This window comes from Salinivibrio sp. IB574 (genome assembly GCF_001996205.1).
Taxonomy (GTDB): Bacteria; Pseudomonadota; Gammaproteobacteria; order Enterobacterales; family Vibrionaceae; genus Salinivibrio; species Salinivibrio proteolyticus.
Genome location: NZ_MUFN01000015.1, coordinates 57,376 through 113,925 on the forward strand (window position 1 = coordinate 57,376; position 56,550 = coordinate 113,925).

Consider the following 56,550-nt stretch of genomic DNA (forward strand, 5'->3'; position numbering starts at 1 on the left):
CGGTGATGGTGGTCAGCACTTTGTTCGTGGGCATGACTATGATGGCGGCCTTTGGTTTAGTGCCGACCATTTGGAACCAAGGGGTAAACTTGGTGGCGGATGTGCCCAACATGTTTAATAACGTGCAGGCGCTGATGCTAAGCTTGCCTGAACGCTATCCTGAATTGATCAAGCCTCATATGATCAACACTTTTGTCGATACGCTGCAAAATAACGTGCTACGTATGGGCGAAACCTTGGTGAAAGGATCCCTGTCTTCGCTAGTGAACTTGGTCGCTTTGGCGGTGTATCTCGTGTTAGTGCCGCTGTTGGTATTTTTCCTGCTTAAAGATAAGCAAGAAATGTTGGCCATGTTTAAAGGTTTATTGCCCCGTAATCGACGCTTAGCCTCGCGTGTGGGTCATGAAATGAACCAACAAATCTCCAATTATATTCGTGGCAAGGTCACGGAAATTTTGATCGTAGGCAGCGTGAGCTATGTGACGTTCAGCGTGTTAGGGCTCGAGTATGCGGTACTGCTTAGCGTAGCGACCGGGTTCTCGGTGCTGATCCCCTATATCGGCGCGGCGGTTGTCACCTTACCAATCGCAATCGTGGCGCTGTTTCAGTGGGGACTCACGCCTGAGTTTTGGTACGTCATGATTGCTTATGGCGTGATTCAAGCGCTTGATGGCAATGTATTAGTGCCAGTGCTGTTTTCTGAGGCTGTCAACTTGCATCCCGTTGCCATCATAATAGCCGTACTGGTTTTCGGTGGACTCTGGGGCTTTTGGGGCGTATTTTTTGCTATTCCATTGGCGACCTTGGTGAAGGCGGTTTGGCAGGCGTTGCCTGTGATTGAGCTTGAGGACGATCCGAAACCTGATGCTCAGTGATCCATCTCACGTTCGCCGCTCTAATAAACAAGGTTGAGCGGGGAAGCGCGTGCCTTTTCCGCACCAATTTGGCCCAAAAAAAGCAGTACATAGAAAAGAGTTGGCATGGAACAACATAGGCAACAACAAACACAGGTAAATCGGTTTCGTGTCGCGGTCATTGGTGGCGGTGTCGCGGGAACAACGGCGGCGCTGCGGCTGGCAGAGCGTGGCATCGACACCCAGTTGTTTGAAGCAGGCACTGGGTTAGTGAATGGTCCACCTATTTGCCACTTGCATGCAGGGGGCAACCTCTACCGCGAAATTTCACTCGATCAGTGCTTAACTTTGCTCGAGCAGTCCGTTGCGACAGTGCGCATGTACCCACACTCAGTCAACCGTCGTCCTACGGTTCTGGCTGTTCCTCAGCAAGATAAAGGATCTCTGGATAGTGTGATTGCGCGCCTAGAAACCCTGCAAGCACGCTACGCGCAACTTGTCGAGATGGATAATGCCAACAAGGTAATGGGCGAACCCGAAGAGTATTTTCGACTCTTCCATCAAGCCGATTTAGCCGCGCTAAAACAGCGAGACTATGAAAGCTTAACCGACGCGGCCGAACGCTGGATGTGGCCCGTTGCACAGTCCTTGCGCCTCGATAGCATGAAGTATCCGCTGGTATTGGTACAAGAGTATGGTTTGAGTGTTTTCCGCCTTGCCGCTGAAGCGCAATTCGCCCTTGCCGACGTCTCGCACTGCCAGCTCGCGTTTAATCATAAAGTGATTAACACCCAAGCAAATGGCGCGGGGTGGACAGTCACCTACCAAGATGCACACGGGCAAGTTCAATCAACGGATGTGGATTATCTGATTAATGCGGCGGGTTTTAGAACCGGTACCATTGATGATCAAGCGGGTTTTGCGCGTCGTCGTCTTGTCGAATACAAAGCGGCTTACATTGCCCATTGGCCAAGCAGTACTTGTCAGTGGCCAGAAATCATTGTTCACGGTGAACGCGGTACGCCACAAGGCATGGCGCAGCTGACTCCGTATCCTGATGGCTTCTTCCAGCTCCATGGCATGACCAAAGACATTACTTTGTTCGAAGGGGGCTTAGTCAGTAGCACCCACGACTCGGCACAGCCGGCTGTGGCTGCCGAGTATGTGAAAAACATTGATCAAGGTTGGTCATGGTCACATGCCTGCGAGCGCACCGAGCGGGCAATTGCGCACTTCGCGCAGTGGCTCCCTGATTTTCAGGACGCTGAAGTGGGGGGGAAACCACTATGTGGCGCACAACAGATCCCCGGAGAGGATCCGTCTTTGCGTGCCTCTGATGTGTCGTTCGATGGTGAGCGTTATGCACGTTTAGAGATTGTCAAAGCCTCTTCGGCACTGACTGCTATAAACAAGGTTCTCTCGCACTTTGAAGATGTTGGATGGCTTTCGCCTGACGCAACCTATCCTTTGCCGCGTCCGAGTCACGCGCAGATTGTTGCGACCGCGTGTCAATTAGCGACGGAGCGAGGCTACCCAGAAGGATTAGCCAAACCCGTGGGTTAATGGCGTATTGGCTCCCACAAAAAGAGCATGGCGTTTGCCATGCTCTTTGTCGTTAAGGGAAATGGACGGCGCTAACCGCTATCAGGCTTGCTGTAAGTAGTCCAACACAACTTGGTGATGGTCTTTGGTTTTAAACTTGTTGAACACATGTTCAACATTGCCATCTTTGTCAATCAAAAAGCTGAGGCGATGAATGCCATCGTACTCTTTACCCATGAATTTCTTCGGTCCCCAAACACCAAAAGCATCCGCGACAGCGTGGTCTTCGTCGCTTAACAAGGTGAAATTCAGTGAGTCACGCTCAACAAAGCGCGCCAGTTTTTTTACCGGATCGGGGCTTATCCCCAACACCACGGTGTCCAACGCATCCAGTTCTGCTTTGGTATCACGCAGTGAGCAAGCTTGCGTCGTACAGCCCGGGGTCATGGCTTTTGGGTAAAAGTAAACCAGAACACGCTTGTCGCCTTTGAATTGGCTAAGCGTGACCGTATCGCCATTTTGATCTTGTAGTGAGAAGTCAGGCGCGGTGGCGCCAGCAGTCAAGGTTTGCATGCGAGAGGTTTCCTTTTTGTTGTTCGCGAGTTATTCAACGATGATAGGGACTTGACGAATTTACGCAACCCGCTGATGTGGCGATCACTGTGCGCTGACATCCTTTGACCGGAAATTAACCCCATGTTGGTCACCTTGAATGGTACCTTAATCACACGGTCTGGCAGCGACGAAAAAATTTTCTGGTAATCCTGTGTTGCGCGTAGGGTTGTTCTTGTGTTTGCCAGACGCCAAAAGTAACATTGCATCATTAACACGAAGGGAGACAAACATGGTTTCTGGAAGCATTGTGGCGCTTGTCACACCAATGGATGCACACGGCGAAGTTGATTACGTTAGCCTGAAAAAACTGGTCGAGTTCCATATCCAATCGGGAACCGATGCTATTGTCGCAGTTGGTACGACCGGTGAGTCGTCGACTGTTACGGTTGACGAACATATCAAGGTCGTTTTAAAGACCTTGGAATTCGCCGATGGCCGTATCCCTGTGATCGCGGGTACGGGGGCCAATGCCACTCATGAAGCTATTACCTTCAGTAAAATGTTTGCAGGCTCAGGCGTTGCAGCTTGTTTGAGCGTGACCCCTTATTACAACAAGCCCACTCAAGAAGGCTTGTTCCAGCATTACAAAGCGATCGCCGAAGCAAGCGATTTACCACAAATCTTGTACAACGTGCCTGGGCGTACCGCCGTTGACTTACAACCCGAAACCGTGGCGCGTTTGGCACAGTTTGACAACATCATCGGCTTAAAAGATGCCACGGCAGATGTGAGCCGCGTAGCCATTCATAAGGAACTTTGTGGCGACGATTTCCTCTTATTCAGTGGCGATGATTTAACAGGGCTCGATTTTGTGCTTGCAGGGGGCCACGGTGTGATCTCCGTAACCAATAACGTGGCTGCGGCACAGATGGCGAAAATGATCCAACTCGCCCGTGCCGGAGAGGCTGACCAAGCACACGCGATTAACGAAACCTTGATCCCATTGCATCGCCACCTCTTTGACGAGGCCAATCCGATTCCTGTGAAATGGGCAGTCCGTGAAATGGGCTTGATTGAGGATGGCCATCTACGTCTGCCATTAACCGAATTAAGCGAACACTTGCGCCCCACCGTGCGCGAGGCCATGCAGGTTGCAGGTGTTGTTTAAGCTGTTGGAGTGCGAATGAAACCAGTATTTAGGCTCGGCCTTTGTGCCATCATGGTAACCGGATTGGTTGCTTGCAGTGGTGGCGCCGAGCAACGTCGTCAGGCGAAAGATGATTTCGACTATTTAAACACGACCCCGCTTTCAGAATGGCAAACTTTGCCAGACCAAGCGCCCTACTTTTCAACCAACTACCAAATCCCATCACAAGATTTTGAGGGAGAGGTGGGCAAAGACGTAGACATTCGTCCGCCGCGTCAGGTGTTGGACCTCGTGCCGGGAGCACGCATTGAGCGAGACAGCCGCGGGGTTACCTTAGCGGTGGTGAATGAAAAGCAGCTGTCTTCACTTTGGCAAACCGTGGAGCGCTTGGCGGATGACGGCACCATCCCGGTTGCTCAGCGCGAAGAGAATCAGCTCGAGACGGGCTGGATTGCGTGGGAAAAAGAAGACAGCGAGCATCAGGCGCGCTTTCGTATTGCTCGCCTGGAGCAGGGCCGTCGTTTCGCCCTCGGTGTCAACTTGATTGAATGGCGTGCGCAAAAAGGTGAGCAGCCGCTGACACCCGCCCTAAGCGAGCGTTATAACACCTTGATGACTAATTTGATCACGGTGACTCATGATGCCGCCTTGCGTKCCGAAGCTCGCCGTGTCGCACAGCAGCGCCAGTCTGATATTCCAATCAGCTTTGGCACTGATCGCAGCGGTTTGCCGGTTATTATTGCCCGCGCGCCGTATGATGTGGTGTGGGAAAAGCTGCCAGCGATCATCAAGCCGCTCGGTTTTTCCATTGAAAGCCGCAATCAGTCGCAAGGCACTGTGAAAACACGCCACGTCGCACCCAGCGATGAAAGTTGGCAAGCGTTGGGCGTTGCGCCAATTAGTTTAAGCGATAATAGCTATACCTTGCTGTTAGGCGATTTGGGGAACCGAACCTCAATCAACGTGACCACCAGCAAAGGGAAACCAGTGAAAGAGGAAACGCTCAAAGCCTTGAGTCCTGCACTGAAAGCGGTTATTGCCCAGCTTGGCAATGCGCCAACCCCATAATCACCCAGGGACGCCTTATGGCGTCCCTCGTTTTTAGCGCCTAATGGAGAGTATAGGTAATGGAAAAACGTGCTGAGTTGTATCGCGGCAAAGCGAAGTCTGTGTATGCAACTGATGATGAAAACCGCTTTATTCTGCACTTTCGTAACGACACCTCTGCGTTTGACGGTGAGCGAGTGGAGCAGCTAGATCGCAAAGGGGAAGTGAATAACAAGTTTAACCACTTCATCATGCAAAAGCTGGAAGCTGCTGGCATCCCGACCCAAATGGATCAACTACTGTCTGATACCGAAGCGGTGGTAAAAAAACTGGAGATGATCCCAGTAGAATGTGTGGTCCGTAATATTGCCGCCGGCTCTTTGTGTCGTCGCCTAGGCGTTGAAGAAGGCACGGCGTTGACGCCACCGACATTTGAGCTGTTTCTTAAAAATGATGCGTTGCATGACCCTATGGTCAATGAATCGCTCTGTGAGTCGCTAGGGTTTGCCACACAAGCACAACTGGAGACCATGAAAGCGCTGACCTATCAGGTTAATGATGTGCTGAAAGCTTTGTTTGCTGAAGGTGACTTGTTGCTGGTGGATTACAAACTCGAGTTTGGTGTTGACCATCAAGGTAACATTGTCCTCGGTGACGAGTTTAGCCCAGATGGCTGCCGTTTGTGGGATGCCAACACCCGAGAAAAACTGGATAAAGACCGCTTCCGTCAAGGTTTGGGTGGCGTTGTTGAAGCCTACATCGAAGTGGCGAAGCGTATCGGCCTGAACCTGTAATTTTTTGGCTTAAAAACGCAAACGTTTGCGTTTGTTTAAGAGAAAATAGCGCCATGATGGCGCTATTTTTTTGTCGATGGAGTGTCGTCGGGGTGTGTTTCGTCAGCGTCGGTTTTATCGTCAGGTTTATCTTTATATTTAAGCCCAAACTTAGCATTCGCTGTGTACTTAAGCGCCATAATATTGCTGACCACGACCGCGACCACAATCGCGATAATCACATAAGGATTGGTTAGCCATTCCATGAGTGCACCTCGCAGATGTTGGTGACATAGGTTGAATATATCCAATCTAGTTGTTCAAGAATAGCCTGCTGTCCCAGAATGGGCGCTTGCGCAATTACGTGATGCAAGCCATCTAAGGTCAAGGCATTAAGCAGAGATTGGCTGGTGGCGATATGGCTAATATGCCACGGCTCGCGCGCGACGCCTCCTTGGTCCTGCGCATAGGGGAAGAAAAATCCGTAGCGCGGCGCATGAGCGTGCAGCCAGGTTGCGAATCGGGCCTGAGGCCCATGATCGTATTCTGCTTGTGTCAGCGCTAACGATTCACCGGGTGCCAATGCCTGTCGGTCAAACACATCCAAATCCGTTCCCCAATGATGACGGCTGGTGCCCGGCAGGGCGGACCAACGCAATATTGCTCGCACTCGCTCATTATCCGTGAGGGTGTGAATGTCAATCGGTTGGCCGTGGTCGTCTAAGACCGGCTTTTCGCCTCGATATTTGCCATTCCAAATCGCCAGTTGTCTATCAAAAGACCGATGAGCACTGGCGATGGTTAGCGTAAAGCCGGCTTGATGCGCACTGTGGCGCAATGCCTCAAGGTGCTCAAGCACTTCGGGGTGCAAACAAGGCGCATTTGGCCGGGCATTGATTGGCACGAGAAATTGCGTATCTTGCCCGGTTAATTGTGCAAGGCTTAAGGTCAACGTAGGGCTTTCTCCAGCACTTTTTGGTACATGTCGGTGAGCTTTTCAAGATCGGGAATGCTGACGCACTCGTTCACTTTATGAATTGTGGCATTCACCGGACCCAGTTCAATCACTTGTGCGCCCATTTTAGCAATAAAGCGACCATCCGACGTGCCGCCTGTGGTTAACAGCTGGGGCGTTTGATGATTGACTTCTTCCACCGCTTCGACCACCGCATCGAGTAGGGTGCCTTTGTCGGTTAAAAAGGGATCGCCGCTATGGGTCCATTCAAGACGATACTCCAACCCGTGAGCATCAAGGATGGAGTAGACCCGTTGCTTGATGGTTTCGCTATCAAGCTCGGTACTAAAGCGGAAGTTAAACTGTGCATGACACTCGCCCGGGATCACATTCGCAGCCCCAGTTCCCGCTTGAATGTTAGGAATTTGAAAGCTGGTCGGAGGGAAGAAGTCGTTCCCGTTATCCCACACCGTTTGCGCGAGCTCAGTCAGGGCTGGCATGGCCTGATGCACGGGGTTATTGGCTAAGTGAGGATAGGCCACATGCCCTTGAGTGCCTTGCACATACAAATCGCCGGTGATCGATCCGCGACGGCCATTTTTGACCACATCCCCCACATGATGAGTACTCGAAGGTTCACCAACAATGCACATATCAATGATTTCACCGCGTGCGACCAGTGTATCAACCACGCGCGTCGTACCATTGATAAATGGCCCTTCTTCATCCGAGGTGATCAAAAAGGCAATCGAGCCGGGGTGGTTTGGGTTTTCAGCGACAAAACGCTCAACCGCCACCACCATTGCGGCCAGTGAACCTTTCATATCGGCGGCGCCGCGACCATGGAGATGGTCGTCAATCACCACGGCTTCAAACGGTGGCGTGTGCCACTGATCGCGCGGTCCGGCGGGCACCACATCGGTATGACCAGCAAAGGCAAATAATGGTCCTTGGGTGCCACGGCGTGCCCACAGGTTGGTGGTATCTTCAAAGACCATCGGCTCAATGGTAAAGCCCAATGCTTTTAAGCGTGCAATCATTACATCTTGGCAGCCCGCATCCTCTGGGGTGACTGATTCACGGTTAATCAAATCTTTTGCCAAAGACAGGGTAGCACTGTCAGTCATCTTAGTTTCCTTACAACGAGAATAAACGGAATATCACATTACGCAAAAATGTCAGCGAATTGGTTCTCTTTAAAGCCGAGATAGTAGCTACCCTTGTGTACGAGTAGGGGACGTTTAATGATCGCAGGGTTATCGAGCATGATGGCTATCGCACTGGCTTCATCGAGGCTGGCTTTTTGCTCATCGCTCAGTTGGCGGTAGGTCGTACCGCGTTTATTCACCAACGCTTCCCAGCCGAGCTCAGCAACGAAGGTGCGCAGCAGCGACGCGTCTAAGCCATCCTTGCGATAATCGTGATACTGATAGTCGATACCTTGGTTATCTAACCATTTCAGCGCTTTTTTTAGGGTGTCGCAGTTTTTAATGCCAAATATAGTTGTCATGATTTTTTAGGTCGTGTTTTTGCGTGATTAAAGAGTGACACTGGTTGAGAGTGAACGCAATACCTAGCGCGGGATCGATGTGCTGATGAATAGCAAGGTAGAGATCTCGTGCAGACTGTGAATTCTCCCGCTAAATACGCCTGCAGCACGTCGATTTGATGGCGTTTTGATCGAACGCAAAACCTCCTATTACCCGACATGAATAATGGGATTAATCAGAACTTTCGGAGGTTCGTATGGAACTAAATCCTGTGTTTGCACGGCGCTTGTATCTCGCCGCGCTTGTTGAAGAAATGGAACGTCCTAATGTACCGCGCTTAATTGAAGCGACGGGCTGGCCACGTCGCACCATTCAAGATGTCTTAAAGTCGCTATCGGGCTTGGGAATCGATATGACCTTTATCCAAGATGGCAAGCGCCATAATGATGGGTACTACCAGCTAAAAGACTGGGGCCCCTTCCGCCGCGACTGGGTTGAAGATAAGAAGCGCGATATTCGTTCTTATATCAACTAAGGCGACGGTGTAATGAGTTTGGTATCGCGTAAAGCCTGACGAATTGCGTCAGCGCGTCGTCGATTGGCACCAAAATCATAGTAGCCAACACGAGATGCGGAGCGCAGCGTCAGTTCTGTGCCGTGCACTGATATTTCGACGTCGTCGACAAAGCGCAGCACTGGGGTCGTGAAGGTAAAGTGGGCATAGTTATCTTGTTGAGAGATAAGCTTCGCGCCCGATAGACTGGCAATGGTGTTGACGATATCGTCAAACCGGACAGACTCACTGGTCAGGGTGAAAGGTGATAATGCAAACTTGGGTCGAGTATCCTTGCTTGATACGCAGTTAGGGCTGTCTCCACAGGCGGTAACCGGCGGCTGTTTCATGATCTTGTCTCCTGTCGAGCACCCTGTAAGCGTCAATGCCACGAGTAACCCCAATGTCCGTGTTCTTATCATTATCCCACCCATAGGTAACCAATAAAGCCAATCCAACTGATCACCAATAATAGCCAAGGTAGGCGGCTATCGCTGCGATCGCGCGCAGATGTTGTCGGTTGTGGCGGTGCGCTAGCAGTGACAGTGTCGGTGTGCTCACTCGCTTGTTTTTGTTTTTTCTTCCGAGCTTTGTCGTGTGCGCGTGCTTTGGCTTTTTGCTCTTTCTTATATTGCGCAATACCTTTCTCGATGCCTTGGGCAATCAGTTTGGTTTGGGCTTTGGTTTGCCCGGGCTTTTGTGTCGCTTTGGCCACACGCATGGCTTCTTGCTGTGTTTCAGGCGAGACAGCGGCTGCTTGTTTACCCATGTTCGCTCCGTACTGAGGATGATAAATCAGGTGAATAGAGTAACAAATTCTCATCAGGATCTTGCAGTTTTTCGGCGTGGGCGTCATGTTGGTCAATAGCGCAATGATATTGGCATACACATGGACACACTTCATCATTATGACGAGAAGGGCTTTTTAAAAGCGCCCGTAACTTATCTGATCTGTCTTATTTTATTAAGCCGTGCATGGTGGCTGCTGGCGATGGCAGGGGTTAGTCGACAGCAAGGCAGTGAATTGCTGGCACTATTTTATCCAGACAAATCTGCCTTGTACGCCAGTTTGGCGGTCGGCATGTTGCCTCTCATACTTCTGTTGTTGGTTGGCAATTGTCACCGTGCACCTTGGTGGGCTCAGCGCCTTTGGCATTGGGGCTATGCCTTAATTTGGCCGGTCTGGTGCTGGGAAGGGGCGCAGGTGCTTAGGACGTTAATGGCCACTGACGGGCAGTTTCATTGGTTGATTGCATGCCACGGATTATGGGTGGTGTGGGGGAGCTTGTATTGGTTAAGAAGCCGACGGGTGAAACGTTTTTTTTACCAATTTATCCGCGGCTTACATTTAAGCGCCACAGACAAAAATAAGTACAAAGGAGAAGTAACATGACACAGGCACAGTCCGCGATTGTCCCTGATGGTGGACCCTATGCATTGTATGTGATGCTTAAGGTCACTGACGATGCGGCCTTGGTGCTACAGCAATGTCAGCGGTTGACTGAGATTGCTAAGCAAACGCAAGAGGTCTTCGGTGATGCTCAGATGGGCGTGGCGGTCGGATTTAGCCCTGCTTTTTGTCGTGCCCACGGGTTAGCTTATCCGGAGGGCGTGACAGACTTTCGTCCCCGAGAGAGTCGCAAACATCGGGCGCCTCACACTGACTGTGATGTTTTTATTCATCTTCATGGTTTGCGGCACGATTTGAATTTCTATGTTTTTCAACAATGGTTAATGCCCATTAAGAAAGTCGTGGATGTGGTGGATGAAACAGCAGGGTTCCGCTATCTCGATGCGCGTGATATGACAGGCTTTATCGATGGCACGGAAAATCCGCAAGGCCTTGCGCGTGAAGCGGTTGCAGTGATCCCAGACGGACCGTTTGCTGGAGGTAGTGTGGCTTTGGTCCAACGCTATGTCCATGATCTACCAGCTTGGGAGCGGTTACAGCAAGCGGCACAAGAAAAGGTGATTGGACGCACCAAGCCTGACTCCATCGAACTTGAGGACATGCCGGATACATCCCACGTTGGGCGGGTGGACATCAAAGAAAACGGGGTCGGCCTGAAAATTCTTCGTCAGAGCCTGCMATACGGCAGTGTCAGTGGCGAGCATGGGCTATTGTTCCTCGCCTATTGCCAACAGCAACATCCGTTGGATGTGATGTTAGATAGCATGTTTGGTGAACGCGATGGCAAAACCGACATGATGTTAAGCTTTACCCAAGCGGTGACCGGCGCCATTATGTTTATGCCTTCACAGACCACGTTAGCGCAATATGTGGAGCGTCTTAGCCAACCCGGTGTTGCATAACGGGCAATAAAAAACGCAGCCCGGAGGCTGCGTTTTCTTATCGTCGACCAAATTTGAATTACTTGGTCACGCGCAGTACAGGTGTTTCACCCACAGTGACGGCACCAGAAAGCTTAGTCAGCTCTTTGATCTCGTCCATGTTAGAGATAACAACCGGTGTTAGCGTTGATTTAGCTTTTTCTTCCAGCATGCCCAAGTCAAACTCGATCACGGTGTCGCCCGCTTTCACTGTTTGGCCTTCTTCTGCAATACGCTTAAAGCCTTCGCCTTTCAGCTCAACGGTATCAATACCGAAGTGAACGAAAAGCTCAACGCCATCTTCAGACTCGATAGAGAAAGCGTGGTTGGTTTCGAAAATCTTACCGATAGTACCGTTTACAGGTGCTACCATTTTGTCGCCTGAAGGCTTGATTGCAATGCCATCACCGACGATTTTCTCAGCAAACACAACATCAGGCACGTCTTCAATGTTGACGATCTCACCCGATAATGGGGCGATAATTTCAATAGCACTTGCGTCGTTGCTGTCTTCAGACACCAACTTCTTCAGTTTGTCGAACAGACCCATAGTGTTGCTCCTAAGCAGTAATTCTTTGCTGATTGTATATTAGCAGACGGTTTTTTCCGCAATAAATTTTTCGACATAGGCTTCGATTTCTGCCGCAGTTGGCAGATTGAGGGCTGTGTCGGCCATCGCTTTCACATCAGCAAAGTTGGCATTACGGATAATCTTCTTGATGCGAGGGATAGAGATGGCACTCATACTGAACTCATCCAGGCCCATACCCATCAATAGTAACGTTGCTTTCTCATCCCCTGCAAGTTCTCCGCACATTCCGGTCCATTTACCTTCGGCATGTGAGGCATCAATCACTTGCTTGATAACCGTCAATACTGCCGGTGACAGCGGATTGTACAAGTGAGAAATCAGTTCGTTGCCACGATCGACAGCCAGGGTGTACTGGGTCAAATCGTTGGTTCCGATGCTGAAGAAGTCGACTTCTTTAGCAAGGTGATGCGCAATGGCGGCGGCTGCTGGTGTTTCTACCATCACACCGATTTCTAGTGACTCATCAAAGGCGAGGCCTTCTTCACGCAGCTCAGCTTTGTAGGTCTCTAGCGCGGTTTTCAGCTCACGGATTTCTTCAACAGAGATGATCATTGGGAACATCACGCGGACTTTACCGTGTGCAGATGCACGCAAAATAGCACGGAGTTGGTCACGCAGAATTTCACGACGATCCAAGCTGATACGCACTGCACGCCAACCCAAGAATGGGTTCATTTCGTCAGGCAGGTCCATGTATGGCAGGTCTTTATCGCCACCAATGTCCATGGTACGGATGATCACTGGATGACCATCAACCGCCTCAGCGACCGCTTTGTACGCTTGATACTGTTCTTCTTCGGTAGGCAGTGAATCACGGTCCATAAATAGGAACTCGGTGCGGTAAAGACCGACACCTTCACCACCGTTACGGTTGACACCGTCACAGTCTTTGACAGTACCTACGTTACCGCAGACTTCAACTTGGTGACCGTCCAGCGTAATGGCAGGCAAATCTTTCAATTTCGCCAGCTCAGCTTTTTCCGCTTGGTACTGATCGCGAATGGCTTTAAATTTCGCCAACTCGTCTTCAGATGGGTTCACAACAATCTTGTTGTTTACGGCATCCAGTACCAGCATGTCGCCATTTTTAATTTTCGCAGTCGCATCGTTAGTACCCACCACGGCTGGAAGCTCAAGTGAGCGTGCCATAATCGAGGTGTGAGACGTACGTCCGCCAATGTCTGTGATAAAGCCCAGCACATGGTTCAGGTCGATTTGCGCCGTTTCAGAAGGCGTTAAATCGTTGGCGACCAAGATCACTTGCTCGTTAATTGCACTGAGAGACACCATGTTGATGCCTAGCGCGTTTTTCACRAAGCGTGAACCTATATCACGTATGTCGGCGGCGCGCTCTTTCAGATAATCGTCGTCGAGTGACTCAAGCGTCACCGCTTGTTCTTCRATMACGCTGTAGATGGCGTGGTCGGCGGTTGCTAGGTTTGACTTGATGAAGCTGACAATTTCTTCTTCCAGCTCTTCATCTTCTAGCAGCATGATGTGACCTTCGAAGATGGCTTCTTTCTCTTCGCCGAAGGTTTCCCTTGCTTTGTCTTTGATCGCTTCAAGTTGCGTCTTAGACTTTTCGCGAGCATCCAATACGCGCTGAATTTCTTGATCGACTTGAGACGCGGCAATCTTGTTTTTATTGATTACAACGTCTTCTGCTTGCAGCAGCAGTGCTTTACCGAAAGCAATACCAGGTGATGCCAGGATGCCTGAAATCATAGCTTTACCTTACGTTTACCAAACTTAAAACCGATAGAAAAAGAGCCGGATTACTCCAGCGTGCTTGCGCACCTTCAGCAGAGATAGTCACCATGGTGCCTTTGGTCAAGCCAAGGGTTTGAAGTTTGAACAGGCTTTTTGCGCTCGCGCTTTTACCGTTAGACTCAACAGTGATGTCAGCATCATAGGCTTTCGCATCTTTCACGAACTGCGCTGCTGGACGAGTGTGTAGGCCGTTTTCTGCAGTAATTTCAACTTGCTTCTTATACATGATTCACCCCGTATCTCTATTTTTTTAAATCTATGTATTAAATCTAAGATTAGCTTAACCGCTGACGGGCATTTTCGCTATCCGTTGGCGTTAACCTAACCAAGAAATTGACCGTATAGCTTAATCCATGTCAATTTCCTGTCATCTTTTTGCCGTTTTTGACCTTCCGCTCATCAGGTGATGTCGCTTTTATTTTGATGCGGAAAATAAAAAGGCAGACGTTTTTTACTAAAGCTTAATATAAAAATCAAACAAAAAAGGCCCGATGTGGGCCTTTTGTCAGGGGGAGGTAAATGTGCTTTACGCACTAACCTGCTGTTACTGTTCGTTTTCTAGCTCGGTAAACATGCCTGCGAATAGCGGTGAGCTGAGATAACGTTCTGCAGCACTTGGCAAAATTGTGACGATCTTCTTGTTTGCAAACTCAGGAAGCTCAGCAATTTTGTTGGCAGCGACCACAGCCGCACCTGATGAAATACCGGCCAAAATGCCTTCTTCTTCCATCAGACGACGTGCCATTTCGATGGCTTCATCTGAGGTGACGGAAACCACTTTGTCGATCAGGCTGACATCCAAGTTTTTAGGAACAAAGCCCGCGCCAATGCCTTGAATTTTGTGAGGGGCAGGTTGCACATCTTCACCGGCCAAAGTTTGTGCAATCACAGGCGACTCTGCAGGCTCAACGGCGACGGTCGTGATCGCCTTACCTTGGGTGTTTTTGATGTAGCGGCTAACACCGGTCAGTGTTCCGCCGGTACCGACACCCGCAACAAACACGTCAATCTCACCATCTGTATCGTCCCACAGCTCAGGTCCCGTGGTCTTTTCATGAATTTCAGGGTTAGCAGGGTTATCGAACTGTTGCAGCATTAGGTATTTGCCGGGCTCTGCGGCCATGATTTCTTCTGCTTTTGCGATCGCTCCTTTCATGCCTTTCGGCGCTTCGGTCAGCACCAGCTTCGCGCCCAGCGCTTTAAGCAGCTTACGACGCTCTAAGCTCATCGACTCAGGCATCGTTAGGGTGAGTTTATAACCCCGTGCGGCGGCAACATAAGCGAGTGCAATCCCCGTGTTACCACTGGTCGGTTCAATCAGCTCAATACCGGGTTTCAAGGTGCCTTTTTTCTCGGCGTCCCAAATCATGTTGGCGCCGATTCGGCACTTGACGCTGAAGCTCGGGTTACGCGCTTCGATTTTGGCGAGCACGTTTGGCTTAGCTACGCGATTGAGGCGAACCAGCGGGGTATTACCGATAGTTTGTGTGTTGTCTTCGTAAATCTTACCCATTGTATCGTTCCTTCATGACACCGATTAGTTTGGCTATAAGCATATCTCTGATGCCTGTTTTGAAAAGGATCAGTTGGTTATATCTTATTGTGACATCGACCAATATATGATTGGCAAATAGAAGAAAAGCCCACTGAAATTGTGAGCTTTTCTCTCTGAGCGTAGAGGCTTTTGGGTAAGGTCACAACCAGCTAGTAACGCCCGAGTCGTGACTTATAAGTGTCGACCCATAATGCAGTGGCGCCACATACGGCAGCAGGCATAACTAACAGGTTCAGGACTGGCGTCATGGTAAACAGCATCACCACAGCCCCAAAGCTGAGTGATGTGCCTCTGCGTTGTTTCAGGCTGTCGCGCATGGTGGGGAAGGCCACCTTGTGGTTATCAAACGGATAGTCACAATATTGAATGGCCATCATCCAAGCACTGAATACAAACCACAACACAGGACCGAGTGTTTGGCCTAAGGCGGGGATCCRTAATAGCAGCAGCAATCCCAGCGCCTTGGGAATGTAGTACATCAGTTTTTGCCATTCGCGTTTCATTACCCGTGGCAGATCTTTAACCACATCGAGCATGCCGTCATTGGGCGAGGGGGCGCCGGTCAGCTTGGCCTCTAAATGTTCCGCCAATAAACCGTTGAATGGTGCTGCAATCCAGTTAGCTAAAGTGCTAAAGAAGTAGGAAAACACCACTAAGATAGCAATCACGACCAGCGGCCAAAGCACAAACGACAGCCAAGACAGCCATTCTGGGAGGGTCGCAAGCCAAGTATCAATCCAATCGCCAAATTGAGACAACAAATAAGCAAATGCGCCGCCCATCAATAACACATTGACGATAATCGGGATCACGACAAAACGCCGTAATCCCGGCGTCAGCATTAGTGAAAAACCTTGTAACAAATAGCCAGCCCCGCTTCGAGGCTGAGGATGAACACGGTGGGTCATGACATCTCCTTTTTGATTTGTGGTTATACTACTGGCCCAACCGAGGTGCTGACAACGGTCAAATGCGTGGAAACTTTACGCATTTCTGTCGCTGTATTCGYTAAATTCTCTCCAACTTTTGATACAGTTAACTAAGTTGACCGATTACGCATTGCGTTAGTCAATGTGGCCCGCTTATGATCGACAAAGCGTTTGCGTATCTGCGCACGCTATGCCATAAGCTAATCAATACGCTGAACAAACACAGATTTGAGAATCGACGATGCAGGAATTGCGCCTTGTACTGATTGTTTTGGGAGCATTAGCAATTGCAGCTTTGCTGTTGCATGGCCTCTGGACCAATAAGAAAGAAAAGAGCACCAAGTTTGGTGAAAAGCCGCTGGGAAAATTGGATGACAGCAAAGACGACCAAGGGTTTGATCAAGACGGGATAGGCGCAGTCCGAGTCGTCAAAAGCGCCTCTGGTGACAATCCTAAACCCAGCCGCAAAGAGCCAGCGGTTAGTTTTGGTGATAAACCCGATGTCGACCCCTTATTCGCCGACGAATCGGCGAAGACAGACCCCGTCGAGCCTGCTTTTCCATCCATGTCGGCAGCTGACGATGCCCCTGAGCCTGCCGCTAGCGAGCAATCCGCCGCGCCATTTACCGCCCATCAAGCAGAAGACGGTGAGGATACTGCGCCGGTCAGTGATGACACGCCGCAACCAGACACTGCCGAGCATGACGCTGAGCAAAATGATGCCGCTGAGACGGAAGATGAAACTGAAGTGCTTGTTTTGCATGTTCATGCCAACAACAATGCCATTTTCAACGGTCTTGAGTTAACCAACAGCCTTGAACAGCATGGTCTGCGCTTTGGTGATATGGGGATTTATCACCGTCATTCCGATCCGTCAGGCACAGGCAAGGTGCTGTTTAGTGTCGCGAACATGGTAAAACCAGGCACCTTTGATATCGGTCATATTGATGGCTTTGAAACGCCGGGAATTAGCTTCTTTATGACTCTGCCTTGTTATGGTGAGCCGGAACAAAACTTCAAACTGATGCTACAAACCGCACAGCAGATTGCCGATGAGCTTGGCGGGCTGGTGCTTGACGATGCGCGCGCCATGATGACGCCGTCTCGCCTTGACGAGTACCGAGAGCGGGTTAAAGCCTTCTCTGCATAGGTCGAAGTTGGTCGGTGATTGTTCATCGGCCAACCACCTGCTCGCACACATCTCCATCTTCGCCGTTAATACGTATATACTTGCCTGTCACTCAATCAGTCACAACAGATCAATCATGGCTTACAGCAAAGAACAACTGGATGCGTTGAAGCATCAGCTTAACTACCATGCCTATCGTTACTATGTCGAAGACAGCCCTGAGCTGCCGGATGCGGAGTACGATCGTTTAATGCAAACGTTGCTGGCCATTGAAGCTGAGCATCCTGAATGGGTGACGGCTGATTCGCCGAGTCAACGTGTGGGTGGCGCACCGCTTAGCGCATTTGAGACAGTGACCCACGAGTTGGCGATGTTATCTTTGGGCAATGCCTTCAGTGATGACGATCTGGCTGACTTTGAACGCCGTGTTAAAGACAGACTCGGTAATGGTGAGCCGGTCACCTATACCTGTGAGCCAAAACTTGATGGCTTAGCGGTTAGCTTGATTTACGAAAATGGTGTCTTGGTCCAAGCTGCGACCCGAGGCGATGGCACCACAGGTGAAAACATCACCCACAATGTGAAAACGATTCGTAACGTCCCGTTGACGTTGCAGGCGGGAGATTGGCCGACGCGCCTTGAGGTGCGCGGTGAAGTCTTTATGCCTAAAGCGGGCTTTGAAGCACTGAATGAAGCGGCCCTCAAGCGAGGGGATAAAACCTTTGCCAACCCGCGCAATGCTGCCGCTGGTAGTCTGCGTCAACTGGACCCTAAAGTTGCCGCCAGCCGTCCGCTTAGTTTTTACGCCTATGCCGTTGGCATTATGTCGACACCGTTTGGCGAAGGGCAGTTCCAACGCCTGCAAAAGCTTAAACAGTGGGGGCTAGCGCTTAGCCCTGAAGTCAAACAGGTGACGGATTTAGCTGGCGTCAAACGCTACTACCAAGACATCTTAGCCCGGCGTGATGCATTGCCCTATGAAATTGACGGGGTGGTGATAAAAGTCGACAGCATTGAAAGTCAGCAAACCTTAGGCTTTGTTGCGCGCGCTCCCCGCTGGGCGATTGCTTATAAATTCCCGGCTCAAGAAGAAATTACCACCCTCAACGATGTTGAGTTCCAAGTGGGACGGACAGGAGCCATCACACCGGTCGCAAAACTGGCACCTGTTTTTGTCGGGGGCGTGACAGTCAGCAATGCGACCTTACACAATGGCGATGAAATTGAGCGTTTAGGGGTTCATATCGGAGATACCGTGGTGATCCGTCGCGCAGGGGATGTGATCCCACAAGTGGTCGGTGTGGTAGAAAGCCGCCGTCCTGAACATGCGCAGCCGATTGTTTTTCCAACAGCCTGTCCTGTCTGTGATTCTGCGGTCACTCGTGTTGAGGGTGAGGCCGTAGCGCGTTGTACCGGCGGGTTAATTTGCCTTGCGCAACGTAAAGAAGCCATCAAGCATTTCTCCTCGCGTAAGGCGATGGATATTGATGGCCTCGGTGATAAAATCGTTGAGCAGCTGATTGAAAAAGAGCTGATCCATACTCCCGCAGATCTGTTTCGCCTCACGGCGGGCCGTGTCACTGCCTTGGATAGAATGGGGCCAAAATCAGCACAAAATCTGATTGATGCGCTAGAAAAAGCCAAAGCGACCACCTTGCCTCGATTTATTTATGCGTTGGGGATCCGTGAGGTTGGCGAAGCCACGGCACAAAATCTGGCCACACATTTTAAAACCCTCGACGCGCTGCGCGCCGCGGATGAAGAAGCCTTGATTGCTGTCCCTGATGTTGGGACGATTGTGGCGGGCCATATTGTTCGCTTCTTTGCCGAGCCCCATAACCAAGATGTGTTGGATGCACTGTTGGAAACTGGGATCCACTGGTCGGAAGTGGCCCAACAAACGGATGCGCAAGCACAGCCTTTGGCGGGAAAAACCATCGTGTTGACTGGTACCTTGTCGCAAATGTCGCGCACGGATGCAAAAGCCGCGCTGCAAGCGTTAGGGGCTAAAGTGACCGGAAGCGTATCGGCGAAAACAGATATCTTGATTGCCGGTGAAGCCGCTGGCTCGAAACTGACCAAAGCGCAAGATTTAGGTGTGACCGTGTTAGATGAAGACGGCATGCTGGCATTGATCAACCAATAAATACCGCGAGGCTTCGGGGGAATCCCGTGGCCTCGATTGTGGAATTTACCTGTACTGGTAAACTAACTGTCACTCATCATTCTCACCACTGGGATAGGGATCCTAATGACTATCAAAACCCGCTTTGCCCCCAGCCCAACCGGCTTTTTGCACGTGGGCGGTGCGCGTACAGCACTCTATTCTTGGCTAGCAGCACGCAGCCAAGGCGGTCAATTTGTATTGCGTATTGAAGATACTGATCTTGAGCGTTCAACCCAAGAGGCCATCGACGCCATCTTAGAAGGGATGGAATGGTTGGGTTTAACGTGGGATGAAGGTCCATATTATCAAACCAAGCGTTTTGACCGATATAACCAGCTTGTTGACCAACTTTTGGCGGAAGACAAAGCCTATAAATGCTATGCCCCGAAAGAGCTGCTCGATGAGATCCGTGAGCAACAAAAAGCAGACGGTCTTAAGCCACGCTACGACGCTGATCATCCAAAAGTGATTGAAGCGAATCAAAACGCCAAGGCGGATGACCCGCATGTGATCCGTTTCCGCAACCCGAAAGAGGGTAAGGTTGTCTTTGACGACAAGATCCGCGGCCGTATTGAAATTGCGAACAGTGAACTGGATGATCTGATTATCCGCCGTACCGACGGCAGCCCAACCTACAACTTCTGTGTGGTTGTGGATGACTGGGATATGGGGATCACCCAAGTTGTGCGTGGTGAAGACCACATCAACAACACCCCACGTCAGATCAATATCTACAAAGCGCTGGGCGCACCGGTTCCTGAGTTTGCGCATTGCTCGATGATCCTTGGTGACGACGGTGCGAAACTGTCTAAGCGCCACGGTGCGGTCAGCGTTATGCAATATCGCGATCAGGGCTTCTTGCCTCATGCGTTGCTGAACTATTTGGTGCGCTTGGGCTGGTCACATGGTGACCAAGAAATTTTCTCGCTCGATGAGATGATTGAACTGTTTAGCCTTGAAGCGATCAGCAAGTCAGCCTCAGCGTTTAACACTGAAAAACTGCTGTGGTTGAACAATCACTACATCAAGCATGCCGATCCGCAAGAGGTCGCGCAGCACCTGCAGTGGCACCTCGATCAAGCTGGTATCGACATTAGCCAAGGCCCGGCCATCACCGACGTGATCCAGCTGGTCGGCGAGCGTTGTCATACCTTGGTAGAGCTGGCGGAGCAAAGCCGTTACTTCTATCAAGACTTTGATGAGATCGATCCAGCGGCGGCGAAAAAGCACCTGCGTCCGGTGGCACTAGAGCCATTACAAGTGGCGAAAGGCAAAATTGAAGCGCTGCAAGACTGGAGCGTGGAAGCCTTAAAAGCGGTGATCGCCGATACCTGTACCGATTTGGATGTGGGTATGGGCAAAGTGGGTATGCCATTGCGTGTTGCGGTCACCGGTGGTGGTCAGTCGCCTTCTGTGGATGCGGTCATGCACCTGATTGGTAAAGACCGTGTGGTCGCGCGTATTGAGCAAGCGATTAAGCTTGTTGAAGCGCGTGCGGCGCAAGGTTAATCAACACAACCACCTTAGGTGGGAAAATCCAAAAGGGCGCTTCGGCGCCCTTTTTCGATCGGGGATTAGTGCGAGCCTTCTTCCATCTGCGCACTGTCAACAATATGGTTTTCGCCCATTTTACGTGGCAACACAAGGTTGAGCACAATCGCGACCAGACCACACAGGCTAATGCCTTGTAAGCTGAAATCGCCGATGCCAAAGGCCATGCCGCCAATACCAAAGACCAAGGTCACGCCGACAATCGCGAGGTTGCGAGAGTCATGTAGATCGACTTGATTGCGGATCAGGGTATTTAATCCCACCGTCGCGATAGAGCCGAATAACAAGATCATGATCCCGCCCATGACAGGCAAAGGAATGGTCAGTAACACCGCGCCCAGCTTACCGACAAAGGCCAACACAATCGCCGTTAATGCAGCATAGGTCATAATCACTGGGTTAAACGCTTTGGTGAGCATCACGGCACCGGTGACTTCGCTGTACGTGGTGTTAGGTGGTGCACCGAACAAAGACGCGGCAATGGTCGCGGCACCGTCACCTGCCATGGTGCGGTGAAGACCGGGTTTTTTCAGGTAGTCTTTGCGGGTGACATTCGAAATCGCCAGCATATCGCCCACATGCTCAACAGCGGGAGCGATCGCCACGGGGATCATGAATAAGATAGCGTTGATATTAAATTCAGGCAGTGTAAAGGCGGGCATGGCGAACCAGCTTGCTTGAGTCACAGCGCTGAAATCGACCACACCCATGATGAGGCTGGCGATATATCCCACCACGATACCCGCCAAGATCGGCACCAACTTAAAGAAGCCTTTAGCAAACACACTGATCACTATGGTGGTCAGCAGCGATAGCAACGAAATCCAAATCGCAACATCACCGGCGATAATTTGCGTGCCGCCATCGCCGCTTTTCCCCAACGCCATATTGACCGCGGTTGGCGCAAGCCCCAGACCAATCACCATAATGACAGGACCCACCACCACAGGTGGCAACAACTTGTGAATAATGTCGACGCCTTTGACACGGATAATGCCGCCCATAATCAGGTAAACCACCCCAGCCGCCATTAGACCGCCCATGGTAGCGGGAATACCAAAGTTGTTAACACCGTAAAGAATGGGAGCGATAAAAGCGAAAGAAGAGGCGAGGAAAATGGGGACGGAGCGACGGGTGATAAGTTGAAAAATCAGGGTTCCAATACCGGCACCAAAGAGGGCCACATTGGGGTCAAGCCCGGTTAATAATGGCACCAATACCAATGCGCCAAATGCAACAAATAGCATCTGTGCGCCTTGTAAAACTTGCATCATAGTCTCACCTCCAAAAAAAATCGCGAGATGTTAGCACAAAGCCAAGATGTGATGCTTGTCATATTTATCAATGTGAGATCGGTAGCAAAAAACCAATGTAACGGATTGCACTTTAGTGGCGAGACCCAGCGCGCTGAGAGGACTATGTGAGCCAGCGGTTAGGAATCTGGTCTTTTTTAGGTAAGAGCATTGCTGAGAGAGGACAAGAGCGCTTATGATCCCAACATCCCATCAATCAATGTGGAAAAACTATGATCCGATTTGTAATGGCCATGATGGCTATGCTGTGGCTACCCAGTGCCTTTGCCAGTAATTTGTACCATGCAAGCGTACCGTTAGATAACGGCGCTCAAACATCGCAACAAGCGGCTAAGCAACAAGGCTTGCTGGATGTGTTGGTCAAAGTCTCGGGACAACGTGACATTGCCGATAATCCCAGTGTGCAGAATCGTCTTAATGATGTGGATGGTTTAATCACCCAGTTAGGGTATGGTGAAACGGCGCGTACGGAGAACAATGAATCGGTACGGACCCTTGAAGTGGGCTTTGATAGCCAGCAAGTGCAAGCGCTGCTGCGTGATGCGGGGTTGCCTTTATGGGGTACGCCGCGTCCGTCCGTTTTAGTATGGCTGGTGGACGATCGTGGTGCTGAACGCGAGATTGTGTGGGAACAAAGCGATGTGGCTTTGGTTGACGCCTTGCGAGATAGTGCTGCCAAGCGTGGTTTGCCCGTATTGGTGCCGGTGGGTGATTTTGATGATCTGATGGCTATCTCTGCCAGTGATCTTTGGGGAGGCTTTATTGGTCCGGTTAGCGACGCAAGTCAGCGCTATCAAGCGGACGGCATTGTGATTGCCAAACTGATCCCGCAGGGCATACGTTGGCAATTCTTCCCCGATGCGAGCGACTTGCAAGTCGATCAACAGCGCGGGCAAGGTGACAGCGCGGCCATGATCAATGCGGTTGCCGATTATTATGCGACCCGTACTGCCGTGGTGTTTGATCAAAATGATGACAGTCAAGCGGTGACGTTGGCGATTGCAGGCGTACAAGGTGGTGATGATTATGTCCAGCTAGAGCGTACATTAGCGGGATTAAATGCGCTACAAAGCGCACACCTAGCGGAGCTCGAAGGAGATGCGTTGCGATTTACGGTACGTTTAGCTGCGTCACAACAAGCACTAATTAACGAGCTGACCGCGAATCGCGAAATCCGTCTTATGACTCCGCAAGAACGTCTCGATTATGCGGGTAGTGAGAAGATGGAAACGTCACCACAGCAGCCAGCCGGTTCAGCATTAGATAGCTCGGACGAGGGCGTTCGACTCAACAATGAGCCGACACTCGAAGGAGATGTTTTGGCTGAGGATGACACGACACTGTGGTTTGTTTGGCAGTCTTCGTAACCGCATGCGACACACGAATAGAAAGGCCAGCGTATGACGCTGGCCTTTTCCGTTTAAGATAGATGGTTCATCGCTGCGACTACCAGTTGGCCGGGCTAAATTGCTGACCTGCAAGTGCCGCTTCGACCATCAGGCCACCCTTAGCATGGGTAAAGACAGTCAGACCATTAACGTAATAGGCTTTTGATTGACGGTTGCTGGCTGACGCCGAGGTGCCTGCGGTGCCGGCTTGCGCAGAGGCGCCTTCGGTTAAGGCAGTCGCGGAGGCTTGTGCGCCCAGCTCTACTTGTCCTTTCATAAAGCGGTCATACGCGGCTTGATCTTCAAAAAAGACGATTTCGCTGAAGGCTTGTCCGCCAAAAGTAAGACCGACCGACACTTGCTTTAACTCAGCTGCACTGACCGGCTGACCTTGGTGGTAGACCACGCCCTTACCGTATGCGCCGCCCACCCAAAAGCCGCCTTTACCGACTGAAGGAAACACGGCATAGCCATAGGCGTTATCAAAAAAGGGTTGGGTTTGCGGATATTGATAAAACTGATCGCGTGCCAGGTTTGCTTGGCTAATTTGATCCTGCTGAGAATGGGTAGCACAGCCCACTAGGGCGGTCAGTGCCACTAACGCCATGCTCAACCATACATAAGAACGACGTAACATGTTTTTATCCCTCTTCGTCATCAAAGTGAGTCTTTCACATAACACGGTACGTCAGTTTAGGCGGACAAATGTCAGGCGCGTGTGGAAATTTTCCGTGGGGTGCGATGACAAGGCTGGCCGCGATATCGCCAGCCAATAAGCCCACTTATCATCACCCAAATCCAAAGCGGGGTATTACCCCATTGACGATAGGGGGTGAGACCCACAGTGCTGGTGACAGTGGTGGTAAGCACACCGGTTTCAAACTGCGGGAGGGATTGCTGAATATTGCCGCGTGCATCCATAATCGCAGTCACACCATTATTGGTGGCACGAATGACCGGCAAGCCAAACTCACGCGCGCGCATCCGCGCAATTTCTAAATGCTGCAATGGGCCAATTGAGCGGCCAAACCATGCATCATTCGATAAAGTGATAATCGCGTTACTGTCCGGCGTCAAGTTGGCGCGAATTTGCGCTGGAAACGCAATTTCGTAGCAAAGCGCCGTAATGTAGGCCAAGCCATTGGCCGGCAATGCAGGCTGTATGGCCTCGCCCGGTGAGAACGAAGACATGGGCAAATTAAATAAAGGCGCAAGCGGACGCAGTAACGATTCAAAGGGAACGAATTCACCAAACGGGAGCAAATGATGCTTGCTGTATTGCTTCGGCGCAGGATACTGATAGCTAGGCGTATCAGCGCCAACCGCAATCACATTATTAAAATATTGCCCTGCCGCATTTTGGTCTAACACGCCGGTAATGACCGTGGTGTGGTTATTTTTCGCGGCGGTATCCAATTGCTCAAAAAAGCGTGGTAAGTCACGCTCTAATGCCGGAATGGCCGCTTCTGGCCAGATCACCACATCGCTATCCCAATGTTGGCGGGTGAGATCTAGGTACTTCATTAAGGTTGGCCAGCGTTGATCGGGACGCCACTTTAACGCTTGGGGAATATTGCCTTGGATCAGTGAAACCGTTTGTTGTTTCTCAGGATGTGCTTCAACCCACTGGATGGTGTTAAGTCCGTAGGCACACGCGGATAAGCCAGCGATCGCCGCGAGACCAGCTAACTGCTTGCGTCCTTGCCAAGCGCCCCATTTGGGCGTGATTAAAGTCGCCAACCCTGCCATTAGCACCAGCAGCCAAGTGATGCCTTGCACACCGAGCACTGGCGCCACGCCAGCTAAAGGACTATCAATTTGGCTGTATCCGGGCCACAGCCACGGGAAACCGGTGAAGACCCAGCCTCGTAACCCATCGGCCATCAGCCATAGGCTAGGCGCAAGAATTAGCCATTTAATCGCGGCATGGCGTACCGAGCAGCGCGCTAACACACCGGCGAATAACGCGGGATACAACGAAAGATACATTACCAGCAGCGCCATTAAGGACAAGCCTGCTATGGCGGGCATACCTCCAAAATGATCGATACTGACATACACCCAGCTGACGCCGGTGGCAAATTGACCCAGCCCCCAGCAAAAGCCGAGCAAACTGGCCTTTTGGGGAGAGGCGGATTGGAGCAACAGGAATAGACCCCAAAGCGATACCGGCATTAGCAGCCAGTAAGAGAAGGGGGCAAAGGCAAGGGTGGCACTGGCACCAAGCAGGGCAGCCGCGAGGGGCTGCCCAATTTGACGCACAATGTGATTAATCGCTTTCACTTTGAGGTTCGCTACTGTCAGGAATGGTGACTTGTAGCTGAATGATACGACGGCTGTCTGCCGAGGTCACCTTAAAGTGGAAATGTTCGATATCCACTTCCTCGCCGCGATCGGGCAGATGGCCAAAGCTGGTCATAACCAAGCCGCCAATGGTGTCTACCACATCGTCTTGGAACTGACTGCCGAAGTGTGTATTAAAGTCTTCTAACGTGGTCAGTGCTTTTACCGCAAAGGTATGGCGGCTTAGCTGACGGATTTCTTGTTCGTCGTCCTCGTCGTACTCATCTTCGATTTCGCCAACGATTTCTTCCAAGATATCTTCAATGGTGACCACGCCCGATACACCGCCAAATTCATCGATCACGATCGCCATGTGGTAGCGTTCTTCTTGGAACTCTTTGAGTAACCGGTCAACGCGTTTACTCTCGGGTACCACCACGGCAGGGCGTAACACTTTCTCGATATCGAAGTTTTCGGCATCTGGGCGCAAATAGCGCAGCAGATCTTTCGCAAGTAAGATGCCTTCAACATGGTCTTTGTCATCGCTGATCACAGGATAACGCGAGTGTTGGGCATCAATGATGATATTAATGATCGCTTCCAAAGACTGCGATCGTTCAACGGTTACCATCTGCGAGCGGGGGATCATGATATCTCGAACACGCATGTCGGAGATTTGCATTACACCTTCCAGCATGTCTCTTGTGTCATGGTCGATCAGGGCGTTTTGCTCTGAATCGCGGAACACATCCACCAGTTCCTGTCTGTCTTTAGGATCAGCTTGGAAAAACTGTCCTAGCCGCTCGAAGAAGGTCTTCCTACTCGGACCGTCTGCGTTTTGCGAATTATCGTCGTTCATTCAAATTCATTCAGTTAGTTAACGCTCAATGAAGTCGTTCGCATAGGGATCTGGCACCCCCATGGTAGCTAAAATGTCACGCTCTAAGGCTTCCATTTGCTCGGCTTCATCATCCTCAATATGGTCGTAACCAAGCAGGTGTAAGCTGCCATGCACGACCATGTGTGCCCAGTGATCCATCAGTCGCTTGCCTTGTTGTTCAGCTTCACGCTCAACCACTTGGCGGCAAATGATCAGATCGCCGAGCAAATCAATGTCGATACCGGGAGGGGCATCGAACGGAAACGATAACACATTTGTGGGTTTATCTTTGCCACGATAATCGCGATTCAAGCTCTGGCTCTCACCTTCGTCAACCAGACGAATCGTGACTTCCGCTTGTTCACGCGCGTTGCGTACGGCGTGTTCAAACCAAGCTTGGAGCTGATCATCACTGGGCAACCCGTCAGTATTATCACACGCCAGCTGAACATCCACGTAATAACTCATGATTGTTCCTGCGATTGGCTGTGTTCAGTATTCATTTGTGCTTCGCGTGCCTCACGACGACGCGCTTCGGCTTCTTTGCGTGCACGCGCATCTTCCGCTTCCCATTTATCATAGGCTTGAACAATACGTGTCACCACGGGGTGGCGAACCACGTCGTCAGCTTGAAAGAAGTGGAAGCTGATTTCTTTGACATCAGAAAGCACTTCAATCGCATGACGTAAGCCTGATTTCGCGTTGCGTGGCAAATCCACTTGTGTCACATCACCGGTGATCACAGCGCGCGAATTAAAGCCTATCCGAGTCAGGAACATTTTCATTTGTTCCACCGTCGTGTTTTGGCTTTCATCGAGAATAATAAAAGCGTCATTGAGGGTACGGCCACGCATATAGGCCAGCGGCGCGACTTCAATCACGTTACGGTCAATCAGCTTTTCAACGCGCTCAAAGCCAAGCATTTCAAACAAGGCATCGTACAAAGGGCGCAGGTAAGGATCGACTTTTTGGCTGAGATCGCCGGGCAAAAAGCCCAGTTTTTCACCGGCCTCTACGGCAGGACGTGTCAGCAAAATACGGCGAATTTCTTGGCGCTCAAGTGCATCAACCGCCGCTGCGACCGCCAAGTAGGTTTTACCGGTTCCCGCCGGACCAATACCAAAGGTAATGTCATGGCTAACCATGTTAGCAATATATTGCGCTTGGTTTGGCGTACGCGGTTTGATCACCCCTTTTTTGGTTTTGATATTAATCTCTTTACCGTATGGGATGCTTGATTCGGTGGTTTGCTCGAGTACGCCCGATTCTTTGATTGCCAAGTGAATGGCTTCCGGCTCAATGTCTGGGTAGCTGCCACGCACTGGGGCAGTATCAACATACAAATGCTTGAGAATATCTACCGCGGCATTCGCGGTATGTGGCTTGCCAACAATCGAAAACGCATTGTGTCTGTGATTAATTTCCACACCCAAGCGGCGTTCTAATTGTTTGATATTGTCGTCAAACGGGCCACAAAGATTGGCAAGTCGGGTGTTATCGGCTGGCTCTAAAGTAAGATCAAGAGTGATAATTTTAGACAAGGTTATCCTCGCTTTAGGCGCCGGCTTCCCGGCGCCTTTGAATCGATGAACTCCTTAAGGAGTATATACACCAACGCCAAGCTCGTTTTCATTACGTGTTTTCGCCATGATTTCGGTTGGCGAGACGGCGACACGCAGGTCCATATCTTTTTCAGTACGAACCAGCTCACCGCGGAGCGAGTTTGGCATCACTTCAGTAATTTTGACGTCAACAAATTGGCCAATCAAATCGACAGAGCCTTCAAAGTTAACGACACGGTTGTTTTCGGTACGGCCGCGTAGCTCCATCAGATTCTTACGAGATGGGCCTTCAACCAGAATACGTTGCTCCGTGTTGAGCATCAGGCGTGAGTAACGCATCGCTTGGCTGTTAATTTGTTGCTGCAGGCGGTACAGACGTTCTTTTTTCACTTGCTCTGGGGTGTCGTCAGGCATATCGGCGGCTGGCGTCCCAGGGCGTGGTGAATACACAAAACTAAAGCTCATATCGAAGTCGATATCCGTGATCAGCTTCATGGTCGCTTCAAAGTCTTGGTCCGTTTCACCCGGGAAGCCGACGATAAAGTCAGAGCTGATGGTAATATCAGGGCGCGCTTGACGCAGCTTACGAATTTTCGACTTATATTCGATAGCGGTGTGCGGACGCTTCATCATAGTCAGAATACGGTCCGAACCACTTTGCACCGGCAAGTGGAGGAAACTCACCACTTCTGGCGTATCACGATACACCTCGATGATATCGTCAGTAAACTCAACCGGATGGCTGGTGGTGTAGCGAATACGGTCAATGCCATCGATCGCGGCCACATAACGCAGCAGTTCGGCAAAGGTACAAATCTCACCGTCGTGCATTTCACCACGATAGGCATTCACGTTTTGCCCCAGCAGGTTCACTTCACGGACACCTTGCTCGGCCAGTTGGGCAATCTCAAACAGGACATCGTCGAGCGGACGGCTCACTTCTTCACCGCGCGTATAAGGCACAACGCAGAAGGTACAGTATTTCGAGCAGCCTTCCATAATCGAAACGAAAGCGGTCGGTCCTTCTGCACGCGGCTCGGGAAGACGATCGAATTTCTCGATTTCCGGGAAGGTAATGTCCATCACGGGCGCATGATCTGAGCGTGATTGTTTGATCATCTCAGGAAGGCGGTGCAGCGTTTGCGGGCCAAAAATTACATCCACATAAGGTGCGCGCTCACGGATGTGGTCGCCTTCTTGTGTTGCTACACAGCCACCAACCCCGATCACCAAATCTGGATTTTTGTCTTTCAGTGTTTTCCAACGCCCGAGTTGGTGGAAAACCTTCTCTTGCGCTTTTTCACGGATAGAGCAGGTGTTTAGGAGGAGAACATCTGCTTCTTCTGGTTGCTCGGTCAGCTCGTAACCACCGGAAGCATTGAGCAGATCTGCCATTTTGGATGAGTCATACTCATTCATTTGGCAACCCCAGGTTTTAATCAGCAGTTTCTTAGCCATGTAACTTTACGCTCGTTTTTAATCTTATGGTCGACATTACCCCTCAAGCTGTGTGGTTTTTAACCAGTCAATCAGCTTGGCAAGCCGCGTATTGTACTGCTTTCCAATAACGCTGACCAGATCACAGGGCCGATGAAATGATCCTCAGAACCTTCAATCTTGGTAAGGCATTGACAAAGGACACAACCTGACTCGCATTTATGGTGGTTACTGCCAAGAACATTGACGCAATTTGATCTGATTTAGGTCGAATTCTCGTTAACCTTCAGTAGAATGCCCTCATTGCTGGTAAAAAGAGATAGTCATGAACCCATTTGAAATCATTATTGTTGGCGGTGGCATGGTGGGTGCAGCCACTGCGTTGGGATTAGCGCGTCAGGGGCGTCAGGTTGCATTGATTGAGCGCCAAGTTCCCCAGTCATTTTCGTCCTCACAGCCAATGGATCTTCGTGTTTCGGCTATCTCTCATGCGTCGGTGGCGCTACTGTCCGATTTAGGGGCATGGACGGACATTGAAGCCATGCGTGTGTGTCCATATCGCCGCCTTGAAACGTGGGAAGCGGAAGACAGCCGTGTCTGCTTTAGCGCAGAACAACTCGACTTACCCCAACTGGGATATATGGTCGAAAATCGTTTGATTCAACTCGGACTCTGGCAGCAATTCTCACGCTATGACAACTTGCACGTTTTCTCGCCCGCGTCGATTACATCAATGCATCAAAAAGGGCAGCAACATTATGTTGAGTTAGACAACGGCGACACACTGACAGCGTCGTGGTTGATTGGTGCGGATGGCGCGAATTCTCGAGTACGAGATTACGCCAAGATTGGCATCACCAGTTGGGACTATCGCCAACATTGCATGCTGATCAATGTCGAAACCGCGTCGCCGCAGCAAGATATCACGTGGCAACAATTCTTCCCTTCTGGGCCGCGCTCCTTCTTGCCGCTTTGCGGCCAGCAAGCTTCCTTGGTGTGGTACGACAGCCCTCAACGTATTCAGCAATTGTGTCAGTTAGATGCGGCGCAGTTAAAAGCAGAGATTGTGGCGAATTTCCCCGCCGAAGTTGGAGAGGTGACGCCTGTCAACTGGGGCGCATTCCCGCTGACGCGACGCCATGCGCAGCAGTACCATCGTCATGGCGTTGTGGTGATTGGTGATGCTGCCCACACCATTAACCCACTCGCAGGGCAAGGGGTGAACCTAGGCTTTAAAGATGTAACGGCCCTGCTGGATGCCTGTGCCGATGCAGGCGAACACTGGCAGGATAATGCAACATTAGCAGCTTATGAGAAAGCACGCCGCACCGATAACATGATGATGCAAACCGGCATGGATGTGTTTTATGCCGCGTTTAGCAATCGAATTACGCCTTTAAAACTGGCGCGTAATGCGGTGTTCAAACTGGCCGAACACAGTGGCCCAGTGAAAAAACATGTATTGAAGTATGCGTTAGGGCTCTAGTCTTCGTGACAAGAACAAGGACGCGATATGGTGAACTACCAGACGATTATTTTTGATATTGGCAATGTGATGGTGCGTTGGTCACCGGAAGAAATCATCCGTCTAACCTTAGGGGACGCGGTGGATGCCCACGCGTATGCCAATCAAATCTTCCCCAGTGACACTTGGCAAGCGCTGAACCGTGGTACGCTCACCGAAGCGCAAGCCAAGCAACGTTTTGCCAAAGAAACGCCGCTAAGCCCTGCGCAGCTTGAGGCACTGTTTTATTATATTAAACAGACTCAAATTTGCCTTTACGGTAGTGTCGAGTTACTTCACTCGGCCAAACAGGCTGGATACGGTGTTTATGCGTTAACCGATAATGTGCGCGAAATTGTGGCGTTCTTAAAACAGCGCTATGCGTTTTGGTCGCTGTTTGATGGTGCCATCGTGTCAGCCGAAGTAGGGCACTTAAAACCCGAGCCTGCCATTTATCAACGCTTGTTGGATGACTACCACCTCGATCCAGCCTCTTGTGTGTTTTTGGATGACAGGGTTGCGAACGTAGAAGGTGCGAAAGCGCTGGGCATGGCGGGTATCCCCTTTATCGATGCACAGCAATGCCGCGCAGAACTCGCCAAGCTGGGAATCGTGGTGTAGAAGATTCAGACTCGGCCTTTATATAATTCTATTTTGATGAATTCTTTTTCTAAACATTCTAACTTTCTAATTCTAAAGTTAACTTTTGAGTTGAGAGTTAGATACTTTGCTTTAGGTAAAGCCCCATTCTGATTAAGAGTTCAATTGTGTTGTTCTCACAGATATACACCATGAACATTTTTTTATTACTTACGTTCAGCAGTTCGAAGGCCCGCTTGAGGTGTGTCTGCACGGAGCTCTCTTTGATGTTCAATGTTGCTGCCACTTCTTTGACCGATAAACTCAGTGTCGATAGTGAGAGGCACTCTATCTGGCGCTGGGTTAAGAAAGGGGAGAGTAACTGTAGGATGACCGCATACAGATCCTCTGAAGCGCTTCTCAACTTGAGAGGCTCTGAGCTAGTGGTATAACCGCCCATCAGTTGGCTAAGTATGCTTTGGGAGTCTACGACCGAAGCGTAATGACTAACTCTATTTCTATCAAACGTCAGTTGTGATCTGCCCCGGTAAACTATACCTTTCCCTGTCGCCGACACACCTAAGAATTCCCCTAAATGCTTTCCTTTCGCCGTCCACTCAATCACAATTTTGTTTTGACGGGTGATTACGCGGCTTTCCTTGTACTCCAATGTAGGAAAAGCGCGTAGCCAAACTCTCAGCGTCTTACAAAAGGAGTCAGAGCCTACCGATAGTTGAAGAGGACTTTCTATCACCGTATGGGCGGTCATCACGTCCGTCACGGCTTCTGTCACCTTGTCATTCCAAACTCGATTCATAAGGCTGCGTGCGGTTTGAATACACGGTTGATGATGAGTGAAAATATGAACCTTCCTTATGCTCTACTCGAGGGGTAACGTTTACCTAAGACGCTGTACTAACGCGTGAATTTGACGATAGGCACACTACCAATTAACAAACCTAGGACTATCGCAACATAGCTTACCATTTTTTGGGAGAGATAACTTTTTGAAACATAACGCTTAAACTCAAAAGGCAAAAAAGGGGGAGGCGAGCAACGGTATGATAAACATGCGCAGGGTGTACTCGCCCATTTGTTACTCCGTCGTTGTCATAGTGCTCGGTGTCGTTTGGTTCCAGATCGCGAACTGTTTAGCAAAGTAGGTGACGATTAGATCCGCGCCCGCCCGTTTAAAGCCAATCAGTGTTTCTAACACCGCTTCCTGCTCGTCTAATATACCCATATTCGCCGCGCATTTGATGGCTGCATACTCTCCACTGACTTGATAGGCCGCCAATGGAAGCAAAGTTTGGCCTCGCAATTGGGTCAAGATATCCAAGTAAGGGGTACCGGGTTTAACCATTAAAATGTCAGCCCCCTCTTGTTCATCCAACATGGCTTCACTGAGCGCTTGTCTTGCATTGGCGTAGTCGAGTTGATATGTGCGTCTGTCACCCTTGAGTTCGCATTCAACCGCCTGTCGAAATGGCCCGTAAAACGCTGATGCAAGTTTCGCGCTGTGTGCCAATATTGCGACATACTCAAATCCAGCGCTATCCAAGCCTTTGCGGATTGCCTCTACTTGACCGTCCATCATGGAAGACGGGGCGAGCATGTCTGCACCAGCTTGAGCGGCATTGACACACTGCTTCACTAAGTGAGCTACTGTCTGATCATTGTCAACGTCCTGATCGGCCATGATGCCGCAATGGCCATGCGTAGTGTACTCACAAAAGCAGATATCGGGGATCACCATCATGTGAGGACATGCCGATTTGATCGTACGGATCATACGGCTCAGTAGGCCGTCTCGTTGCCAAGTGTCACTCCCAGTATCGTCTTTGTTATGACTGATACCAAAGGGCATCACATAGCAGATCCCAAGCGCGTTCAGCGCATGGATTTCATCCGCGAGCAAGTTTTCAGGGATCCGGCTTAAACCTGGTAATCCGGGGATTGGTACTGGACTGGTGATAGTTTCTTCGACAAATATCGGATAAATCAAATCGCTTAACTGAACGTCATTTTCCCGAACGAGCGCTCTGATCATAGGAGTGGTCCGCAAACGGCGCAGGCGTTTGGTGACCCCTGGTTGGGTGATTTCGTTGGGTTGGCATTCCATGTGGGTGCTCCCGAGAGTGAGTTGCCTAAAAAGATGATGAGTGGCCCTCGATTGAGACTATCGAGTCAGAGCCACTCAAGTGTGATGAAGCGTATTACACGCGTTCAATGATCATTGCCATGCCTTGGCCGACCCCGATGCATAAACTGCACAGTGCATAACTTCCCTTTTGCTGGGTGAGTTGATTCATAGCCGTACCAATCACCCTTGCGCCACTCATGCCCAGTGGGTGACCCAGAGCAATCGCGCCGCCATTGGGGTTGAGCCGCGGATCGTCGCTTTCAATCCCAAGGTGCTGAACCACTAGGTTCTCCGCAGCTTCTGGCATTGAACAGGTGCCGTACATCAGATCTAACTTGTTATTTATAAAACGCCGGCCTATCAATCACAGAATTCGACGTTGAGAGTAGTATTCCCGCACCGGTGATGTTTAGGTGAGTTTCGCCCGGTTTGATGGCTGTGCTGCGTTAGCAAAGCCTTCATCCAAGACGTACAAAGTCGGTTTACAACTGAGTCTGGAGCTTAGGTTTTCAATTCTGCCAGCAAGTATCTCTCCCACTATAAATATAAAAAATTGAAGTCATGTCCCCAAAAAACGGTGACAAAATAGAATTTATTTTTATGAAAACAACCGTATAGGCATCACACGCGCAAATCAAAATCCTCGATGGTGGTAATCACCCAATCGTATGAGAGCAAGACCAGATCACTTGGCCTTAGTCGTGGAATACTTATTGCCTCTGTTCGTAAGTAGACGGGGAGAAACGTTGTTAGGATGAGTTGGATCGGAGTGAACATCGACAAGCTGGAAAATAACGCGGAACGCTTTTTATGTCCCTAAACGCAAAAAAGCCCACATGATGTGGGCTTTTTTATATGGCTGGGGTACCAGGATTCGAACCTGGGAATGACGGGATCAAAACCCGTTGCCTTACCGCTTGGCGATACCCCAACTGAGGCGCGTATACTAGGCTGGTTTTTATCGGGAGTCAACACCTGATTTTACCAACCGCGCAAGTTTTAGCCGCTTGCGTGAAAAAGCCGTTGATACGCGCTCAACAGACAGTGATTTTACTGTTTTTTCGGCCGTTGCCAAGCCTCAATTGTCCTTGGTTTGGCGCGAGTGATGATAAGTTGACCATCGGAGACGTCTTTGCTGATGGTACTACCCGCTCCGACGGTCACTCCTTCGCCAATCACCACAGGTGCCACCAGCTGAGAGTCCGAGCCGATAAAGGCATTGTCTTTAATTACGGTTTTATGTTTATTGGCGCCATCGTAATTGCAGGTGATCACCCCAGCACCAATATTCACGCCGCGCCCTACCTCTGTATCACCCAGATAAGTCAGGTGATTGGCTTTCGACCCTTCCCCTAAGCGAGACTTTTTCATTTCCACAAAGTTGCCGACATGCGCATCGCGAGCCAGCTCAGCCCCCGGACGCAACCGCGTAAACGGACCGACTGTGCACTCTTCCCCAACGCAGGCCCCTTCAATGACGCTGTACGGGCGCACTAATGTATTGTCATCAATCTCACAATCAATCAGCACACTGCCAGCACCGATGGTCACGTTATCCCCTAGGGTGACATTGCCTTCGATGATCACGTTGGCGTCAATGGTGACATCCAGCCCGCATTGCAGTTGGCCACGCAAATCAAAGCGCGTAGGGTCGATGAGCATCACGCCACTAAGTAATAACTGTTCAGCCTGCATTTTTTGATATTCCCGCTCAAGGCGTGAAAGTTGCAGACGATTATTCACCCCTTCCACTTCAATCGCATTCACAGGGTGCACAGCTTGAATCGTGCGGCCTTGTTGATGTGCAAGCGCAATCACATCGGTGAGATAAAACTCACCTTGCGCGTTATTGTTATCAAGCTGCGATAACCAGTGACGCAAGTCACGTCCTGTCGCCACCAGCACACCGGTATTGATTTCAGTGATGGCAAGCTGGCTATCAGTGGCATCTTTTTGCTCAACAATCGCGACCACTTCCCCGTTTTCACGCACAATACGGCCATAACCGGTCGGATCGTTTTGATGCACCGTTAATAGACCAATCCCGCCCTCAGGCTGTCCTTCAAGCAAACGGGTTAAGGTTTGCTCTGAAATCAAAGGCACGTCGCCATACAGCACCAAAACCTGCTCATCATCACGAAAATGCGGCGCCGCCTGCTGTACCGCATGACCAGTCCCCAATTGCTCTGCTTGCAAACACCAGTTCACATCGCTATCAGCAAGCACCTGCTTCATGGTATCGCCACCATGACCGTAAACCAGATGAATCGACGCGGCGCCTAGCCCTTGGCAAGTGTCAATCACATGTTTCACCATAGGTTTACCGGCGAGAGTATGAAGCACTTTGGGAGTATTAGAATACATACGCGTGCCTTTTCCGGCCGCAAGAATTACTGCACTGTATTGCATAGTCTTTCCGTGATAAGAGAGATGAGTTGTCTATGATATTGCGCTTAGTGTAACGCGTTTTGGCTTGCGAGCGAATCGCCGCCGAAATAGTACACTTGTACAGGCAATAAAAAAGCGACGCCAACGCGTCGCTTTTATTTCACCGTGAGCGCCTGATTAACGCTTATGCTTGGTCAGCTCGATCACTCGAAGCTTCGCAATCGCCTTAGCCAGGTCACTGGCCGCCTGAGCAAAGTCGATGTCACCGTGCTGATTATGGATTCGCTCCTCAGCGCGGCGCTTCGCTTCTTCTGCCTTGGCTTGGTCTAGCTCTTCACCCCGAATTGCCGTATCAGCCAGCACAGTCACTGTGCCAGGCTGTACTTCAAGGGTACCGCCAGAAAGATAAATGATCTCTTCGCTACCGCCTTGTTTGACGATGCGAACCATACCAGGCGTGATAGCGGTCAGCAGCGGTGTGTGTCCTGCGTGAATACCCAGTTCACCTTCGCTACCGGTCACCTGAATGTGCTCGGCACGGCCAGAGAACAATTGTCGCTCTGCGCTGACCACATCCAGATGGAAGGTTATCGCTGCCATATCGCCTCCTACTCAAGCCTTACAGGTTTTTCGCTTTTTCGAGCACTTCGTCGATGTTACCGCAGTACAGGAATGCCTGTTCTGGGATATCGTCGTACTCACCACTGAGCAGGCCTTTGAAGCTTGCAATGGTATCTTTCAGCGAAACATAGACACCTGGTTGGCCGGTGAAGACTTCTGCAACGTGGTAAGGCTGAGTCAAGAAACGCTCAATCTTACGTGCACGTGCAACAGTCAGTTTGTCATCTTCAGACAACTCGTCCATACCCAGGATGGCAATGATGTCTTTCAGCTCTTTATAGCGCTGAAGCACAGACTGTACGCCACGTGCCACATCATAGTGGTCCTGACCAACCACCAATGGGTCCAACATACGCGATGTTGAGTCCAATGGGTCGATCGCTGGGTACATACCCATAGACGCGATGTTACGTGACAGAACAACGGTTGCATCCAAGTGAGCAAACGTGGTTGCTGGTGACGGGTCAGTCAAGTCATCCGCAGGCACGTAAACCGCCTGTACCGAGGTGATAGAACCGGTACGGGTTGAGGTAATACGCTCTTGCAGCACACCCATCTCTTCAGCCAGTGTTGGCTGGTAACCTACTGCCGATGGCATACGACCCAATAGGGCGGATACTTCAGTACCGGCAAGGGTATAGCGATAGATGTTATCGATGAAAAGCAGTACGTCACGGCCGTCATCACGGAATTTTTCCGCCATGGTCAAACCGGTCAGTGCAACACGCAGGCGGTTACCTGGTGGCTCGTTCATCTGACCATATACCATGGCCACTTTTGACTCTTCGGGCTTCTCAATGTTTACAACACCCGCTTCCTGCATCTCGTAGTAGAAGTCGTTACCCTCACGAGTACGCTCACCTACACCGGCGAATACAGACAGACCTGAGTGTTGCAGTGCGATGTTGTTGATAAGCTCCATCATGTTAACGGTCTTACCTACACCAGCACCACCAAACAGACCGATTTTACCGCCTTTCGCAAACGGACAGATAAGGTCGATAACCTTTACACCCGTTTCCAAAAGCTCAGTCGCGCTTGACTGTTCTTCGTAGCTTGGCGCTTCACGGTGGATAGAGTAACGCTCTTTCTCACCGAGATCGCCACGCTCATCAATCGCATCACCCAGCACGTTGACGATACGGCCGAGGGTTTCTTCACCCACAGGGACTTCGATTGATTTACCTGTATTTTCTACTTCGATTCCACGACGTAGACCATCAGATGAGCCCATAGCAATGGCACGGACTACGCCACCACCTAGCTGCTGCTGAACTTCCAGCACCAGACGCTCGCCTTCACGTTTCACATTCAACGCATCATATACCTGAGGTACTGCGTCTTGTGGAAACTCTACGTCGACTACCGCACCGATGATCTGAACGATCTTACCTGTAGCCATCGTTATTCCTCTAAACTAGTTCGTTAACCCTTGCCTTTACACCGCGCTTGCGCCAGAAACAATTTCTGACAGCTCTTGGGTGATCGCAGCCTGACGGGCTTTGTTGTAGACCAATTGCAGATCATCAATCAGATTTCCTGCATTATCAGTCGCAGCTTTCATCGCCACCATACGTGCCGCTTGCTCACTGGCGAGGTTCTCAACCACACCTTGATACACCTGTGATTCCGCATAACGGATCAATAGGGTATCGAGCAACGGCTTTGGCTCAGGCTCATAGATATAATCCCAAGCATGGCTGCGCTGCATTTCCTCGTCGTCTGACTTTGGCAAAGGCAGCAATTGATCGATCACTGGGGTCTGCACCATGGTGTTTTCAAACTTGTTGAAAACCAAGTACAAGCGGTCCAGCTCACCTTCATCATATTTTTTCAGCATCACCCCAACGGTACCGATGAGGTCTTCCAGTGCTGGGGTATCACCCAGACCAGACACTTGCGCCACTACATTACCGCCGTAGCTGTTGAAGAAAGCTGTCGCTTTAGCGCCCACTAAGGCTAAGTCAATCTCAGCCCCTTTTTGGGTCCAGCTTTCCATGTCACTGATAGCGCTTTTGAACATATTGATGTTCAAGCCACCACACAGCCCACGGTCTGTAGAAATGATGATGTAACCAACGCGCTTGGCTTCCCGCTCTTCCAAATACGGATGGCGGTACTCCAAGTTACCCAGTGCAAGATGACCGATCACTTTGCGCATAGTGACAGCGTATGGACGTGACGACTCCATGGCTTCTTGCGTTTTACGCATTTTGGAGGCTGCCACCATTTCCATCGCTTTAGTGATCTTCTGTGTGTTTTTCACACTTCCGATCTTATTACGAATCTCTTTTGCGCCGGCCATAGTTACTCTCCGTTAGTGGGCGACCACCTAAGTGGTCACCTACGTTTTACCAAGTCTGGGTCGCTTTGCAATCTTCCAACAGCTTTTTCAGCTGTGCTTCAACTTCATCGTTATAAGCACCAGACTCATCGATCTGAGCCGCTAGGTCAGCGTACTGACTCTTGGCAAAGGCCAGCAGAGAGCGCTCAAAATCACCGATTTTGTTCAACTCAACGTCTGCTAGGAAGCCTTTTTCCGCAGCGAAAATCACCAGCGCCTGCTCAAACACAGACATAGGTGCATATTGCATCTGCTTCATCAGCTCGGTCACTTTCTGACCGTGGTCCAATTGCTTCTTAGTAGCATCATCCAGATCGGAAGAGAACTGAGCGAACGCCGCAAGTTCACGATACTGTGCAAGCGCGGTACGAATACCACCAGACAGTTTTTTCATGATCTTGGTTTGCGCAGAACCACCAACACGCGATACCGAAATACCTGGATCAACCGCTGGACGGATACCTGCGTTAAACAGCTCAGTTTGCAGGAAGATCTGACCATCAGTGATCGAGATAACGTTGGTCGGTACGAATGCAGATACGTCACCCGCTTGGGTTTCAATGATAGGGAGTGCGGTCAACGAACCGGTCTTTCCTTTCACTTCACCCTTAGTGAACTGCTCAACATAGTGCGCATTAACACGTGCCGCACGTTCTAGAAGACGTGAGTGCAAGTAGAAAACGTCACCTGGGAAAGCTTCACGGCCTGGTGGACGACGTAGCAGCAGCGAGATCTGACGATATGCAACAGCCTGCTTAGACAGGTCATCGTAAACAATCAGGGCATCTTCACCGCGGTCACGGAAGTACTCACCCATTGCACAACCCGCGTAAGGCGCGAGGTATTGCAATGCTGCTGCTTCAGACGCTGAAGCCACCACCACAATGGTGTTTTTCAGTGCGTCATGCTCTTCCAGTTTGCGCACTACGTTCGCAATGGTCGACGCTTTTTGGCCGATCGCAACGTAGATAGAGTAAATACCAGAGTCTTTCTGGTTGATAATGGCATCGATCGCCAGCGCGGTTTTACCGGTTTGGCGGTCACCGATGATCAGCTCACGCTGACCACGGCCGATTGGGATCATCGAGTCAACCGCTTTATAGCCGGTTTGAACAGGTTGATCGACCGATTGACGTGCGATAACACCAGGAGCAATCACTTCGACTGGCGAAGTGGTTTTGGTTTCGATCGGACCTTTACCGTCGATCGGCTCACCCAGTGTATTCACAACGCGACCCAGGAGTTCAGGGCCAGTCGGAACTTCAAGAATGCGACCTGTACCGGTCACTTTCATGCCTTCTTGCAGGTCCGCATAAGGACCCATCACAACCGCACCCACTGAGTCACGCTCAAGGTTCAATGCAAGTGCATAGCGGTTGCCAGGCAGTTCAATCATTTCACCTTGCATAGCATCAGCAAGGCCGTGGATGCGAATGATACCGTCGCTGACTGACACGATGGTACCTTCGTTACGCGCTTCACTTACAACGTCGAATTTCTCGATACGCTGCTTGATCAGATCGCTTATTTCCGTGGAATTAAGTTGCATGCTCCAATTCCCCAAATCAAGACTGCAATGCATCGCTCAGACGGCGCATACGGCCGCTTACTGAGTTATCGATGACCAAGTCTCCAGCTCGAATCACAACCCCGGCAACCAGGGCTTCGTCTACACTACAGTTCAGCTTTACTTTGCGCTCAAGACGCGCGGCGAGCTTGTCACTGATGGCTTGTTGTTGCTCTTCGGAAAGAGCCGTCGCCGAAATCACTTGGACTTCCGCTTCTTTTTCCAGATCGCGGCGCATGGCCAGGAACTGTTCACAAACCTCAGGCAGGGCTTTTAAGCGCTGGTTCTCTGCCATTACCTTAATCAGGTTCTGGCCGAACGTGTTGAGCTGATCGCCACCAACTGCGATAAATAATTCCGCTAACTTGTCAGCGGAATAGGAGGCGTCCAGCATATGTTGGACGCGCTCATCACGGGCAATCTCAGCAGTAAAGGCGAGCATTTCTGCCCATTGGGACAGCTCGCCTTTTTCTACCGCAAAATCAAAGGCTGCTTTCGCGTAGGGGCGAGCGATTGTTGTCAGTTCAGACATTGCTGCCCCTCCTTATTACAGTTCTGCAGTGATTTTATCGAGAAGATCTTTATGAGCATTCTCATCAATAGAACGCTCAATAATTTTCTCGGCACCAATAACAGCGAGCGATGCAACTTGCTTACGCAGCTCATCGCGAGCACGGTTACGCTCTGCTTCCAACTCGGCTTTACCCTGATTCAGGATATTGTCGCGCTCAGCAGCCGCTTCAGCACGCGCCTCGTCGAGGATTTGTGCTTTGCGTTTGTTCGCCTGCTCGATGATGTCAGTTGCAGCGCGCTTCGCTTCTTTCATTTGCTCAGAAGCATTTGCCTGGGCCAAATCCAGGTCTTTGGCAGCGCGATCCGCCGCCGCGAGTCCGTCAGCAATTTTCTTCTGACGCTCCTCAATCGCTTGCATCAGTGGTGGCCATACATATTTCATGCAGAACCACACAAAGATTGTGAATGCGATTGCCTGGCCTAGCAGAGTTGCGTTGATATTCACAACAGCGCCTCCTTAATCATTAGCTAAAGGGTCTGTTCAGCTACTAGCCAGATTACAGTTGACCTACAAATGGGTTCGCGAAAGTGAACAGCAGTGCGATTACGATACCGATCATTGGTACGGCGTCCAGAAGACCCGCGATGATGAACATCTTCACTTGCAGCATAGGAGCCATCTCAGGTTGACGTGCTGCACCTTCAAGGAATTTACCACCCAGCAGGGCGAAACCAATCGCGGTACCTAGGGAAGCAAGACCTACAATGATGCCCACGGCAATTGCAGAAAAGCTCAATAAAGTTTCCATCACTATCTCCAGTTTTCGTTGTCGGCGTAAACGCCAATAATGACTAACAAATTGCTTACTAACTAAAAAATGTCATCAATGATCTGAGTCTTCGTGTGCCTGCGAGAGATACACGATGGTCAACATCATAAAGACAAAGGCTTGAATTGTAATGACTAGAATGTGGAAGATTGCCCACGGCACAGAACCCAGCCATTGCGCCCACCACGGCAGCAATGCCGCGATAAGAATAAATACCACCTCACCGGCAAACATGTTACCGAACAGACGCATCCCAAGAGAAATCGGTTTCGCCAGCAGCGAGACGACTTCCAACAGGAGGTTGAACGGGATCATGATAGGGTGATTGAACGGGTGCAGAGCCAGCTCTTTTGCAAAGCCGCCTAGGCCCTTAATCTTGATGCTGTAGAAAATCATCAAGAAGAACACGCCCAGCGCCATTGCAAGGGTGATATTTACGTCTGCAGTTGGCACTACTTTCAAGTAAGGAATGCCTAACCAATGTTCCGCCGGATACGGTAGAAAATCGATGGGGATTAAGTCCATCGTATTCATCAGGAATATCCAAACGAAGATAGTCAGGGCCAAAGGTGCAATCAGTGGATTTCGTCCGTGGAAGGTTTCGCGAACGTTATCATCAACGAACTCAACCAAGATTTCGACGAAACACTGAAGCTTACCTGGGACACCTGTCGATGCTTTCTTTGCCACCGATCGGAAGATGCCTAGGAAGACGATACCGATGAGGACAGAGAAAAACAGGCTATCAATGTGAACCGCCCAAAATCCTTCACCCACTGACAAATTAGTCAGGTGGTGAGAGATGTAGCTAGACGGTGTAAGCGCATCACCTGACGCAGCCATAACTCATCCTATTTGTTGTTGTTAATGAATAAAACTGGCGCGAGGATGTTAATCCCTAATGCCAGCAAATAGGCCAGTTTGAGGGGAACGAGTTCCACCTCGATATACAGGTAAGCAAGGACAAACAGGACGACGGTCAGTGAAATTTTTAACACTTCACCGCTGAAGAAGGACGCGACTACAAATTTTGCAGCTCTTGCCCCACTAAAAAGGAAAGCACACGACGCAAATGCAGCATTGGCAATCACAAAGATGCCGCCGCCGATCAGCGCGGATTTTCCCCAGTCGACATTGATAGCGAGTGCCATCACGCTTGCCGTTGCTAATACGACGCCAGCTTGCAAAAGCACCAATTTTGTCGCGATAACACGACCCGGCCGCGCGAGCGTCGATACCATGTATTTGTTCCTCGATTCCGTTCCACTTAGCACTGTTGCCGTGCTGGGAAAACAGCGAAAATTATACGTTTCACCCCAGCTAATGCAATCGCATCGATGTAAAAAAGCGGGGAAAATTTTACAACAGAGTAACCTGATCACAGTAAGCGCTTTTATGTAACAAAAAGCGAATGGCACGGGTCACACTTCTTCGTCGAAAATTGCAAGAATTTGCGCTAACTTGTCAGATTCTTCGAAATTGATCACCAATTTACCACTACCATTTTTCTGTTGTGTTAATGCCACTTTCACCCCAAGCTTGTCACCGAGGCGCTGCTGCAGTGCCTCTACTTCAGGTGATAATTCTGGCCTTTTCGCTTCAACTTGCGGTGAAAGCATTTTTTTCACCAGTTTTTCTATCTGGCGGACGGTCATTTTTTTGTTGACGGCAGTCAGTGCCGCATCAATTTGCGCGTCTCCTTCCAACGCCAGCAGGGCACGTGCGTGGCCCATCTCGAGTTGTTTGTTAAGCAGCAGTTGTTTTACCCCAGACTCTAACCCATTCAAGCGCAATAAGTTGCTGATGGTAGTGCGAGATTTACCAAGCGATTCAGCCAGTTGCTGGTGGGTGAGTGAGAAGTCATTGACCAAGCGTTCAAGCGCTTGAGCTTCTTCCATCGCGTTCAAATTTTCGCGTTGGATATTTTCAATCAACGCCACCGCACTGGCGACTTTGTCACTCATCTCACGGACCAAGCAGGGCACTTTGGCCAAACCGGCTTGCTTTGCTGCTCGCCAGCGACGTTCGCCAGCAATAATTTCGTACTGCCCGTTTTCAGCGTGGCGAACCACGAGGGGCTGAATAATACCTTGAGCGCGAATGGATTCGGTTAACTCTTCCAGCGCCTCTTCCGCCATATCTTGGCGTGGCTGGTAAAGACCCGGCACCAACGCCGATACCGACAATTGCTGCAATTCGCTATTGCTCGCATCGGTGGATTCAGGTTCGGATGTATAACGAGACTGAGCTTGTGCACTGGTCGCCAACAAGGCATCCAGGCCCTTTCCAAGACCGCGTTTCGCTGAATTCATTGTGTTCCTCAGGCATTGACAGCGTCGGCAGAAGCGCGCGATTGCTCTTCTCGACGCAGAATTTCACCCGCAAGGGCTAGGTAGGCTTTGGCACCACTGGATAACTTGTCATAGTACATGGCGGGTCGGCCATGACTTGGCGCTTCCGCGAGCCGCACATTGCGGGGAATCACAGTACGATACACCTTATCACCGAAGTGTTTTTTGATCTGATCCGATACTTCGGTCGCTAATCGGTTTCTTGGGTCGTACATGGTGCGCAATACACCTTCAACATGAAGGTCGGCGTTCACGACGCTAGCCAGTTTACTGATGGTATCCATCAATGCAGTGAGCCCTTCCAACGCAAAATATTCACATTGCATGGGGACGAGTACCGAGTTTGCCGCGGTCATCGCATTGATGGTAAGGAGGTTCAAAGACGGGGGACAGTCGATAAAAATGTAATCGTAGCGTGCAACTACAGGCTCAAGCATGGTGCGTAAGCGCACTTCACGGGCAAACACTTCCATCAACTTGATTTCTGCTGCGGTGACATCACCGTTCGCCGCAATCAGGTCATAGCCGCCAGACGTATCGCTGACCACCACTTGTTCAAACGGGGCTTCTTCAACCAGTAGATCGTAGGCGGTGGCATGGACATCGTATTTATCCACACCACTGGCCATGGTCGCGTTCCCTTGTGGGTCAAGGTCGATAAGTAGCACCTTGCGATTAGTGGCTGCCAGCGATGCCGCTAAGTTGACACTCGTGGTGGTTTTACCCACACCGCCTTTTTGGTTTGCTACCGCGATAACTTTACCCACGTGCCTATGACCTCTACTCGTTAGTCTTTGCTCTCAAGATTACTAGATGACGCGCCCCTTCCAATCCCGGCACCTTCAAAGCTTTGATATCGGTCACAGAACAATCAGTCGGCAGGGCATCTAGCTCCTGTTGGTCCACCTGTCCTTTCAAGGCGTAAAACAGCCCACGCGCATGAGGAAGGTGATGACACCAACTCACCATGTCATTCATCGACGCAAACGCGCGACTTAGCACACCATCAAACCCGGTTTCAGGGATAAACGCTTCGACACGGCTTTGTACCGGCGTCACATTGTCGATACCAAGTTCATGCAGTACTTGGCGAATAAAACGAATCCGCTTACCTAAGCTGTCGAGCAAGGTGAACTGTTTATCTGGGTTGGCGATGGCCAGAGGGATCCCAGGTAAACCCGGTCCTGTTCCGACATCAATAAAGCGTTCACCCTCCAAGTGTGGTGATACCACCAAACTATCAAGGATATGTTTCACCACCATGTCTTCTGGGCGACGAACCGAGGTTAAGTTATAGGCTTTGTTCCACTTGTCGAGCAAGCCTACATAATCAAGCAGCTGCTGTTGTTGCGACGGAGAAAGCGCAAGGCCGGCTTTCGCCAGCCCTTGTTGAAGTTGCTGTTGCATTTAGGCTCCTTTTTTGAGCATGCCGTGCTTTTTCAAATGCACCAGCAAAATCGAAATGGCCGCCGGCGTGACACCTGAGATACGCGATGCTTTACCGATCGTTTCCGGACGCGCGTCTTGTAGCTTGCCACGAACTTCGTTTGAAAGGCCTTTGATCTGCATGTAATCAAGATCAAATGGGATCACGGTATTTTCATGGCGTTGCGACTTTTCGATCTCGTCTTGCTGACGTTCGATATAGCCGGCGTATTTCACTTGGATCTCAACTTGCTCGCTAGCTTGAACATCGTCATGCGCCGGACCAAAGGTCGGCAACGAGACGATATTTTCATAGCGTAGCTCTGGGCGACGGAGTAAATCTTCTCCGTTTGCTTCACGCGTCAGCGGTGTTTTCAGCATGGCATTGAGCGCATGGACATCGTCTGAGTGAGGATGAATCCAAGTACCACGCAGACGCTGACGCTCTTGCTCCATGTTTTCCATTTTTTGGTTGAAGCGAGCCCAGCGCACATCGTCTACCAGTCCCAGCTCACGCCCTTTTTCGGTTAAGCGCATATCGGCGTTATCTTCACGCAACAGCAAACGGTACTCGGCGCGCGAGGTAAACATCCGGTAAGGCTCTTGAGTGCCCATGGTGGACAAGTCGTCAATCAACACGCCCATGTAAGCTTGATCGCGACGTGGGCTCCATCCTTCTTTGCCTTGAGCTTGTAACGCGGCATTACAACCGGCCAACAACCCTTGTGCTGCGGCTTCTTCATAGCCGGTAGTACCATTGATTTGTCCCGCAAAGAACAAACCGTGGATAAATTTGGTTTCCAGAGTGTGCTTGAGATCGCGCGGATCGAAAAAGTCATACTCAATCGCGTAGCCTGGGCGGATCACGCGCGCATTCTCAAACCCTTTGATCGAGTGGATGATCCCCATTTGCACATCAAACGGTAAGCTGGTGGATATCCCATTTGGATACAGCTCAGTGCTGGTTAACCCTTCCGGCTCGACGAAAATTTGGTGTTTGTCTTTGTCCGCAAAACGCATCACCTTGTCTTCGATCGACGGGCAATAACGTGGGCCAATACCTTCAATCACCCCAGCATACATCGGGCTGCGATCAAGATTAGCGCGAATGACATCGTGGGTTTTTTCATTGGTGTAGGTGATGTAGCACGGAACTTGCTGTGGGTGCTCAGACACATCCCCTAAAAATGAAAACACCGGACAAGGAGTATCCCCGTGTTGGGTTTGCATCACACTAAAATCAACCGAGCGAGCATCGATACGTGGCGGAGTACCGGTTTTTAGGCGATCCACCCGAAATGGCAAGGCACGTAAGCGATCCGCGAGTTTGTTTGACGGTGGATCCCCAGCACGACCACCGGCATAGTTATCCAGTCCAATATGGATTTTACCGCCAAGGAAGGTTCCCACGGTCAAGACCACGGTAGTGGCACTGAATTTGAGCCCCATTTCGGTCTCGACGCCAGTGACACGATCTTGGTCGACGATCAAATCCACCACGGCTTGTTGGAACAGTGACAAATTTGGCGTGTTTTCAAGGGTATGACGAATGGCTGCCTTGTACAGTGCACGGTCTGCTTGAGCACGTGTCGCGCGCACCGCTGGACCTTTCGACGCATTGAGGGTTCGAAATTGGATCCCGCCTTTATCAATGGCTTGCGCCATCGCACCGCCTAACGCATCGATCTCTTTTACCAGGTGTCCTTTCCCGATCCCACCGATCGCTGGGTTGCACGACATCTGACCCAACGTATCAATGTTATGGGTCAATAACAGCGTTTTTTGGTTCATCCGTGCTGCGGCTAGTGCCGCTTCGGTACCAGCATGGCCACCACCAACAACGATGACGTCAAAGTGATCCTGGTAAAACATGATTAAAGCCTCAACCTGGGTAAGTGTGTGAGCATGAACTAAGCAAAAGGGGCGACATTCTAGCGCTTTTTCCGCCAACAGTGAACCAAACCTTGATCAAGATCGTCTCTGGGCGTTAGCTATATATAAATAAGATCTTTATATAGATCTTTTGTTAGATCTTTTATTAGGGAAGACGATCTTTGTGGGTAACTGGAAAAAGATCATAGAGATCAAGGATCTTAAAACGATCACTTGTTGTGGGCGGCCTTGGATCCGATCCTGTATCACCTGGGATCAAAATGGCATGTTATCCACAATGGTAGGGAAGGGGTAAAACTATTAAATGGATAACTAAAGGAAGATCACTGGGTTATTCCTTAGTTATCCACAGATTAAATGGTTAAATAATGCTCACTTGATTTTGTGGATCAAGGGTTCCCACTCGGTAAACCAACGTTCCGCTTCATCCTCAGGGACCGGATGCGCTTGAATATCAATATCGATCCGTTCCCCGACTTTGACGGCGCCAAGGTCTTGTAACAAGGCATCGGCCTTCATGCCCGCCTCGCAGAAGGTGTCATAGCTTGAGTCCCCAATGCCGACCACACCGTAATGGAGATCGCGCAGCATTGGCCGTTCGCTCATTAACTGCTCCATCAGAGGCGCGATGCTATCTGGAAAGTCGCCAGCCCCATGGGTGGACGTGACGATCAATAATGTACTGGCGCTTAGTACATCATCGAGGATCCCTTCATTGACGACGTGGGCCTGATGGCCTTTTGCTTGCAGGAGATCGGCAAGGTGATCACCGACATATTCTGCACCACCGAGCGTACTGCCGGTGATGATGGTTACATTTGCCATACTGTCCTCATTATTCACGGTTATCGCGACTAGTATTTCGGCAGTTGGGTTCAGAGTCAATCGATGAAGGTGTTGCAAAATCAGGGGCGTTGCTGGGTTGGCAAACAATTTGATTACCCCCTGCGAATTTGGCGTCTGTCATCGCCCGAGTGGCTTGATCAATCAAGGGAATAGCGTAGATTTTTCCTTCCATTTGTTGCACCAAGCCAATCGATACAGTGAGCGCACAAGCGCCGCCAGCAAAGGTAAAAGGCGTTTCCGCAATGGCCTGTCGGCACTGAGCGGCCCAATGGGGAGCGGCTAAACAAGCTTGTCCCGCTAACATAACCAAAAACTGATCGGCATGGGTGCGGCTGATGATGGCGTCATGCGGTAGGTGGCGAGTGAGAAGTTGGGCGGTAAATTGAAGGAGCTGATCACCCGTATCACGGCCATATCGCCAATTAAGAGATTGAAAACCATCGAGATTGATGCACAGAACGGCCAGCGGATTGTCTGAGGTCGCGCGACCGTGCTGCGCGACACATTGGTAGAAATAGCTGGCGCTCCACGTTTGGGTAAGGGCATCACGTTGAATCTGCTGACGGGCTTGGCGATTAATGGCATATAAATCAAATAAATAAAAATCCATGAGTACTACGGACAGTGCGACAAACACCAATACCACACTTAAATAGAGGGTCTGTGCGTGGAGGCTAGAGAGATAAACTAACGGCGTGGGAGCGGGAAGCACTTGCGCGGCGAACATCAACGCGATGGCGCCCAATGCGAGTCCGTAGCGAGCAAAGCGCTCTGTGGGCTCAAAGACTAAAACCACCACGGTCGGTACCACCAGCAGCAACAGCTCGTTTTGGCTGTTCGCATCCAGTACCCAGTAAGACATCACAAACTGTTGGGCAAAGAACACCCCAAAGAGCCAATAGCGCGCAATCGACCAACGACCCGCTGCCATTATCCCCCATACGCCCGCATACAAGCCTGCGTAGAGGAGGTTGTGCCACGCGGCGATGAGGCTTTGAAAGGCAAACCAATAGAGCGCGGAGAAGATAAGTGTGCCGAGCACACAAATAAGCCCTAACAGATTGATCATTCGAATCTGATGGCGCATGAGTTGGTTCTGACGGGTTAAACCGATCGATAAGATCGGATTTAAGGATGAGAGCATTTCACCTCCAGCTAGACGCTCTATTAACGTAGCAGATCGTGGTGAAAACTGTGGGGATAAGTCAGGATCTTAGTCTGAGGATAACCGCGATCAGCGCCGCCAGAATAAGGGATCCTCGCGATAAGGATCCCTTGAAGGAGCTGGGGATAATTATTTTCCGATACAGAAAGAGGAGAAAATTTTGCCCAGCAAATCGTCAGCTGTGAACTCACCGGTAATGGTGTTGAGGTGTTGCTGGGTTAAGCGCAATTCCTCGGCAAGGATTTCGCCTGCCATATAGCCTTCTAGCTGCGCTTGGCCGATGTCGAGATGGTGTGCGGCGTTGGCGAGTGCATCCAGATGACGACGACGTGCCATAAAACTGCCTTCGCTGCCTCCAGCATAGCCCATACAGGCTTTTAGATGCTGGCGTAAAGCATCAACGCCTTCTCCGGTTTTGGCACTCAAGCGGATTAGTGCAGGCTCACTGACTGCACACAAACCGAGTGGCTCTTCAGTGATATCGGCTTTGTTGCGGATCACCGTCATCCCCATGCCCTCGGGTAAGCGAGAGACAAATTCTGGCCAAATTTGGGCCGGGTCGGTCGCCGTGGTTGTGGTGCCATCGACCATAAACAATACCCGATCGGCGTGTTCGATTTCACTCCAGGCACGTTCAATCCCAATCCGCTCCACTTCATCCGAGGCATCCCGTAAGCCGGCAGTATCGATGATATGCAGTGGCATACCGTCAATGTGAATATGTTCACGGAGCACATCGCGGGTGGTGCCTGCGATTTCGGTGACAATCGCGCTCTCTTTACCGGAAAGGGCATTGAGCAAGCTGGATTTACCGGCATTCGGGCGTCCGGCAATGACCACCTTCATCCCGTCGCGCATAATCGCCCCTTGATTGGCTTCTTTACGCAACAGGGCGAGACGCTCAATGATATGCCCAAGATCGCTGGCCACTTTACCGTCAGAGAGAAAATCAATCTCTTCATCAGGAAAGTCGATGGCCGCTTCCACATACATGCGCAGATGAATCACTTTTTCGACCAGTTGGTTGACCTGCTTGGAAAAGGCCCCTTGCAGGGACTGCAACGCAGAGCGAGCCGCTTGTTCTGAGCTGGCATCGATTAAATCGGCGATTGCTTCAGCCTGGGCTAAATCCAGTTTATCGTTTAAGAAGGCGCGCTCGGAGAATTCACCGGGGCGGGCTGCTCGCACGCCGTCAAAGGCGCTGATTCGCTGAATAAGCATGTCCATGATCACCGGGCCACCGTGACCTTGCAGCTCTAGAACATCTTCACCTGTGAATGAATTGGGGCCTTTAAAGAATAAGGCAATGCCTTGATCGATAGGTTGACCTTCTTGATCGAGAAAAGGCAAATAATCCGCACGACGAGGCACTAACTCGCGTCCCGTCATTTTTGTACCAATCTCATGAGCGAGAGGGCCGGACACGCGGACAATCCCTACGCCGCCGCGGCCTGTTGCTGTGGCTTGTGCCACGATAGTGTCGGTTTGAGCCATATTGCGCACTCTTGATGTCGGTGACAGGCCTAAAGGCCGTAAACGTGAAAAAGGCGACCGCGAGGTCGCCTTTTTATTATTGCTTGACGCGGCCTAACTTACGAGCGGGAATGAAGGCCTTTTTTCTCCAGCGATTTGTAAATCAAGGTTTGCTGGATAAGCGTCACGATGTTCGATACCAACCAGTATAGAACCAGACCGGATGGGAAGAACAAGAAGAAGAAGGTAAAGACCACGGGCATAAAGGTCATGATCTTCTGCTGCATAGGATCAGTGACTGTGGTTGGGCTCATCTTCTGGATCAGGAACATAGAGGCGCCCATCAGAATTGGCAGCACGTAGTAAGGGTCTTGTGCCGACAAGTCTTGAATCCAGCCAAAGAAAGGTGCATGGCGCAGTTCAACTGACTCCATCAGTGCCCAATAAAGCGCAATGAAAATAGGCATTTGCAGTACCAGCGGTAAACAGCCACCCAAGGGGTTCACTTTTTCACGCTTGTAAAGCTCCATCATTTCTTGGCTCATGCGCTGACGATCGTCACCGATACGCTCTTTCATTTCTTGCAGCTTAGGCTGCAGCATGCGCATTTTCGCCATCGAGGTGTACTGCGCTTTGGTCAGTGGGTACATGGCACCACGGACAATGAAAGTCAGCATGATAATTGCGATACCCCAGTTGCTGACGAAGGTTTGAATCGTCGAGAGCAACCAGTGTAGCGGCTTAGCGATAAACCACAGCCAGCCATAGTCGACTACCAAGTCTAGGCTTGGCGCCACCGCGGCCATTTGCTCTTGCAGTTTCGGACCAACCCACAAGGTTGCGGTGAGCGTTTTACTGGTGCCTGCTGCAATGGTATCGCTGGTTTTGGTTTGGATATAACCATACTGGGCGGTAGTACGGGTGCTCAGCACATTATTGTCCGCACGTGGGATCCACGCGGTAGCAAAGTAGTGCTGGATCATCGCTGCCCAACCTTGGTTAAACGTCACATTCAAGTTTTTGCTTTGCATGTCATCAAAGCTGTATTTTTCGTAACGTTTATCGTCGGTAGAGTACGCGCCACCACGGTAGGTTGGCATGGTTAAGCTACCGCCATCGTCCAGCAGGTTTTGTTTTAGCTGGGTGTACATGGTGACACTGGCGTTGGCATCGGTTTGGTTATCGATGGTGTGCTCCACATCCACCGCATAGCTGCCACGCTTAAGCACAAAGGTTTTGGTGTACGTGATCCCGTCTTTTTCAACCGTCATTGGCACGCGCAGGGTGTCTTGGTCGTCAGAGAGGGTAAAGGTGTTTTGCGCCACCTGATACTGTGCACGGCCTTGCGCAGTATCAATACCATTGGCACCAATTAAACCGCTTTGCGCCACAAAGGTATGATCGGGCTTGGTGTGCAGCAGCGTGAAAGCATTGTCAGAGTTGAGCTCCGCATCGTACTGAGGCAGCTCGGCGTGCACAACATCACCGCCTTGTGTATCCACTTTAAGTGTTAATACATCGGTTTTGATGGTGACGAGCTTGTCAGAGACAGGCTGTGCATCGAGAGACGTGGTATCGCCATTGTCGCTGCTAGGCACGTCACTGTGAGTGGTTTGCTGCTGCTCAACGCCCTGTCCCTGCGGCTGCGGGGATTCTGGTTTGTTCCATTCCATGTACAGCATGAAAGAAACGAACAATAGGGCAATCAACAGGATATTACGTTGGGAATCCATTGTTAATTGTCTCTGTTATGGTGGTCGCAAGGCGGCACGGGATCGTAACCGCCATCATTCAAAGGGTGGCATTTTAATAGACGTTTGCCTGCCAACCAACACCCTTTTATCACACCATGGGATTGAATCGCCATGATGGCATAGTGGGAACAGGTTGGTGTAAACCGGCATCGTGGCCCAATCAATGGGCTGATCACCAGTTGATATCCCCGAATCAGCGCGATGAGCGCTTTTTGCGCGGCGGTCGCGACAAACGTTGCCATAACTTGTCCAATTCGTCTCGCAGCGCTTGATTGCTTAGGTCGTTGGCACTTTTTTTCGCGATCACCACAAAATCTTTCGCCGGCAGTTGATGCTGACGTAAACGAAAGCTCTCGCGAACCACACGTTTAAAGCGGTTGCGATCAACGGCAAGTTTGATTTGCTTTTTCGGAACAGCTTGACCGAGACGTGGGTGGTCGAGCGAGTTAGATCGGGCGAGTATGGTTAAGTGCGGCGAACCTGCGCGATGCGGTTGCTGGAAGACGGCACTGAAATGTTCGGGAGTTAGCAGACGTAACTCCCGAGGATAAGCGAGCCTATTCACAAATCACTGCGGATTATTTAGAAAGCTGCTTGCGGCCTTTCGCACGGCGAGCGGCAATGACCTTACGGCCGTTCTTAGTCGCCATGCGCGCACGGAAACCGTGAGTGCGCTTACGCTTTAGAACTGAAGGTTGAAAAGTGCGTTTCATGGTTTCTACCTTTATTACTGATCAGTGTTAGGTTTGTTAACCCGACGTGGGAGGTTAGCAACAGGCAATACCTTAGCCAATGTCTCCGACGCCTCTCAACAAAGAGGGCGGATTGTAGCCATTGACTAACGATTAGTCAATCACTAAACCGATGCCACTCCGGGCCGGGAATTATAAGCGCTCAGTCAGAGATCGCAAGGATCCTTCGTTTACGATCGCCAGTTAAGACGCGATCCCGACTTGATTCAAAAACTTATGCAAGCGTGGATCGGCGCAGTGATTAAACAGCCAATCCGGTGTGCCTTGGGCTATGATGTGACCGTCATTCATAAACACCACGCGGTCAGCAACATCGCGAGCAAACTGCATCTCGTGAGTGACCACCAGCATGGTTTGATGGCGTGTGGCGAGCTTTTTCATCAACGCCAATACTTCGCCAACCCACTCTGGGTCTAATGCAGAGGTAGGCTCATCGAAAAGCAGTAATTCGGCCTCAAGTGCCATCGCTCGGCCAATGCCAACCCGTTGTTGCTGTCCACCCGATAAGGAAGCGGGGTAATGGTCTCCTTTATCACCCAAGCCTATGTCGTCGAGAATTTGTTGCGCGCGCTGACGTGCTGCCTCTTTAGACCAGCCTTTTACCGTTCGCAACCCTTCGGCGATATTGTCTCGTGCCGTGAGGTGAGCAAATAAGGCATAATTTTGAAACACAAAGCCTGTCTGGCGCCGCAACGCCAAAATCGCCTGTTTACGGGTGCTTGCATCGCCACTATCAACACGCTGATCGCCGATACTGATCACCCCTTGCTCCGCGCGTTCTAGGAAGTTAATACAACGCAATAGGGTAGATTTTCCCGTACCGCTCGGACCAATAATACACACGATTTCGCCACGCTCGATGGTCAAATCGATGCCATCAAGTACTGCGACGCCTTGGTAGACTTTTTTAAGCTTTTCTATCTTAATCATCGTTGGTACGCCTTATTAAGATGGCTTTCTGCCCAAAGTTGCACTCGGGTCAAAGCGACCACAACCGCCCAGTAGATCAGTGCGACCGCCAAATAGGCTTCGAAGAATTTAAAGCTCGACGACGCTTCCATCTGCGCCTTCGCCATGATTTCTGCCACCCCGAGGGTAAAGGCGAGTGATGTGGCTTTGATCATATCGATGAAGTAATTCATCAGCGAGGGAAGTGCGATCCGTGCTGCCTGTGGTAACACAATGCGCTGCATGGCTTGGCGAGTCGTCATGCCAATGGCCAGACTGGCTTCCATTTGGCTGCGATCCACGCTGGTAATGGCGGCACGAATTGACTCGGCCATATAAGCAGAAAAGTGTAAGCTGATCCCGATCACCGCGGCTGTGAAAGCATCCATTCCGACTAACGCGGGGATGACCTGAGGCAGACCGTAATACAGTAAAAATAGCTGAACTAAAAGTGGTGTACCGCGAAAGAAACTAATAAACAGTTGCGCGAGGCCATTGAAAACCGGTAGGCGAAACACGCGGATCAGTGCAATCGTCACTGCCAAAATCAGTGCAAACACTAATCCCCACACCGCCATCTCTAACGTGATCCCCAGATACTTCAGCAGTAACGGGAACAGAGAGGCCATATAGTCAAAATCAAACGCCATGTCTGTCCTTTAGATACACAGACCCGCCAAAGCGGGCCTATTTATGTGAGTAAATACTTACTTTTTAGTGACGTCGCCGCCAAACCACTTAACAGAAATCTGTGCCAAGGTACCATCTTCTCGCATGGCTGAGAGGGCGGTGTTCACTTCATCACGTAGGCGCTGACCGCGTGCTGAGTCGACAAATGGCCAAGCATTGGCAATGGTTTCAAACGGTTGTCCGGCCAGTTGAAGTGGCAAGCCCGATTCTTTAATCAGCTGCATGGCTGACAGGCGATCCATCACAAACGCATCGGCCCGACCGAGGGCGACATCGTGTTCAATCCCGGTCTCGTAGGTTTTAATGTCGATATCTTCGGCTGCCGAGTGTTCGCGCAACAATTGCTCGAAGTTCGAGCCAAGGTTTACTGCAACGGTTTTGCCTTTCAGATCAGCCACGGACTGAATCGTGTCATTGCCTTTACGAACCGTGATCTGTGCGCCGTCGACCACATACGGGTCGGTGAACAAATAGGTTGCCTGACGCTCGTCGGTGATGGTGATTTGGTTAGAAATGGTGTCGATGCGCCCGGTTTGTAACAGACCAAACAGGCCAGAGAAGTTAGCGGTCACATACTCGACTTGGTAGTCATTGCGGCGGCCAATCTCATCCCAAAGGTCAACTTCAAACCCTTGCAGCTGGTCTTGCTTCACAAAGGTGAAAGGGAAATAGCGCCCAGACATCCCCACTTTCACGGTTTCTTTGGCGAACGCGGGCACTGAAATCACCATGCTCACACTTAGCAAGGTGCTCAAGATCCATTTACTCATGACAACACTCCGTAATGATAACTTCAATAATAGGACGCGTATCATAGAAGTGAACGATCACTGGCGAGAAATACCGTCTGGTTATGAGCCATAACTTTATTCTCCGTGCGCGTCTCATTAAGGAGATGTGTGCAATCTTGTGAGTAAAAAGCGGGTACCTTGTGGCGATCCATGGTATATCTGTGGGATCT

General features: G+C 50.6%; 59 protein-coding genes, 1 tRNA gene and 1 pseudogene (1 of these 61 only partly in view). 14 read left to right on the forward strand and 47 right to left on the reverse strand.

Going from position 1 to position 56,550, the window contains the following annotated elements:
- On the forward strand, window positions 1-875 hold the 3' portion of the coding sequence (locus BZJ17_RS09140) for an AI-2E family transporter (RefSeq protein ID WP_069587414.1). Its footprint begins 205 nt before the window's first position; only the last 875 of its 1,080 coding nucleotides appear in the window; its start codon lies off the left edge, out of view; its stop codon occupies window positions 873-875.
- A 105-nt stretch (window positions 876-980) separates the two neighbouring features.
- On the forward strand, window positions 981-2,417 hold the full coding sequence (locus BZJ17_RS09145; protein WP_077640506.1) for an FAD-dependent oxidoreductase: 1,437 nt from the start codon (window positions 981-983) through the stop codon (window positions 2,415-2,417).
- A gap of 81 nt (window positions 2,418-2,498) precedes the next feature.
- Here BZJ17_RS09145 and bcp read toward each other — a convergent pair whose 3' ends face one another.
- The gene (gene bcp, locus BZJ17_RS09150; protein ID WP_077640507.1) at window positions 2,499-2,969 is read right to left on the reverse strand and encodes a thioredoxin-dependent thiol peroxidase; all 471 of its coding nucleotides are present in this window, start codon (window positions 2,967-2,969) and stop codon (window positions 2,499-2,501) included.
- 271 nt (window positions 2,970-3,240) lie between these two features.
- Here bcp and dapA point away from each other — a divergent pair, with 271 nt between their 5' ends.
- From dapA to purC, 3 genes are read left to right on the forward strand one after another with little or no spacing between them, the layout of a single operon-like run.
- On the forward strand, window positions 3,241-4,119 hold the full coding sequence (gene dapA, locus BZJ17_RS09155) for a 4-hydroxy-tetrahydrodipicolinate synthase (RefSeq protein ID WP_069587411.1): 879 nt from the start codon (window positions 3,241-3,243) through the stop codon (window positions 4,117-4,119).
- Window positions 4,120-4,134: 15 nt separating this feature from the next.
- On the forward strand, window positions 4,135-5,166 hold the full coding sequence (gene bamC / locus BZJ17_RS09160) for an outer membrane protein assembly factor BamC (protein ID WP_077640508.1): 1,032 nt from the start codon (window positions 4,135-4,137) through the stop codon (window positions 5,164-5,166).
- 59 nt (window positions 5,167-5,225) lie between these two features.
- Window positions 5,226-5,939, forward strand: a complete 714-nt coding sequence (gene purC / locus BZJ17_RS09165) for a phosphoribosylaminoimidazolesuccinocarboxamide synthase (protein ID WP_077640509.1) — start codon at window positions 5,226-5,228, stop codon at window positions 5,937-5,939.
- A gap of 62 nt (window positions 5,940-6,001) precedes the next feature.
- On the opposite strand, the gene BZJ17_RS09170 is transcribed toward purC, so the two are convergent.
- The 4 genes from BZJ17_RS09170 to BZJ17_RS09185 are packed head-to-tail and all read right to left on the reverse strand — an operon-like array spanning window position 6,002 to window position 8,383.
- Window positions 6,002-6,184: a DUF2897 family protein gene (locus tag BZJ17_RS09170; protein ID WP_069587408.1), complete on the reverse strand. Its 183-nt coding sequence runs from the start codon at window positions 6,182-6,184 to the stop codon at window positions 6,002-6,004.
- Window positions 6,172-6,870: a M15 family metallopeptidase gene (locus BZJ17_RS09175; protein WP_077640510.1), complete on the reverse strand. Its 699-nt coding sequence runs from the start codon at window positions 6,868-6,870 to the stop codon at window positions 6,172-6,174. Before BZJ17_RS09175 ends, BZJ17_RS09170 begins: the two co-directional genes overlap by 13 nt.
- Window positions 6,867-8,000 carry a succinyl-diaminopimelate desuccinylase gene (gene dapE, locus BZJ17_RS09180; RefSeq protein ID WP_077640511.1) on the reverse strand — a complete coding sequence of 378 codons (1,134 nt, stop codon included), beginning with the start codon at window positions 7,998-8,000 and terminating at the stop codon, window positions 6,867-6,869. Before dapE ends, BZJ17_RS09175 begins: the two co-directional genes overlap by 4 nt.
- A gap of 38 nt (window positions 8,001-8,038) precedes the next feature.
- Complete coding sequence (locus BZJ17_RS09185; protein ID WP_108743802.1) at window positions 8,039-8,383, reverse strand: ArsC family reductase; 345 nt, start codon at window positions 8,381-8,383, stop codon at window positions 8,039-8,041.
- Window positions 8,384-8,619: 236 nt separating this feature from the next.
- On the opposite strand from BZJ17_RS09185, the gene BZJ17_RS09190 reads away from it, so the two are divergent.
- A complete protein-coding gene (locus tag BZJ17_RS09190) occupies window positions 8,620-8,898 on the forward strand; it encodes a helix-turn-helix domain-containing protein (RefSeq protein WP_025740011.1) in 279 nt (92 codons plus the stop codon).
- Here BZJ17_RS09190 and BZJ17_RS09195 read toward each other — a convergent pair.
- Window positions 8,895-9,266: a DUF1499 domain-containing protein gene (locus BZJ17_RS09195; protein WP_157893177.1), complete on the reverse strand. Its 372-nt coding sequence runs from the start codon at window positions 9,264-9,266 to the stop codon at window positions 8,895-8,897. The two genes, BZJ17_RS09190 and BZJ17_RS09195, sit on opposite strands and share 4 nt — an antisense overlap.
- Window positions 9,267-9,337: 71 nt before the next feature.
- Window positions 9,338-9,685, reverse strand: a complete 348-nt coding sequence (locus tag BZJ17_RS09200; protein WP_069587480.1) for a DUF2956 domain-containing protein — start codon at window positions 9,683-9,685, stop codon at window positions 9,338-9,340.
- Window positions 9,686-9,805: 120 nt separating this feature from the next.
- Here BZJ17_RS09200 and BZJ17_RS09205 point away from each other — a divergent pair, with 120 nt between their 5' ends.
- A complete protein-coding gene (locus tag BZJ17_RS09205) occupies window positions 9,806-10,309 on the forward strand; it encodes a DUF2919 domain-containing protein (RefSeq protein WP_077640514.1) in 504 nt (167 codons plus the stop codon).
- A complete protein-coding gene (locus tag BZJ17_RS09210; protein ID WP_077640515.1) occupies window positions 10,306-11,229 on the forward strand; it encodes a Dyp-type peroxidase in 924 nt (307 codons plus the stop codon). The genes BZJ17_RS09205 and BZJ17_RS09210 overlap by 4 nt, the downstream gene beginning before the upstream one ends.
- A gap of 58 nt (window positions 11,230-11,287) precedes the next feature.
- Here BZJ17_RS09210 and crr read toward each other — a convergent pair whose 3' ends face one another.
- The 5 genes from crr to cysZ form a co-directional block, all read right to left on the reverse strand.
- Window positions 11,288-11,797, reverse strand: coding sequence for a PTS glucose transporter subunit IIA (gene crr / locus BZJ17_RS09215; protein ID WP_069587401.1), 510 nt, complete (start codon window positions 11,795-11,797; stop codon window positions 11,288-11,290).
- A gap of 39 nt (window positions 11,798-11,836) precedes the next feature.
- On the reverse strand, window positions 11,837-13,564 hold the full coding sequence (gene ptsI / locus BZJ17_RS09220) for a phosphoenolpyruvate-protein phosphotransferase PtsI (protein ID WP_077640516.1): 1,728 nt from the start codon (window positions 13,562-13,564) through the stop codon (window positions 11,837-11,839).
- 4 nt (window positions 13,565-13,568) lie between these two features.
- Entirely contained in the window at window positions 13,569-13,835 is a 267-nt protein-coding gene (locus BZJ17_RS09225; protein WP_077640517.1) for an HPr family phosphocarrier protein, read from the reverse strand.
- Between the two features lie 318 nt (window positions 13,836-14,153).
- Window positions 14,154-15,122 carry a cysteine synthase A gene (gene cysK / locus BZJ17_RS09230; RefSeq protein WP_069587398.1) on the reverse strand — a complete coding sequence of 323 codons (969 nt, stop codon included), beginning with the start codon at window positions 15,120-15,122 and terminating at the stop codon, window positions 14,154-14,156.
- 191 nt (window positions 15,123-15,313) lie between these two features.
- Window positions 15,314-16,072 (reverse strand): sulfate transporter CysZ, encoded by a 759-nt coding sequence (gene cysZ / locus BZJ17_RS09235; protein WP_077640518.1) that lies wholly within the window; start codon window positions 16,070-16,072, stop codon window positions 15,314-15,316.
- Between the two features lie 262 nt (window positions 16,073-16,334).
- Between cysZ and zipA the strand changes: the two genes are divergently transcribed.
- From zipA to gltX, 3 genes are all read left to right on the forward strand, one after another.
- Window positions 16,335-17,243: a cell division protein ZipA gene (gene zipA, locus BZJ17_RS09240; protein ID WP_077640519.1), complete on the forward strand. Its 909-nt coding sequence runs from the start codon at window positions 16,335-16,337 to the stop codon at window positions 17,241-17,243.
- Between the two features lie 115 nt (window positions 17,244-17,358).
- Window positions 17,359-19,368 carry an NAD-dependent DNA ligase LigA gene (gene ligA, locus BZJ17_RS09245; protein WP_077640520.1) on the forward strand — a complete coding sequence of 670 codons (2,010 nt, stop codon included), beginning with the start codon at window positions 17,359-17,361 and terminating at the stop codon, window positions 19,366-19,368.
- Window positions 19,369-19,473: 105 nt separating this feature from the next.
- Window positions 19,474-20,898, forward strand: a complete 1,425-nt coding sequence (gene gltX, locus BZJ17_RS09250) for a glutamate--tRNA ligase (protein WP_077640521.1) — start codon at window positions 19,474-19,476, stop codon at window positions 20,896-20,898.
- 65 nt (window positions 20,899-20,963) lie between these two features.
- Here gltX and BZJ17_RS09255 read toward each other — a convergent pair whose 3' ends face one another.
- A complete protein-coding gene (locus BZJ17_RS09255) occupies window positions 20,964-22,214 on the reverse strand; it encodes a uracil-xanthine permease family protein (RefSeq protein WP_077455602.1) in 1,251 nt (416 codons plus the stop codon).
- 251 nt (window positions 22,215-22,465) lie between these two features.
- On the opposite strand from BZJ17_RS09255, the gene BZJ17_RS09260 reads away from it, so the two are divergent.
- Window positions 22,466-23,620 (forward strand): DUF2066 domain-containing protein, encoded by a 1,155-nt coding sequence (locus BZJ17_RS09260; protein ID WP_077640522.1) that lies wholly within the window; start codon window positions 22,466-22,468, stop codon window positions 23,618-23,620.
- Window positions 23,621-23,699: 79 nt separating this feature from the next.
- On the opposite strand, the gene BZJ17_RS09265 is transcribed toward BZJ17_RS09260, so the two are convergent.
- From BZJ17_RS09265 to miaB, 6 genes are all read right to left on the reverse strand, one after another.
- Complete coding sequence (locus BZJ17_RS09265; RefSeq protein ID WP_198534136.1) at window positions 23,700-24,248, reverse strand: lipid-binding SYLF domain-containing protein; 549 nt, start codon at window positions 24,246-24,248, stop codon at window positions 23,700-23,702.
- 101 nt (window positions 24,249-24,349) lie between these two features.
- Window positions 24,350-25,915, reverse strand: coding sequence for an apolipoprotein N-acyltransferase (gene lnt / locus BZJ17_RS09270; RefSeq protein WP_077640551.1), 1,566 nt, complete (start codon window positions 25,913-25,915; stop codon window positions 24,350-24,352).
- Entirely contained in the window at window positions 25,911-26,783 is an 873-nt protein-coding gene (corC, locus tag BZJ17_RS09275) for a CNNM family magnesium/cobalt transport protein CorC (RefSeq protein ID WP_069587389.1), read from the reverse strand. Before corC ends, lnt begins: the two co-directional genes overlap by 5 nt.
- A gap of 18 nt (window positions 26,784-26,801) precedes the next feature.
- Window positions 26,802-27,272, reverse strand: a complete 471-nt coding sequence (gene ybeY / locus BZJ17_RS09280) for an rRNA maturation RNase YbeY (RefSeq protein WP_069587388.1) — start codon at window positions 27,270-27,272, stop codon at window positions 26,802-26,804.
- Window positions 27,269-28,345, reverse strand: a complete 1,077-nt coding sequence (locus BZJ17_RS09285) for a PhoH family protein (RefSeq protein WP_069587387.1) — start codon at window positions 28,343-28,345, stop codon at window positions 27,269-27,271. The genes ybeY and BZJ17_RS09285 overlap by 4 nt, the downstream gene beginning before the upstream one ends.
- 54 nt (window positions 28,346-28,399) lie before the next feature.
- On the reverse strand, window positions 28,400-29,824 hold the full coding sequence (gene miaB, locus BZJ17_RS09290) for a tRNA (N6-isopentenyl adenosine(37)-C2)-methylthiotransferase MiaB (protein ID WP_069587386.1): 1,425 nt from the start codon (window positions 29,822-29,824) through the stop codon (window positions 28,400-28,402).
- Between the two features lie 304 nt (window positions 29,825-30,128).
- On the opposite strand from miaB, the gene BZJ17_RS09295 reads away from it, so the two are divergent.
- Together BZJ17_RS09295 and BZJ17_RS09300 are read left to right on the forward strand one after the other, a co-directional pair.
- Window positions 30,129-31,289 carry a 2-octaprenyl-3-methyl-6-methoxy-1,4-benzoquinol hydroxylase gene (locus tag BZJ17_RS09295; protein WP_077640524.1) on the forward strand — a complete coding sequence of 387 codons (1,161 nt, stop codon included), beginning with the start codon at window positions 30,129-30,131 and terminating at the stop codon, window positions 31,287-31,289.
- 27 nt (window positions 31,290-31,316) lie between these two features.
- Window positions 31,317-31,928 (forward strand): HAD family phosphatase, encoded by a 612-nt coding sequence (locus BZJ17_RS09300; RefSeq protein WP_077640525.1) that lies wholly within the window; start codon window positions 31,317-31,319, stop codon window positions 31,926-31,928.
- 97 nt (window positions 31,929-32,025) lie between these two features.
- Here BZJ17_RS09300 and BZJ17_RS09305 read toward each other — a convergent pair whose 3' ends face one another.
- The 28 genes and pseudogenes from BZJ17_RS09305 to BZJ17_RS09440 form a co-directional block, all read right to left on the reverse strand.
- Window positions 32,026-32,703, reverse strand: coding sequence for an ester cyclase (locus BZJ17_RS09305; RefSeq protein WP_077640526.1), 678 nt, complete (start codon window positions 32,701-32,703; stop codon window positions 32,026-32,028).
- A gap of 279 nt (window positions 32,704-32,982) precedes the next feature.
- Window positions 32,983-34,008, reverse strand: a complete 1,026-nt coding sequence (gene hemB / locus BZJ17_RS09310) for a porphobilinogen synthase (RefSeq protein WP_077640527.1) — start codon at window positions 34,006-34,008, stop codon at window positions 32,983-32,985.
- 94 nt (window positions 34,009-34,102) lie between these two features.
- Window positions 34,103-34,327: pseudogene (locus BZJ17_RS09315) on the reverse strand (3-oxoadipyl-CoA thiolase); the annotation flags it as partial.
- A gap of 558 nt (window positions 34,328-34,885) precedes the next feature.
- Window positions 34,886-34,960 (reverse strand) — tRNA-Gln (locus BZJ17_RS09320).
- A gap of 119 nt (window positions 34,961-35,079) precedes the next feature.
- A complete protein-coding gene (gene glmU, locus BZJ17_RS09325; protein ID WP_077640529.1) occupies window positions 35,080-36,438 on the reverse strand; it encodes a bifunctional UDP-N-acetylglucosamine diphosphorylase/glucosamine-1-phosphate N-acetyltransferase GlmU in 1,359 nt (452 codons plus the stop codon).
- A 156-nt stretch (window positions 36,439-36,594) separates the two neighbouring features.
- Window positions 36,595-37,017 carry a F0F1 ATP synthase subunit epsilon gene (locus BZJ17_RS09330; protein ID WP_069590703.1) on the reverse strand — a complete coding sequence of 141 codons (423 nt, stop codon included), beginning with the start codon at window positions 37,015-37,017 and terminating at the stop codon, window positions 36,595-36,597.
- A gap of 19 nt (window positions 37,018-37,036) precedes the next feature.
- Window positions 37,037-38,440 (reverse strand): F0F1 ATP synthase subunit beta, encoded by a 1,404-nt coding sequence (atpD, locus tag BZJ17_RS09335; RefSeq protein WP_077640530.1) that lies wholly within the window; start codon window positions 38,438-38,440, stop codon window positions 37,037-37,039.
- A 36-nt stretch (window positions 38,441-38,476) separates the two neighbouring features.
- Window positions 38,477-39,343, reverse strand: a complete 867-nt coding sequence (atpG, locus tag BZJ17_RS09340) for a F0F1 ATP synthase subunit gamma (protein WP_069590707.1) — start codon at window positions 39,341-39,343, stop codon at window positions 38,477-38,479.
- 46 nt (window positions 39,344-39,389) lie between these two features.
- Entirely contained in the window at window positions 39,390-40,931 is a 1,542-nt protein-coding gene (gene atpA / locus BZJ17_RS09345) for a F0F1 ATP synthase subunit alpha (protein ID WP_077640531.1), read from the reverse strand.
- Between the two features lie 16 nt (window positions 40,932-40,947).
- Window positions 40,948-41,481, reverse strand: a complete 534-nt coding sequence (atpH, locus tag BZJ17_RS09350; protein WP_069590710.1) for a F0F1 ATP synthase subunit delta — start codon at window positions 41,479-41,481, stop codon at window positions 40,948-40,950.
- Window positions 41,482-41,496: 15 nt separating this feature from the next.
- Complete coding sequence (gene atpF / locus BZJ17_RS09355; protein WP_069590712.1) at window positions 41,497-41,967, reverse strand: F0F1 ATP synthase subunit B; 471 nt, start codon at window positions 41,965-41,967, stop codon at window positions 41,497-41,499.
- Window positions 41,968-42,019: 52 nt separating this feature from the next.
- The gene (gene atpE, locus BZJ17_RS09360; protein ID WP_025672872.1) at window positions 42,020-42,271 is read right to left on the reverse strand and encodes a F0F1 ATP synthase subunit C; all 252 of its coding nucleotides are present in this window, start codon (window positions 42,269-42,271) and stop codon (window positions 42,020-42,022) included.
- A 75-nt stretch (window positions 42,272-42,346) separates the two neighbouring features.
- On the reverse strand, window positions 42,347-43,135 hold the full coding sequence (gene atpB, locus BZJ17_RS09365; RefSeq protein WP_069590714.1) for a F0F1 ATP synthase subunit A: 789 nt from the start codon (window positions 43,133-43,135) through the stop codon (window positions 42,347-42,349).
- A gap of 8 nt (window positions 43,136-43,143) precedes the next feature.
- Entirely contained in the window at window positions 43,144-43,533 is a 390-nt protein-coding gene (locus BZJ17_RS09370; protein WP_069590716.1) for a F0F1 ATP synthase subunit I, read from the reverse strand.
- Between the two features lie 180 nt (window positions 43,534-43,713).
- A complete protein-coding gene (locus BZJ17_RS09375) occupies window positions 43,714-44,604 on the reverse strand; it encodes a ParB/RepB/Spo0J family partition protein (protein ID WP_069590718.1) in 891 nt (296 codons plus the stop codon).
- A gap of 8 nt (window positions 44,605-44,612) precedes the next feature.
- Window positions 44,613-45,410 carry a ParA family protein gene (locus tag BZJ17_RS09380; protein ID WP_069590720.1) on the reverse strand — a complete coding sequence of 266 codons (798 nt, stop codon included), beginning with the start codon at window positions 45,408-45,410 and terminating at the stop codon, window positions 44,613-44,615.
- A gap of 13 nt (window positions 45,411-45,423) precedes the next feature.
- Window positions 45,424-46,050, reverse strand: a complete 627-nt coding sequence (gene rsmG / locus BZJ17_RS09385; RefSeq protein ID WP_077640532.1) for a 16S rRNA (guanine(527)-N(7))-methyltransferase RsmG — start codon at window positions 46,048-46,050, stop codon at window positions 45,424-45,426.
- Window positions 46,051-47,940 (reverse strand): tRNA uridine-5-carboxymethylaminomethyl(34) synthesis enzyme MnmG, encoded by a 1,890-nt coding sequence (gene mnmG, locus BZJ17_RS09390; RefSeq protein ID WP_077456646.1) that lies wholly within the window; start codon window positions 47,938-47,940, stop codon window positions 46,051-46,053.
- A 393-nt stretch (window positions 47,941-48,333) separates the two neighbouring features.
- Window positions 48,334-48,786, reverse strand: a complete 453-nt coding sequence (mioC, locus tag BZJ17_RS09395) for an FMN-binding protein MioC (RefSeq protein ID WP_069590725.1) — start codon at window positions 48,784-48,786, stop codon at window positions 48,334-48,336.
- Between the two features lie 10 nt (window positions 48,787-48,796).
- Complete coding sequence (locus BZJ17_RS09400; protein WP_077640533.1) at window positions 48,797-49,951, reverse strand: GGDEF domain-containing protein; 1,155 nt, start codon at window positions 49,949-49,951, stop codon at window positions 48,797-48,799.
- 150 nt (window positions 49,952-50,101) lie between these two features.
- Entirely contained in the window at window positions 50,102-51,466 is a 1,365-nt protein-coding gene (mnmE, locus tag BZJ17_RS09405; RefSeq protein ID WP_077456640.1) for a tRNA uridine-5-carboxymethylaminomethyl(34) synthesis GTPase MnmE, read from the reverse strand.
- 98 nt (window positions 51,467-51,564) lie between these two features.
- Window positions 51,565-53,178 (reverse strand): membrane protein insertase YidC, encoded by a 1,614-nt coding sequence (gene yidC, locus BZJ17_RS09410; protein WP_069590731.1) that lies wholly within the window; start codon window positions 53,176-53,178, stop codon window positions 51,565-51,567.
- 2 nt (window positions 53,179-53,180) lie between these two features.
- Complete coding sequence (gene yidD / locus BZJ17_RS09415) at window positions 53,181-53,441, reverse strand: membrane protein insertion efficiency factor YidD (RefSeq protein WP_077456636.1); 261 nt, start codon at window positions 53,439-53,441, stop codon at window positions 53,181-53,183.
- Window positions 53,393-53,764 carry a ribonuclease P protein component gene (gene rnpA / locus BZJ17_RS09420; RefSeq protein ID WP_077640534.1) on the reverse strand — a complete coding sequence of 124 codons (372 nt, stop codon included), beginning with the start codon at window positions 53,762-53,764 and terminating at the stop codon, window positions 53,393-53,395. The genes yidD and rnpA overlap by 49 nt, the downstream gene beginning before the upstream one ends.
- 13 nt (window positions 53,765-53,777) lie before the next feature.
- On the reverse strand, window positions 53,778-53,912 hold the full coding sequence (gene rpmH, locus BZJ17_RS09425; RefSeq protein ID WP_025672864.1) for a 50S ribosomal protein L34: 135 nt from the start codon (window positions 53,910-53,912) through the stop codon (window positions 53,778-53,780).
- Between the two features lie 222 nt (window positions 53,913-54,134).
- Window positions 54,135-54,881: an amino acid ABC transporter ATP-binding protein gene (locus tag BZJ17_RS09430; RefSeq protein WP_077480191.1), complete on the reverse strand. Its 747-nt coding sequence runs from the start codon at window positions 54,879-54,881 to the stop codon at window positions 54,135-54,137.
- Window positions 54,878-55,549 (reverse strand): amino acid ABC transporter permease, encoded by a 672-nt coding sequence (locus BZJ17_RS09435; protein WP_069590737.1) that lies wholly within the window; start codon window positions 55,547-55,549, stop codon window positions 54,878-54,880. The genes BZJ17_RS09430 and BZJ17_RS09435 overlap by 4 nt, the downstream gene beginning before the upstream one ends.
- A 57-nt stretch (window positions 55,550-55,606) precedes the next feature.
- Window positions 55,607-56,359 carry an amino acid ABC transporter substrate-binding protein gene (locus BZJ17_RS09440; protein WP_077640535.1) on the reverse strand — a complete coding sequence of 251 codons (753 nt, stop codon included), beginning with the start codon at window positions 56,357-56,359 and terminating at the stop codon, window positions 55,607-55,609.
- Window positions 56,360-56,550 lie beyond the last annotated feature (191 nt).

What these genes read in the sequence shown, in the direction of transcription:
- atpH (WP_069590710.1), bottom strand. Translation starts at nt 41,481, where the DNA reads ATGTCTGAACTGACAACAATCGCTCGCCCCTACGCGAAAGCAGCCTTT.
- BZJ17_RS09305 (WP_077640526.1), bottom strand. Translation starts at nt 32,703, where the DNA reads ATGAATCGAGTTTGGAATGACAAGGTGACAGAAGCCGTGACGGACGTG.
- gltX (WP_077640521.1), top strand. Translation starts at nt 19,474, where the DNA reads ATGACTATCAAAACCCGCTTTGCCCCCAGCCCAACCGGCTTTTTGCAC.
- bcp (WP_077640507.1), bottom strand. Translation starts at nt 2,969, where the DNA reads ATGCAAACCTTGACTGCTGGCGCCACCGCGCCTGACTTCTCACTACAA.
- BZJ17_RS09260 (WP_077640522.1), top strand. Translation starts at nt 22,466, where the DNA reads ATGATCCGATTTGTAATGGCCATGATGGCTATGCTGTGGCTACCCAGT.
- mioC (WP_069590725.1), bottom strand. Translation starts at nt 48,786, where the DNA reads ATGGCAAATGTAACCATCATCACCGGCAGTACGCTCGGTGGTGCAGAA.
- BZJ17_RS09185 (WP_108743802.1), bottom strand. Translation starts at nt 8,383, where the DNA reads ATGACAACTATATTTGGCATTAAAAACTGCGACACCCTAAAAAAAGCG.
- yidC (WP_069590731.1), bottom strand. Translation starts at nt 53,178, where the DNA reads ATGGATTCCCAACGTAATATCCTGTTGATTGCCCTATTGTTCGTTTCT.
- ligA (WP_077640520.1), top strand. Translation starts at nt 17,359, where the DNA reads ATGGCTTACAGCAAAGAACAACTGGATGCGTTGAAGCATCAGCTTAAC.
- atpE (WP_025672872.1), bottom strand. Translation starts at nt 42,271, where the DNA reads ATGGAAACTTTATTGAGCTTTTCTGCAATTGCCGTGGGCATCATTGTA.
- BZJ17_RS09435 (WP_069590737.1), bottom strand. Translation starts at nt 55,549, where the DNA reads ATGGCGTTTGATTTTGACTATATGGCCTCTCTGTTCCCGTTACTGCTG.
- BZJ17_RS09295 (WP_077640524.1), top strand. Translation starts at nt 30,129, where the DNA reads ATGAACCCATTTGAAATCATTATTGTTGGCGGTGGCATGGTGGGTGCA.
- BZJ17_RS09145 (WP_077640506.1), top strand. Translation starts at nt 981, where the DNA reads ATGGAACAACATAGGCAACAACAAACACAGGTAAATCGGTTTCGTGTC.
- dapA (WP_069587411.1), top strand. Translation starts at nt 3,241, where the DNA reads ATGGTTTCTGGAAGCATTGTGGCGCTTGTCACACCAATGGATGCACAC.
- mnmG (WP_077456646.1), bottom strand. Translation starts at nt 47,940, where the DNA reads ATGTTTTACCAGGATCACTTTGACGTCATCGTTGTTGGTGGTGGCCAT.
- atpG (WP_069590707.1), bottom strand. Translation starts at nt 39,343, where the DNA reads ATGGCCGGCGCAAAAGAGATTCGTAATAAGATCGGAAGTGTGAAAAAC.
- purC (WP_077640509.1), top strand. Translation starts at nt 5,226, where the DNA reads ATGGAAAAACGTGCTGAGTTGTATCGCGGCAAAGCGAAGTCTGTGTAT.
- BZJ17_RS09200 (WP_069587480.1), bottom strand. Translation starts at nt 9,685, where the DNA reads ATGGGTAAACAAGCAGCCGCTGTCTCGCCTGAAACACAGCAAGAAGCC.
- atpB (WP_069590714.1), bottom strand. Translation starts at nt 43,135, where the DNA reads ATGGCTGCGTCAGGTGATGCGCTTACACCGTCTAGCTACATCTCTCAC.
- dapE (WP_077640511.1), bottom strand. Translation starts at nt 8,000, where the DNA reads ATGACTGACAGTGCTACCCTGTCTTTGGCAAAAGATTTGATTAACCGT.
- ybeY (WP_069587388.1), bottom strand. Translation starts at nt 27,272, where the DNA reads ATGAGTTATTACGTGGATGTTCAGCTGGCGTGTGATAATACTGACGGG.
- BZJ17_RS09205 (WP_077640514.1), top strand. Translation starts at nt 9,806, where the DNA reads ATGGACACACTTCATCATTATGACGAGAAGGGCTTTTTAAAAGCGCCC.
- BZJ17_RS09330 (WP_069590703.1), bottom strand. Translation starts at nt 37,017, where the DNA reads ATGGCAGCGATAACCTTCCATCTGGATGTGGTCAGCGCAGAGCGACAA.
- BZJ17_RS09170 (WP_069587408.1), bottom strand. Translation starts at nt 6,184, where the DNA reads ATGGAATGGCTAACCAATCCTTATGTGATTATCGCGATTGTGGTCGCG.
- hemB (WP_077640527.1), bottom strand. Translation starts at nt 34,008, where the DNA reads ATGGAATGCCAACCCAACGAAATCACCCAACCAGGGGTCACCAAACGC.
- miaB (WP_069587386.1), bottom strand. Translation starts at nt 29,824, where the DNA reads ATGGCTAAGAAACTGCTGATTAAAACCTGGGGTTGCCAAATGAATGAG.
- BZJ17_RS09375 (WP_069590718.1), bottom strand. Translation starts at nt 44,604, where the DNA reads ATGAATTCAGCGAAACGCGGTCTTGGAAAGGGCCTGGATGCCTTGTTG.
- crr (WP_069587401.1), bottom strand. Translation starts at nt 11,797, where the DNA reads ATGGGTCTGTTCGACAAACTGAAGAAGTTGGTGTCTGAAGACAGCAAC.
- cysK (WP_069587398.1), bottom strand. Translation starts at nt 15,122, where the DNA reads ATGGGTAAGATTTACGAAGACAACACACAAACTATCGGTAATACCCCG.
- BZJ17_RS09430 (WP_077480191.1), bottom strand. Translation starts at nt 54,881, where the DNA reads ATGATTAAGATAGAAAAGCTTAAAAAAGTCTACCAAGGCGTCGCAGTA.
- glmU (WP_077640529.1), bottom strand. Translation starts at nt 36,438, where the DNA reads ATGCAATACAGTGCAGTAATTCTTGCGGCCGGAAAAGGCACGCGTATG.
- atpA (WP_077640531.1), bottom strand. Translation starts at nt 40,931, where the DNA reads ATGCAACTTAATTCCACGGAAATAAGCGATCTGATCAAGCAGCGTATC.
- BZJ17_RS09195 (WP_157893177.1), bottom strand. Translation starts at nt 9,266, where the DNA reads ATGAAACAGCCGCCGGTTACCGCCTGTGGAGACAGCCCTAACTGCGTA.
- mnmE (WP_077456640.1), bottom strand. Translation starts at nt 51,466, where the DNA reads ATGGCTCAAACCGACACTATCGTGGCACAAGCCACAGCAACAGGCCGC.
- rpmH (WP_025672864.1), bottom strand. Translation starts at nt 53,912, where the DNA reads ATGAAACGCACTTTTCAACCTTCAGTTCTAAAGCGTAAGCGCACTCAC.
- BZJ17_RS09190 (WP_025740011.1), top strand. Translation starts at nt 8,620, where the DNA reads ATGGAACTAAATCCTGTGTTTGCACGGCGCTTGTATCTCGCCGCGCTT.
- BZJ17_RS09300 (WP_077640525.1), top strand. Translation starts at nt 31,317, where the DNA reads ATGGTGAACTACCAGACGATTATTTTTGATATTGGCAATGTGATGGTG.
- BZJ17_RS09400 (WP_077640533.1), bottom strand. Translation starts at nt 49,951, where the DNA reads ATGCTCTCATCCTTAAATCCGATCTTATCGATCGGTTTAACCCGTCAG.
- zipA (WP_077640519.1), top strand. Translation starts at nt 16,335, where the DNA reads ATGCAGGAATTGCGCCTTGTACTGATTGTTTTGGGAGCATTAGCAATT.
- yidD (WP_077456636.1), bottom strand. Translation starts at nt 53,441, where the DNA reads ATGGCAACGTTTGTCGCGACCGCCGCGCAAAAAGCGCTCATCGCGCTG.
- BZJ17_RS09255 (WP_077455602.1), bottom strand. Translation starts at nt 22,214, where the DNA reads ATGATGCAAGTTTTACAAGGCGCACAGATGCTATTTGTTGCATTTGGC.
- corC (WP_069587389.1), bottom strand. Translation starts at nt 26,783, where the DNA reads ATGAACGACGATAATTCGCAAAACGCAGACGGTCCGAGTAGGAAGACC.
- atpD (WP_077640530.1), bottom strand. Translation starts at nt 38,440, where the DNA reads ATGGCTACAGGTAAGATCGTTCAGATCATCGGTGCGGTAGTCGACGTA.
- rsmG (WP_077640532.1), bottom strand. Translation starts at nt 46,050, where the DNA reads ATGCAACAGCAACTTCAACAAGGGCTGGCGAAAGCCGGCCTTGCGCTT.
- BZJ17_RS09265 (WP_198534136.1), bottom strand. Translation starts at nt 24,248, where the DNA reads ATGGCGTTAGTGGCACTGACCGCCCTAGTGGGCTGTGCTACCCATTCT.
- BZJ17_RS09370 (WP_069590716.1), bottom strand. Translation starts at nt 43,533, where the DNA reads ATGGTATCGACGCTCGCGCGGCCGGGTCGTGTTATCGCGACAAAATTG.
- BZJ17_RS09225 (WP_077640517.1), bottom strand. Translation starts at nt 13,835, where the DNA reads ATGTATAAGAAGCAAGTTGAAATTACTGCAGAAAACGGCCTACACACT.
- BZJ17_RS09440 (WP_077640535.1), bottom strand. Translation starts at nt 56,359, where the DNA reads ATGAGTAAATGGATCTTGAGCACCTTGCTAAGTGTGAGCATGGTGATT.